The 57,671-nt window shown below is 37.9% G+C and carries 57 protein-coding genes, 1 other RNA gene and 2 pseudogenes (1 of these 60 running past the window's edge); 25 read left to right on the forward strand and 35 right to left on the reverse strand.

Annotation, left to right across the window (positions count from 1 at the left end; translation table 11 throughout):
• Positions 1–72 precede the first annotated feature (72 nt).
• Positions 73–303 carry a hypothetical protein gene (locus VB694_RS18535; RefSeq protein WP_323361811.1) on the reverse strand — a complete coding sequence of 77 codons (231 nt, stop codon included), beginning with the start codon at positions 301–303 and terminating at the stop codon, positions 73–75.
• 531 nt (positions 304–834) lie between these two features.
• Between VB694_RS18535 and VB694_RS18540 the strand changes: the two genes are divergently transcribed.
• Entirely contained in the window at positions 835–1,542 is a 708-nt protein-coding gene (locus VB694_RS18540) for a M15 family metallopeptidase (protein ID WP_323361877.1), read from the forward strand.
• Positions 1,543–1,618: 76 nt separating this feature from the next.
• Positions 1,619–2,494, forward strand: coding sequence for a M48 family metallopeptidase (locus VB694_RS18545; protein WP_323361812.1), 876 nt, complete (start codon positions 1,619–1,621; stop codon positions 2,492–2,494).
• A gap of 231 nt (positions 2,495–2,725) precedes the next feature.
• Here VB694_RS18545 and ssrA read toward each other — a convergent pair.
• The 6 genes and pseudogenes from ssrA to VB694_RS18575 form a co-directional block, all read right to left on the reverse strand.
• Positions 2,726–3,114: a transfer-messenger RNA gene (ssrA, locus tag VB694_RS18550) on the reverse strand.
• Between the two features lie 131 nt (positions 3,115–3,245).
• Positions 3,246–4,916: an NYN domain-containing protein gene (locus VB694_RS18555; protein ID WP_323361813.1), complete on the reverse strand. Its 1,671-nt coding sequence runs from the start codon at positions 4,914–4,916 to the stop codon at positions 3,246–3,248.
• Positions 4,917–5,169: 253 nt separating this feature from the next.
• Positions 5,170–6,339, reverse strand: coding sequence for an IscS subfamily cysteine desulfurase (locus VB694_RS18560; protein WP_323361814.1), 1,170 nt, complete (start codon positions 6,337–6,339; stop codon positions 5,170–5,172).
• Positions 6,340–6,366: 27 nt separating this feature from the next.
• Positions 6,367–6,890, reverse strand: a pseudogene (locus VB694_RS18565) (restriction endonuclease subunit R).
• 187 nt (positions 6,891–7,077) lie between these two features.
• A complete protein-coding gene (gene bcp, locus VB694_RS18570; protein WP_323361815.1) occupies positions 7,078–7,554 on the reverse strand; it encodes a thioredoxin-dependent thiol peroxidase in 477 nt (158 codons plus the stop codon).
• 100 nt (positions 7,555–7,654) lie between these two features.
• Positions 7,655–9,553, reverse strand: a complete 1,899-nt coding sequence (locus tag VB694_RS18575; RefSeq protein ID WP_323361816.1) for a lipoxygenase family protein — start codon at positions 9,551–9,553, stop codon at positions 7,655–7,657.
• 127 nt (positions 9,554–9,680) lie between these two features.
• On the opposite strand from VB694_RS18575, the gene VB694_RS18580 reads away from it, so the two are divergent.
• On the forward strand, positions 9,681–10,520 hold the full coding sequence (locus VB694_RS18580) for an FAD-binding domain-containing protein (RefSeq protein ID WP_323361817.1): 840 nt from the start codon (positions 9,681–9,683) through the stop codon (positions 10,518–10,520).
• Between the two features lie 219 nt (positions 10,521–10,739).
• On the opposite strand, the gene VB694_RS18585 is transcribed toward VB694_RS18580, so the two are convergent.
• On the reverse strand, positions 10,740–11,696 hold the full coding sequence (locus tag VB694_RS18585) for a hypothetical protein (RefSeq protein ID WP_323361818.1): 957 nt from the start codon (positions 11,694–11,696) through the stop codon (positions 10,740–10,742).
• 341 nt (positions 11,697–12,037) lie between these two features.
• Between VB694_RS18585 and atpD the strand changes: the two genes are divergently transcribed.
• From atpD to VB694_RS18610, 5 genes are all read left to right on the forward strand, one after another.
• A complete protein-coding gene (atpD, locus tag VB694_RS18590) occupies positions 12,038–13,486 on the forward strand; it encodes a F0F1 ATP synthase subunit beta (RefSeq protein WP_323361819.1) in 1,449 nt (482 codons plus the stop codon).
• Positions 13,487–13,672: 186 nt separating this feature from the next.
• Positions 13,673–14,086: an ATP synthase F1 subunit epsilon gene (gene atpC, locus VB694_RS18595; RefSeq protein ID WP_323361820.1), complete on the forward strand. Its 414-nt coding sequence runs from the start codon at positions 13,673–13,675 to the stop codon at positions 14,084–14,086.
• Positions 14,087–14,343: 257 nt separating this feature from the next.
• Positions 14,344–14,601, forward strand: a complete 258-nt coding sequence (locus tag VB694_RS18600; protein WP_323361821.1) for a hypothetical protein — start codon at positions 14,344–14,346, stop codon at positions 14,599–14,601.
• Positions 14,602–14,732: 131 nt separating this feature from the next.
• Positions 14,733–16,829 carry a flotillin family protein gene (locus tag VB694_RS18605; RefSeq protein WP_323361822.1) on the forward strand — a complete coding sequence of 699 codons (2,097 nt, stop codon included), beginning with the start codon at positions 14,733–14,735 and terminating at the stop codon, positions 16,827–16,829.
• Positions 16,830–16,857: 28 nt separating this feature from the next.
• Positions 16,858–18,612: a serine/threonine-protein kinase gene (locus VB694_RS18610; protein WP_323361823.1), complete on the forward strand. Its 1,755-nt coding sequence runs from the start codon at positions 16,858–16,860 to the stop codon at positions 18,610–18,612.
• 49 nt (positions 18,613–18,661) lie between these two features.
• Here the strand turns inward: VB694_RS18610 and VB694_RS18615 are convergent, their stop codons facing one another.
• Entirely contained in the window at positions 18,662–18,988 is a 327-nt protein-coding gene (locus VB694_RS18615; RefSeq protein WP_323361878.1) for a 30S ribosomal protein PSRP-3, read from the reverse strand.
• A 108-nt stretch (positions 18,989–19,096) separates the two neighbouring features.
• Positions 19,097–20,170, reverse strand: coding sequence for an undecaprenyldiphospho-muramoylpentapeptide beta-N-acetylglucosaminyltransferase (murG, locus tag VB694_RS18620; protein ID WP_323361824.1), 1,074 nt, complete (start codon positions 20,168–20,170; stop codon positions 19,097–19,099).
• Between the two features lie 228 nt (positions 20,171–20,398).
• Between murG and VB694_RS18625 the strand changes: the two genes are divergently transcribed.
• Positions 20,399–21,211, forward strand: a complete 813-nt coding sequence (locus VB694_RS18625; protein ID WP_323361825.1) for a nuclear transport factor 2 family protein — start codon at positions 20,399–20,401, stop codon at positions 21,209–21,211.
• A 260-nt stretch (positions 21,212–21,471) separates the two neighbouring features.
• Here VB694_RS18625 and VB694_RS18630 read toward each other — a convergent pair whose 3' ends face one another.
• Positions 21,472–22,053: a hypothetical protein gene (locus VB694_RS18630; RefSeq protein ID WP_323361826.1), complete on the reverse strand. Its 582-nt coding sequence runs from the start codon at positions 22,051–22,053 to the stop codon at positions 21,472–21,474.
• Positions 22,054–22,574: 521 nt separating this feature from the next.
• Between VB694_RS18630 and VB694_RS18635 the strand changes: the two genes are divergently transcribed.
• The 3 genes from VB694_RS18635 (at position 22,575) to VB694_RS18645 (ending at position 25,983) form a co-directional block, all read left to right on the forward strand.
• Positions 22,575–23,363 (forward strand): TIGR01548 family HAD-type hydrolase, encoded by a 789-nt coding sequence (locus tag VB694_RS18635; RefSeq protein ID WP_323361827.1) that lies wholly within the window; start codon positions 22,575–22,577, stop codon positions 23,361–23,363.
• Between the two features lie 72 nt (positions 23,364–23,435).
• A complete protein-coding gene (locus tag VB694_RS18640) occupies positions 23,436–24,827 on the forward strand; it encodes a cytochrome P450 (protein WP_323361828.1) in 1,392 nt (463 codons plus the stop codon).
• Between the two features lie 22 nt (positions 24,828–24,849).
• Positions 24,850–25,983 (forward strand): sulfotransferase, encoded by a 1,134-nt coding sequence (locus VB694_RS18645; RefSeq protein WP_323361829.1) that lies wholly within the window; start codon positions 24,850–24,852, stop codon positions 25,981–25,983.
• A 15-nt stretch (positions 25,984–25,998) separates the two neighbouring features.
• On the opposite strand, the gene VB694_RS18650 is transcribed toward VB694_RS18645, so the two are convergent.
• A complete protein-coding gene (locus tag VB694_RS18650) occupies positions 25,999–27,276 on the reverse strand; it encodes a glycosyltransferase (protein WP_323361830.1) in 1,278 nt (425 codons plus the stop codon).
• Positions 27,277–27,443: 167 nt separating this feature from the next.
• Here VB694_RS18650 and VB694_RS18655 point away from each other — a divergent pair, with 167 nt between their 5' ends.
• Positions 27,444–27,977 carry a dihydrofolate reductase gene (locus VB694_RS18655; RefSeq protein WP_323361831.1) on the forward strand — a complete coding sequence of 178 codons (534 nt, stop codon included), beginning with the start codon at positions 27,444–27,446 and terminating at the stop codon, positions 27,975–27,977.
• 19 nt (positions 27,978–27,996) lie between these two features.
• Here VB694_RS18655 and VB694_RS18660 read toward each other — a convergent pair whose 3' ends face one another.
• Positions 27,997–28,797 (reverse strand): tetratricopeptide repeat protein, encoded by an 801-nt coding sequence (locus VB694_RS18660; protein ID WP_323361832.1) that lies wholly within the window; start codon positions 28,795–28,797, stop codon positions 27,997–27,999.
• A 113-nt stretch (positions 28,798–28,910) separates the two neighbouring features.
• On the opposite strand from VB694_RS18660, the gene VB694_RS18665 reads away from it, so the two are divergent.
• The gene (locus VB694_RS18665) at positions 28,911–29,474 is read left to right on the forward strand and encodes a Uma2 family endonuclease (protein ID WP_323361833.1); all 564 of its coding nucleotides are present in this window, start codon (positions 28,911–28,913) and stop codon (positions 29,472–29,474) included.
• Between the two features lie 93 nt (positions 29,475–29,567).
• Here the strand turns inward: VB694_RS18665 and ruvB are convergent, their stop codons facing one another.
• A complete protein-coding gene (gene ruvB / locus VB694_RS18670; protein WP_323361834.1) occupies positions 29,568–30,683 on the reverse strand; it encodes a Holliday junction branch migration DNA helicase RuvB in 1,116 nt (371 codons plus the stop codon).
• A 232-nt stretch (positions 30,684–30,915) separates the two neighbouring features.
• Between ruvB and hisF the strand changes: the two genes are divergently transcribed.
• Together hisF and VB694_RS18680 are read left to right on the forward strand one after the other, a co-directional pair.
• Positions 30,916–31,689, forward strand: a complete 774-nt coding sequence (gene hisF / locus VB694_RS18675; protein ID WP_323361835.1) for an imidazole glycerol phosphate synthase subunit HisF — start codon at positions 30,916–30,918, stop codon at positions 31,687–31,689.
• Between the two features lie 99 nt (positions 31,690–31,788).
• Positions 31,789–31,980 (forward strand): hypothetical protein, encoded by a 192-nt coding sequence (locus tag VB694_RS18680; RefSeq protein WP_190562787.1) that lies wholly within the window; start codon positions 31,789–31,791, stop codon positions 31,978–31,980.
• 216 nt (positions 31,981–32,196) lie between these two features.
• Here the strand turns inward: VB694_RS18680 and VB694_RS18685 are convergent, their stop codons facing one another.
• The 6 genes from VB694_RS18685 to VB694_RS18710 all read right to left on the reverse strand — a co-directional run bounded on the left by VB694_RS18685 (position 32,197) and on the right by VB694_RS18710 (position 35,909).
• Entirely contained in the window at positions 32,197–32,430 is a 234-nt protein-coding gene (locus tag VB694_RS18685; protein WP_323361836.1) for a hypothetical protein, read from the reverse strand.
• 59 nt (positions 32,431–32,489) lie between these two features.
• Complete coding sequence (locus VB694_RS18690) at positions 32,490–32,735, reverse strand: hypothetical protein (protein ID WP_323361837.1); 246 nt, start codon at positions 32,733–32,735, stop codon at positions 32,490–32,492.
• A 26-nt stretch (positions 32,736–32,761) separates the two neighbouring features.
• Positions 32,762–33,118: a hypothetical protein gene (locus VB694_RS18695; protein ID WP_323361838.1), complete on the reverse strand. Its 357-nt coding sequence runs from the start codon at positions 33,116–33,118 to the stop codon at positions 32,762–32,764.
• Positions 33,119–33,253: 135 nt separating this feature from the next.
• Positions 33,254–33,640, reverse strand: coding sequence for a hypothetical protein (locus VB694_RS18700; protein ID WP_323361839.1), 387 nt, complete (start codon positions 33,638–33,640; stop codon positions 33,254–33,256).
• A 159-nt stretch (positions 33,641–33,799) separates the two neighbouring features.
• Entirely contained in the window at positions 33,800–35,326 is a 1,527-nt protein-coding gene (bchB, locus tag VB694_RS18705; protein WP_323361840.1) for a ferredoxin:protochlorophyllide reductase (ATP-dependent) subunit B, read from the reverse strand.
• A 322-nt stretch (positions 35,327–35,648) separates the two neighbouring features.
• Positions 35,649–35,909: a hypothetical protein gene (locus VB694_RS18710; RefSeq protein ID WP_323361841.1), complete on the reverse strand. Its 261-nt coding sequence runs from the start codon at positions 35,907–35,909 to the stop codon at positions 35,649–35,651.
• A gap of 76 nt (positions 35,910–35,985) precedes the next feature.
• Here VB694_RS18710 and VB694_RS18715 point away from each other — a divergent pair, with 76 nt between their 5' ends.
• Entirely contained in the window at positions 35,986–36,570 is a 585-nt protein-coding gene (locus VB694_RS18715) for a Uma2 family endonuclease (RefSeq protein WP_323361842.1), read from the forward strand.
• 125 nt (positions 36,571–36,695) lie between these two features.
• Here the strand turns inward: VB694_RS18715 and VB694_RS18720 are convergent, their stop codons facing one another.
• From VB694_RS18720 to VB694_RS18735, 4 genes are all read right to left on the reverse strand, one after another.
• The gene (locus VB694_RS18720; protein ID WP_323361879.1) at positions 36,696–36,977 is read right to left on the reverse strand and encodes a type II toxin-antitoxin system YafQ family toxin; all 282 of its coding nucleotides are present in this window, start codon (positions 36,975–36,977) and stop codon (positions 36,696–36,698) included.
• Positions 36,958–37,188: a hypothetical protein gene (locus VB694_RS18725; protein ID WP_323361843.1), complete on the reverse strand. Its 231-nt coding sequence runs from the start codon at positions 37,186–37,188 to the stop codon at positions 36,958–36,960. Before VB694_RS18725 ends, VB694_RS18720 begins: the two co-directional genes overlap by 20 nt.
• A 52-nt stretch (positions 37,189–37,240) precedes the next feature.
• Positions 37,241–37,570 carry a PIN domain-containing protein gene (locus VB694_RS18730; protein ID WP_323361880.1) on the reverse strand — a complete coding sequence of 110 codons (330 nt, stop codon included), beginning with the start codon at positions 37,568–37,570 and terminating at the stop codon, positions 37,241–37,243.
• Positions 37,571–37,656: 86 nt separating this feature from the next.
• On the reverse strand, positions 37,657–37,941 hold the full coding sequence (locus tag VB694_RS18735; protein ID WP_323361844.1) for a hypothetical protein: 285 nt from the start codon (positions 37,939–37,941) through the stop codon (positions 37,657–37,659).
• 187 nt (positions 37,942–38,128) lie between these two features.
• On the opposite strand from VB694_RS18735, the gene VB694_RS18740 reads away from it, so the two are divergent.
• The 3 genes from VB694_RS18740 to VB694_RS18750 are packed head-to-tail and all read left to right on the forward strand — an operon-like array spanning position 38,129 to position 39,849.
• A complete protein-coding gene (locus VB694_RS18740) occupies positions 38,129–39,139 on the forward strand; it encodes a hypothetical protein (RefSeq protein ID WP_323361845.1) in 1,011 nt (336 codons plus the stop codon).
• Positions 39,140–39,158: 19 nt separating this feature from the next.
• A complete protein-coding gene (locus VB694_RS18745; protein WP_323361846.1) occupies positions 39,159–39,428 on the forward strand; it encodes a hypothetical protein in 270 nt (89 codons plus the stop codon).
• Positions 39,429–39,477: 49 nt separating this feature from the next.
• Positions 39,478–39,849, forward strand: coding sequence for a type II toxin-antitoxin system VapC family toxin (locus VB694_RS18750; RefSeq protein WP_416233490.1), 372 nt, complete (start codon positions 39,478–39,480; stop codon positions 39,847–39,849).
• Between the two features lie 237 nt (positions 39,850–40,086).
• Here VB694_RS18750 and VB694_RS18755 read toward each other — a convergent pair whose 3' ends face one another.
• The 7 genes from VB694_RS18755 to VB694_RS18785 all read right to left on the reverse strand — a co-directional run bounded on the left by VB694_RS18755 (position 40,087) and on the right by VB694_RS18785 (position 48,383).
• Positions 40,087–42,129: a primary-amine oxidase gene (locus tag VB694_RS18755; protein WP_323361847.1), complete on the reverse strand. Its 2,043-nt coding sequence runs from the start codon at positions 42,127–42,129 to the stop codon at positions 40,087–40,089.
• A gap of 142 nt (positions 42,130–42,271) precedes the next feature.
• Positions 42,272–42,796, reverse strand: a complete 525-nt coding sequence (locus VB694_RS18760) for a tetratricopeptide repeat protein (RefSeq protein ID WP_323361848.1) — start codon at positions 42,794–42,796, stop codon at positions 42,272–42,274.
• Between the two features lie 133 nt (positions 42,797–42,929).
• The gene (locus VB694_RS18765) at positions 42,930–43,727 is read right to left on the reverse strand and encodes a transporter substrate-binding domain-containing protein (protein WP_323361849.1); all 798 of its coding nucleotides are present in this window, start codon (positions 43,725–43,727) and stop codon (positions 42,930–42,932) included.
• A 138-nt stretch (positions 43,728–43,865) separates the two neighbouring features.
• On the reverse strand, positions 43,866–44,222 hold the full coding sequence (rplT, locus tag VB694_RS18770) for a 50S ribosomal protein L20 (protein ID WP_323361850.1): 357 nt from the start codon (positions 44,220–44,222) through the stop codon (positions 43,866–43,868).
• A gap of 21 nt (positions 44,223–44,243) precedes the next feature.
• On the reverse strand, positions 44,244–44,441 hold the full coding sequence (gene rpmI / locus VB694_RS18775; protein ID WP_193938029.1) for a 50S ribosomal protein L35: 198 nt from the start codon (positions 44,439–44,441) through the stop codon (positions 44,244–44,246).
• A gap of 219 nt (positions 44,442–44,660) precedes the next feature.
• A complete protein-coding gene (locus tag VB694_RS18780; RefSeq protein ID WP_323361851.1) occupies positions 44,661–45,635 on the reverse strand; it encodes a hypothetical protein in 975 nt (324 codons plus the stop codon).
• Positions 45,636–46,004: 369 nt separating this feature from the next.
• Complete coding sequence (locus VB694_RS18785; RefSeq protein ID WP_323361852.1) at positions 46,005–48,383, reverse strand: ATP-dependent helicase; 2,379 nt, start codon at positions 48,381–48,383, stop codon at positions 46,005–46,007.
• Between the two features lie 130 nt (positions 48,384–48,513).
• On the opposite strand from VB694_RS18785, the pseudogene VB694_RS18790 reads away from it, so the two are divergent.
• A pseudogene (locus tag VB694_RS18790) lies at positions 48,514–49,128 on the forward strand (glycosyltransferase family 39 protein); the annotation flags it as partial.
• Positions 49,129–49,560: 432 nt separating this feature from the next.
• On the opposite strand, the gene VB694_RS18795 reads toward VB694_RS18790, so the two are convergent.
• A complete protein-coding gene (locus VB694_RS18795) occupies positions 49,561–50,646 on the reverse strand; it encodes a RuBisCO accumulation factor 1 (RefSeq protein WP_323361853.1) in 1,086 nt (361 codons plus the stop codon).
• 178 nt (positions 50,647–50,824) lie between these two features.
• On the opposite strand from VB694_RS18795, the gene VB694_RS18800 reads away from it, so the two are divergent.
• From VB694_RS18800 to VB694_RS18810, 3 genes are all read left to right on the forward strand, one after another.
• Positions 50,825–51,769 (forward strand): response regulator, encoded by a 945-nt coding sequence (locus VB694_RS18800; protein ID WP_323361854.1) that lies wholly within the window; start codon positions 50,825–50,827, stop codon positions 51,767–51,769.
• Between the two features lie 139 nt (positions 51,770–51,908).
• Entirely contained in the window at positions 51,909–52,598 is a 690-nt protein-coding gene (gene ubiE, locus VB694_RS18805; RefSeq protein ID WP_323361882.1) for a bifunctional demethylmenaquinone methyltransferase/2-methoxy-6-polyprenyl-1,4-benzoquinol methylase UbiE, read from the forward strand.
• Positions 52,599–52,741: 143 nt separating this feature from the next.
• Positions 52,742–53,977 (forward strand): DUF445 domain-containing protein, encoded by a 1,236-nt coding sequence (locus VB694_RS18810; RefSeq protein WP_323361855.1) that lies wholly within the window; start codon positions 52,742–52,744, stop codon positions 53,975–53,977.
• Between the two features lie 738 nt (positions 53,978–54,715).
• On the opposite strand, the gene VB694_RS18815 is transcribed toward VB694_RS18810, so the two are convergent.
• On the reverse strand, positions 54,716–54,928 hold the full coding sequence (locus VB694_RS18815) for a hypothetical protein (RefSeq protein WP_323361856.1): 213 nt from the start codon (positions 54,926–54,928) through the stop codon (positions 54,716–54,718).
• Positions 54,929–55,148: 220 nt separating this feature from the next.
• On the opposite strand from VB694_RS18815, the gene VB694_RS18820 reads away from it, so the two are divergent.
• Positions 55,149–56,285 (forward strand): SGNH/GDSL hydrolase family protein, encoded by a 1,137-nt coding sequence (locus VB694_RS18820; protein WP_323361857.1) that lies wholly within the window; start codon positions 55,149–55,151, stop codon positions 56,283–56,285.
• Between the two features lie 67 nt (positions 56,286–56,352).
• Here the strand turns inward: VB694_RS18820 and larE are convergent, their stop codons facing one another.
• Together larE and VB694_RS18830 are read right to left on the reverse strand one after the other, a co-directional pair.
• Positions 56,353–57,174, reverse strand: a complete 822-nt coding sequence (gene larE / locus VB694_RS18825; protein ID WP_323361858.1) for an ATP-dependent sacrificial sulfur transferase LarE — start codon at positions 57,172–57,174, stop codon at positions 56,353–56,355.
• A 104-nt stretch (positions 57,175–57,278) separates the two neighbouring features.
• Positions 57,279–57,671: the 3' portion of a putative toxin-antitoxin system toxin component, PIN family gene (locus VB694_RS18830; protein WP_323361859.1), read on the reverse strand. The gene runs 21 nt beyond the window's last position; 393 of the gene's 414 nt are visible here — the last part of the coding sequence; its start codon lies off the right edge, out of view — the gene reads right to left on this strand; it ends in the stop codon at positions 57,279–57,281.

The following is a 57,671-nucleotide window of genomic DNA, read 5'->3' on the forward strand; positions in this document are numbered from 1 at the left end:
AAGACATCAATGATTTTATTTTTTAATAGCGGATTTTTCTTGATAATCTTTTTAAAAGACCGCTTAAATCCACTACTCCAGACAACTTCCATCATCATCTCCTAGTAAGTCAGCAATCAAATCATCTACACTTCCCCTTTTAGCAGTAGCATTTTTAAATGCTTCTGTTACTTCTTTTGCATTAGCTAAGATTTCTAAACGACGGTTTTCAATTCTTTGTTGACGGAGAAACTCAAATAAATACTCTCTGTCTTCTGTAGGTAAGTTTTCAATAGAGTTAATAATTTCTTGTAGAGTCAACATATTAAAATACCTCCTTATTATAAATTATATATCAATCAGATAATATTTTTACAGATAAAATTCCTGTCTTCATCCTGTAAATCCTTTAATCCTGGACATCCTGTTAGCGTAGCCATTTCTGACAGTTTTCCTAAATACCAACTGACGTTATTAATACTCACCCTAATTTTTAGGAACAAACAAATAGACCTCTTGCAGAATTCATTTTATGTTACAATCCCTGTTTGCCTTAATTTTAGCCAAAAGTTAGAAGAATTAAACGCCTATCTTTAAATTTGCGATGCCTTCGGCGAGCGTAGCTATCGCAACAACACCCAAACATACATAAAATCTAAAATATTTAATTATACCACAAAAACAATTGTGCAAGAGGTCTAATATAAATTTATTAGGAATTTGAGGATGTGGTTATACTTGCACTAACACGGCTTTCCCAACCCTATCACCCGTTCTATCCCCATACTGTAAAAACTTAATTGGCATAAAAGATTTATGATAAGTATAAATCAAGAATTTGATGAAAGTAAAATTATGCGTCCATATCATAAAATTCCAATTATTGAATGTGGTGAACCTTTAGTTAAGATTCCCCTAGAATTGTTTGCAGTAGAAACTCCCCATCCTTATGAAAAATTAGGTGCTAACTATGGCGAACACTCACCTTATTATCTGCGTGAAAGTGTTGTTAAAAACTTAATTAAGGCACAAAATTATTTACAATTACTGCATCCTGGTTGGTATATTCAAATCTTTGATGCTTATCGTCCGGTGGCTGTGCAGCAATTTATGGTCGATTATAGCTTTGCACAAGCTTTGCAAGAAAGAGGATTAATTGCAGCTAATTTATCACCCCAGGAAAAAGAAAATATTTGGAAACAAGTTTATGAAATTTGGGCTTTACCAAGTTTAAATATAAATACTCCTCCTCCCCATAGTACCGGGTCTGCTGTGGATATTACTTTGGTAGATGATGGTGGGAAAGTTGTGAATATGGGTTCACCAATTGATGAAATGTCCGAGCGATCGCACCCCGATTATTATGTTAATAGTCATGAAAAATACCATCAATTTCGACAATTGTTATTAGATATCATGTTAAAGGCAGGGTTTCAACGTAATCCTAAAGAATGGTGGCATTTTTCTTTTGGTGATCAAATGTGGGCGTGGTTATGTAATCAATCAAATCCTGATCATCCCGTCACTGCACGTTATGGGCGTTGGGAATCTCAGCTTGTTTGATATTCTTCCCTGTAACACCCGATTGAAATCGTTATACTAGCTGTGGGAATTATATTTTTTATTGATTGCCATCATTATGTCTTTAGTTAAAACCTCACTAGTTGGTTTAAAAGCTGACTCATTCCGTCATCCTCTGGACTTGGAAGCTACTCAAACTCTCAAGCAAATTCCAGGTTTAGATATGATGGTCAGAAATTTGCTCGGTCCAATGGCTGAACAGGTTTTTTATGTAGAAAATATTGCTGCTAGTATTTTGGTTGGTGACAAACAATTACCTGATTTACACAAGTTATTATTAGATGCTTGCAATGTTTTAGATATTGAACCACCCCAGTTATATGTCCGTCAACATCCTGCGCCTAATGCTTATACTTTTGCTATGCGGGGTAAACAGCCTTTTGTGGTGCTGCACACTTCTTTAATTGATATGCTCACACCAGAGGAAATTCAAGCAGTAATTGCCCATGAGTTGGGACATCTCAAATGTGATCATAGTGTTTATTTAACACCTGTGAATTTATTAATCTTAGCCGCAGCGATTTTACCTAATGTGGGTGCTGTGGTGGCTCAAGCGTTGCAGTCACAGTTATTAGAATGGGTCCGTTGTGCTGAGTTTACCTGCGATCGTGCCGCTTTGTTAGCTACCCAAAATCCCAAAGTCGTGATGTCAGTATTGATGAAGTTAGCCGGCGGTTCTCCAACTTTAGCACCCAAGTTAAATCTTGATGCCTTTGTTGCCCAAGCTCGTGCTTATGATGACATCAGTAAAACTGAACTTGGGGAAATGGTCAAAGAAGCCCGCACCGCTCAATTAAGTCATCCAGTACCAGTATTAAGAGCGAGAGAAATTGACCGTTGGAGTAGTAGTCTAGATTACCAGAAGTTACTGCAAAATCACGGTTTTAAAGATAAAAGTGAAATCGCACCCAAGGGAGGTTGGCGAAATTGGTAGCTATCAGCGAATGCCATCATCTAGAGCGTCGATTCAGTAATGCTAGGTAATCTGTTTTTCTCTTGTAGGGGCGAAGCATTCGGATGATAAGCTATCGCTGAAACCATTGATATTCTGTCCGAATGCTTCGCCCTTACGATTAATGAATCGGTGTTCTAGGCTTTGATTGATTTAGTTAAAAACAAAATCCACCTACACATCAAAGTGCCAGGTGGATTTGTTAATCATTTAAAATGGAGCTTATGGGAGTTGAACCCATGTCCAAATTGGGTATTGACTCCCCGCTCGTTCACAGGTTTAGCCTTTCTGACCCTCAAGGCGGGAATCGTTCATTATCCCGAACGTAGGATACTCTGATTAATCTTAGCCAGCAAGCAAACCAGAGAAAGCTTACTAGAGCATCCGTTGGGGTTAGGTCTCTAGTCCTTAACGGAGTCAAACTGGAGACGCTCGAACCTATAAGAGGTTTTTAGGCAGCAACTAGTGCATCCTTACGAGCAAAGTTTACGATATTGTTCGCATTTACTTTTTTTTTGAGTCTTTGATTTCCGAGAGGAGACTCGCTCTCGACCTGAATCACAGAGCAGCTTTCGCCAACCTGTCGAAACCGTTAAAGCCCCATGTCTTTACACACTTTCATTATAGTCCATAGTTTTGAAAATGTGTTGCTTGACAAAAAATATTTCTGGGTACTGGGGATTGGGGATTGGGTACTGGGGAGGAATAACCAACAATTACCAACAACAATTACCTAAGATAGCGATACCTGGAATTTATTACCTTTCTGCTGGATTTGGAAGGAACTACAAGATTGTAGAAATTTGAGAAAACTACCACTAATCTGTAATTCTTTCATCTGCTTAGTGATGGGTTTACCAGATTTTTGATTAAATTTAATACCTAAAAGACCAATATCAATATAAATATTTTTAGAACCTTGCGTTAACTCTACCAGAATCATTTTGAGAGTTTGTTCTAAATCAGCCACAGAATTAATCCCAGATAATAAAACAGATGATGGAATGCAAGGTGCAAATTTATTTACTTCCCATTTATTATTTTGGAGTTGAACTTGAAAATAACTACAAGACTGCAAAAACTTGATAAATGTACCACTTATCTGTAATTGTTTCAGTTGATTTGTGATAGTTTTACCATATTTTTGCTTAAATTTACTTGCTAAAATACTAATATCAAAACTGTTTTGATTAGATTCATTGATTAATTCTTCTAGAATCATCTTGAGTGCTGCTTCTAAATGTAACGGTGTCGTAATCTTAGATAATAATTCCGATTTGCTATTATTGTTTTCTAATTTTGATATGCCAATATTTTTAGGTTGAATTTGATAGTTTTGATTATGTTCAAAAACAGTTACATATAATTCACCCATATCATCAATCTGATGAATTACAAAATCTGCTGGATGGTTAATAAATATATCTCTGTCTCTTTTGCCAGGCAAATATTTAGAGACAATATGACTAATATTTAAATGATATTTGATTTTATATAATTTAGAAATTTGAGAAAGTTTAATCCAATAACTAGCAGTCAAGTTTTGCTCATCTTTAATGATTTTTTTTAATTGGAGAATAAATTGTTCAAAGGATGGTATTTCTGGTAAAGGTTTAACACTATGAATCGTAGTTTCACCTGTGGAGTTATTGAAAATATTAATATTTTCTCCATGCTGACTGACTTGATATACTATTAACCCATGCTGCTGTAAGTTGTTGCATAAATTAGTCATTACTTTATCAGATGAGCAAACAAAAACTTCTTTAGCATTAGGATATAGTTCATGAATTGATGCACCAAAAGCAATCATTTTACCATCTGCATTATCTCTCCCAGCAGGAACATGAATCAAATCATAGCCACGTTCATGTAATTCTACATCTAGTTTGCCTCGATTACTCCAATTAGCAAAGGCAATTTTTACTTGCAATGGAAAATTACAAATAGTTGTTAAAAACTTTTCTGTATTGGTGCTAAGTTGTAAATTTTCCGCATCTAAAAGTAAAACGGTGATTCCTAATGTTACCAAAGAAGGCATAAATGGAGGAATCAATGAGCTATTTAACTCAGCTTGGAGGGGATTTTGTTGACGAATTTTGAAAATTAATTCTGATATTATTGGTAAATTTAAAGCTTCAGTCGCTAAAATTGCTTTCAGGTATAGTTGCAGCTTTTTTATGAGTTCTTCCCAAGTTCGAGTTTGACTCAGTAATTCTACAAATTTAGCATTTAAAGCTGATTGATTAGCCTGATTTTGCCACTGGACTTTTCTGTACTTTTCTAATAAAAATTCTGGTTGTTGTTGTTGGATAATAATGATAGCTTGGCAGATTTGAGAGGCTATTTTGTTTAACAAGACAGAATCATAGGTAGTAGTCAGCGGCCGCTCATGATTTAACATACAGAGTATTTCAGGTTTATGAGTTACAGTAAGAACGGGTTATCAAGCAATTTCTTCAATGTTCAGAATTAATCAGATTAAATGTAGTTTTAATAAAAATATCAATCATTAAAATTTTTAAGTGTTACCACAAATGTTTAAGGGGATGAAAGTTAAGAAAACAGGGTGAATATTAAGAATATTTTCACTGACAGATTTTATTTTATTATAAAAAAATCCCCAACTTTTTGAAAAAATTGAGGATTTGGATTTACTAACAAGTAACTACTGAGAATTTTCTTAAACTTTTAACAGTAGTAATTAAATGTTCTGCAACTGTATCTATTTCTGCAACAGTATTAAATCTACCAATGCCAAACCGCACGGTAGCATAAGCTAATTTTTCGGAATGTCCTAAAGCTATCAGCACATAGGAAGGTGCAACATTATTTGAAGAACAAGCAGAACCAGAAGATACTGCTGCTATTGGTTGTAAACCTAAAGAAAGTGCAGCACCATCTACACCTTCAATACTAATATTTAAGTTTCCGGCTAATCGTTTTTGCGGATGTCCATTCAGATAAATTCCTTCTACATGAGATATTTTTTGCCACAGTCTTTCTCGCAGTTCTATTAACCGCTGATTTTCTGTTTCTTGTTCTGTTAAAGCAATTTCCACAGCTTTACCAAAACCAACTATTTGCGGTGTATATAAAGTCCCAGAACGCATACCTCTTTCATGTCCACCTCCATGCTGTTGTGATGCCAGTTGCACTCTGGGGTTACGTCTGCGAACATATAAAGCGCCAATCCCTTTTGGACCATAAACTTTATGAGCAGTTAAAGACATTAAATCAATGTTTAATGCTTCCACATCTAAGGGGATTTTACCAATAGCTTGAGCCGCATCGGTGTGAAAAATAATTTGCCGTTGACGGCACATTTCCCCAATTTCTGCTAATGGTTGTAAAACGCCGATTTCATTATTTGCAGCCATAACTGATACTAAAATTGTATCATGACGCAAGGATTTTTCTAATTTTTCTAAATCAATTAATCCATCTTTTTGAACTGGGAGAATTGTAATTTCAAACCCCAAGGATTTTAAATATTCACAAGGGTCTAAAACTGCTTTGTGTTCAGTGGCGACAGTAACAATATGTTGACCTTTAGAAAAATACGCTTCTGCTATACCTTTGATAGCCAAATTATTAGCTTCTGTTGCACCACTAGTAAAGACAATTTCTTCAGGTTTAGCATTAATAGCAGTTGCTAAAATTTCCCTGGTTTGTTTAACTGCTGCTTCTGATTCCCAACCGTAAACATGACTTATACTAGCTGCATTACCAAACTTTTCTGTAAAGTAAGGAATCATTGCATTTAGTACCCTTTCATCTACTGGTGTGGTAGCGTGATAATCGAGGTAAATGGGACGATTAGACATAATTTTACTGAACCATTAATTCAAGAATTAAGTTAATATTTGACCTAGTTTTTTCAGGATTTTCAAAACTTGATAAAGTTCGTTTTCCCGTTTAGATAAAGTGAATTTATCAGACAAATCATAAGTTGGTGTATCTTGCTGAATGAGTTTGATAAATTGAAAATCTTCTCCACTTGTAACACATCCAAATATGGGCTTTTCTGGATGAGGACTAGCAAGCATATAAGTAAGTGCTTGAGGTATGGCTTCTAACAAAGAAAAACTAGCCCTTTTAGATTCAATTATCAGTAACCGTAAGGGCGAAGCATTCGGGTGATAAACTATCGCTGAAAACATTGATATTCTGTCCGAATGCTTCACCCCTACAAGGGAAAAACAGATTACTTAGCATTACTGAATCGACGCTCTAGATATTGCTTTTCTAAATCTGTAATTTCTGGTAAGTTTCCCCACCATTCAGCAAAGAATTTTTCATCATTTGATCGTTGTATACCAAATCTTTCTTCTAAATAGCCAATACCTCCATTTTGCGCTTGAATGAACTGAACCATATTTATACTATAAAAAATAGAAGTGCTATTTCTATTATATAAGGTCTGAATGATGATGTTATTTTATAAACACGACCAAATCACACCAGGTTAAAATTAATTAACACTTTGAAAACAAACGATAAAATCACTATAAAGAAGTTAATAAAAGCTGAGGGAGAGCGATAAATCGCTCACTAATAACCGTCTATTTAGCAGTTAGTTCCTGCATTTTTTTTAATACTGCTTGACCATGACCTTTTGTTTTTACATTTGGCCAAGAGTAGGCGATGATTTTATCAGGGGAAATTAAGAAAGTTGAACGAGCAACCCCCATATATTCTTTGCCCATAAATTTCTTTAAACGCCACGCACCATAGGCTTCTATTAATTGATGTTCTGGGTCACTTAATAGGGTAATTGATAAATTATGTTTGTCGATAAATTTGCAATGAGATTTACCAGAATCTGGACTGACACCGATAATTTTAGCACCTAAATCGGTAAATTGTGAGGATAAATCTGTAAAATCTTTGGCTTCTGTAGTGCATCCGGGGGTGTCATCTTTGGGGTAAAAATAAAGAACTATCCACTGGTTGCAGTCAGCAAGATTAATCAGTTTGTCGTTTTGGTCTGGGGTGGAAAATTCAGGTGCTGGTTGTCCGATTTGAGGAATATTAGTCATGATGGAATGTATGAAGATAGGAGACTTTAAAACTGTAACGGTATTTGTTAAATTTAGAGACATTTCAGGAAACGTCTCTAGAATCGTTTTGGCGTGATGCCTAGATATTAATACTATTGGGAATACGAGAAGGTAAAAGATAGGGATATTCAACACCGCTATCTGTTAAACGCTGCTGATTTCGGGTTTTAATTCTGCCTTCAATCTCCAGCAAATCATTTTGAAATTGGGCGAGAATTTGCCGATCAATTTTATCTGCAAACTGAATAAAATCAGAACTTCCTAATTTACTCCAGTTAATTCCACTTAACGCAAAGGTTAATTGCATCTGCTCTAAATCTCTGTTTGTTGGTGGTAGAATTTCTTCTAAACTAGCTGGTGTATCGGGGCGGCTATACATTGCTAAGGGTGCGTTAGGGACATAACTAAAGTAATCGTATTGACTAAAATTAATGGCTGCGTGTTGGGGTCCACAGGTAAAGATAACGATAGTCGCAATGTCTATTAATTGTTGCAAACTACCTATTTTTGTAAACCCTGGTACACGGGGATAGGAAGGTAGTGATTGGGGTTCTATTCCTGATGCTGTTACTAATTCTTTAGGAAACCATGCAGGTGCTTGGGGAAAATCTGATTTGGGACGGGTGTTTAAAGGTGCGCCGAGTTCTTCAGCCCAAGCTTGTAAATAGGGGTCTTGTATGACTGCTTTATCGTCTGGGTAGTAACGTTGTAAATAGCGATTTGTGTATTTAGCGATCGCTTCCCATAATAGCAAAGCATCGTCACGATAGGGAAAATCTGGTAATAATTTCGGTTCTATTCCCCGGACTTCAATATCATTTAACAGAGAATAATACCAAAAAGACTTATCTCGATAAGCTTTATTCATCAACTTAGCAGAAGTTTCGATAGTGGGAGCTATCAAATTATCAATTGCTGCTCCTTCTGATAATAAAATACTATTTCCCCGGTTATTAATGGCAATTAAAAATTTAAAATGGGGTGATAATAATTGGTAAACTGGGTGATTAGTTGGTAATTGTCTAGGAGTAGCAACAGCTAATGCTTCCATTGCTAAATGAGTATAAGTCACATGAGCAATTAATTGATGATGGGTAGCATCCGCAGTTTGCAAATATAATTTTGCTTTCATCCAATCATCTGCTGACTCTCCAGTAATTCCCGGAGTCACAACTCTACCTTTTTCAACTTCAATTAATACAGGTTCTAACCCTTTATCTGTATTATAAAATAAAGCCACCGGACTACCCACATATTTACCAGGTTGTAAATCGGTAACTTTCAAATCTTTCAAAATGGGATAGTCAGCAATAAACAATCTATTTTCACTTGCGGATTTGATTAAATCAATTGTACCGTTATTCGCTAATTTGTAAGGTTGAGTAGCCAAAGCTTGCAGAAAAGTTTGGTCATTTGCCTGAATTCTGCGGATAACTGTGGGGTTAGCGCCAGCTAAACGTTGACGAACAAATTCTTTATCGCTCAAACCTCCATCTCGTTCATGAATTACACTCATTACAGGACATTTAATATCTGCACTTTTAGCTAATGCTTGAAAAAATAACTTTCGATGTAGATTTTTATCTACATTGGCAATGTTTTTTGTAGCTGCCATAATCGTTTGCAGTAACTTCTTTCTTTCCCTGATATAACTACTATTAAATTGTTCATTGGGAGGTAAATATAAATTGAACCATCCCGACTGAAAAACCTCACATCCTACCAGTAAAGTTGATATATTCAGCCAATTTTCTTCTAAATCTGCAATTTTTTGATCTAACTGCTTGAGCAATAAAGTCCAAGGTTCTGAAAGTTTCCCCTGTTCTACGAGATTTTGACCTAATTTTGTGAAAATGTAACGGATAACGCCATCTTCCCCAGTGTGGGGAAATAATCGTGCATATCCCTTTTGATCTAAGTTATTGGGATCATAACGATAGTAACCTTGTTGTTCTTGCAAAGATGGATATTTTCTCATAATTTACTCCTATTTAGATTTTAGATTTTAGGTTTTAGATTTGGGATTGTGAAAAGTAGCTAGTTTCAATTTACTGCCATTGTGTTTAAAATGGGTATTACCATTTAAACGGTTGTCACTAAGATTTATGTTACGTGATTTTACCAGTCGAGATGAATTAATAATTTACCTGCGCGAACAATTTCCCCAAGCAGCAGAAAGAGATGATCATATTAGCGTTACTTTGGGAGGAAGAAAAGCCGCAGAGGAAATACTAAAAAAAGTAGACCCCATAGCCTACGCGAAAACACGTAATTCTCTAACTGGTGCAGTTACTAGATTATCACCTTATATTCGTCACGGTGTTTTGAGTTTAGGAGAAATTAGAGACTATATTCTTGAAGGTGTGGAAAATACAGAGGATGCAACTAAGTTAATCACTGAATTAGGCTGGCGTGACTACTGGCAAAGGTTATATGTCAAACTAGGAAAAGGCATTTGGGAAAACCAAGAAGAATACAAAACCGGTTATCAACCAGCAGACTACGCAGCACATTTATCGGTAGATATTACAGCAGGTAAAACAGGACTGGTTTGTATTGATAGTTTTAGTCAGGAATTACGAGAAACTGGCTACTTGCACAATCATGTGAGAATGTGGTTAGCTGCTTATATTATTCATTGGCGACGCATTCAATGGCAAGCCGGCGCAAAATGGTTTTTACAACACTTGCTTGATGGCGATCCAGCCAGTAATAATATGTCATGGCAATGGGTAGCCAGCGCCTTTAGTCACAAACCCTATTTTTTCAATCGGGAAAATTTAGAACATTATACTCAAGGAGTCTATTGTCGTCAATGTCCGCTTTATGGAAGTTGTGATTTTGAAGGCAGTTATGAAGAATTAGAACAGCGGCTTTTTCCCAAGGGGGAGTTTAGTAACAAGCCTAATAGTCAAAGTTGGCAGAAGGGTAAAAAAGGAAAATAAGTAGGTAGGCGTTGAAATTTATCGTTGAGGCAAGGCAAGAGGCAAGAGGCAAAAGGCAGTAGGAAATACAAATTTGCTACATAGGGCTTGCCGAATGTCAAAATGACAATCATTGCAAAAATGCTCCCTTTCCCTGAGCGAAGTCGAAGGGAGAAGTATATGGGGGTTTAGCACCACTAAACCCTTACCTGATCATTATTCATTTTTATTTTGCTAAATTCACGCAAATCTAGCCAATAACTCCTCACGAGATAACTGTAAAAGCAAAGGAGTAAATTCTTCTCTATTCATAGCAATGAGATGGTCGATAATTGTTGCTAACTGTGAATCAACTGCACCAAAGCGCACTTGTAAAATACTTTCAATCATAGCCCGTCGTTCTCTTTCTACACCTTCTTGTCGTCCTTCTTGTCGTCCTTCTTGTCGTCCTTCTTGTCGTCCTTCTTGAAGTCCTTGTTTTTTAAGTTCTTCTAATTGTTGTTGATACATTTCCGATAATTTCATAATTAACTCCTGATCATCTTGATCAATATCTTGTTCTTGACGCTGACGAGCCGATAACACAGCAATTAGGTTATTTACTAATTGTATAATATCCGCAAGAAAGGGACTATCATTTGCTAGTGCTTCTAATTCTTCTAATGCTTGTCTTTGTACTTTTCCTTTTCCTAATATCCGCAAAAACAGCGTTTCGGGTGTACTGGGTAGTTGATGAATCGCTACAACTACGGTTTTTAATGCTTTTGGTAAAAAATAGATGCCTTTTCCCCAGTTTATTTCATTCACAGTACCATTGAAGCTCTCTAGAATTTCTACTGATGCTGTAGGCGTAAGAATCCATAACTGGGGTAATTCAGCTTCATTAATTCTCGTCTCATTGCGTTTTGCTTGCCGTTCTAAGTCTGCATGAACGTCAAATAATTTACCCATACAACTGCGAATTTCACTCTTACTGACGGGATTACGAAATGGCTCAAATATGGCATAATTTGCCGCCATTTGTCCTAGTATTCCTAGTGTTTCTAAGCTTTGTGTGGGTTGGGGTGAAGGAATAAATAATACATCAATTTGTCTGACTTCTGCGGTGATATCTTTGCTGGTTTCTACTTCTCCGTAAGGTGTTAATAATTCTGTGAGATATTGTTTTGCGAATTGATCATGTATAAAACGAGTCATCAGATTTTAATTCCTGCTTTCATCCTGTTCATGCTTTAATTAATCCTGGGTGTATCCTGTCTCTCTAACGGGATAAGTATGACTCCAACGTCATCACGCAAGCTATAGCCATTTCTGACAAGTTTGGATCATGGCGTTATGATGACACAAGGGCTTGTGATACCAAACATTCCTAAGATTCCTAAGTAGTTCAAGAATTTTCAAGTAATTGGGGATCTTCTCTTAATAATGAATTTAAGGCAAAGGTGGGGGCGTTAAGTGCTAACCTAAAAGATGATATCGCTTGATCTCAGGTCTTTGACGACCGATTGTGAAAACTAGCTTCATTCATTAGGCGCAGCATGGTCACCACCGCAGAAAAAACAAACATAGGTTACATTACCCAAGTAATTGGTCCGGTTGTAGACGTTAAGTTCCCCGGCGGTAAATTACCCCAAATCTACAACGCTTTGACTATCACTGGCACCAACGAAGCTGGACAACATCTCAGTTTAACTGTTGAAGTACAGCAACTTCTAGGCGACAACCAAGTCCGGGCTGTATCCATGAGTACCACAGATGGTTTAGTCCGTGGTTTAGAAGTAGTTGATACAGGCGCTCCCATCAGCGTCCCCGTTGGTAAAGCTACTCTGGGTCGGATTTTCAACGTTTTAGGCGAACCTGTAGATAATCAAGGTCCGGTAAACGCGGAAACAACCCTACCCATTCACCGTGATCCTCCTAAATTCACAGATTTGGAAACCAATCCTTCTGTGTTTGAAACGGGGATTAAGGTTGTTGACTTGCTGACTCCCTACAGACGCGGTGGTAAAATCGGTCTGTTTGGTGGTGCTGGTGTTGGTAAAACCGTGATCATGATGGAATTGATCAACAACATCGCTACCCAACATGGTGGTGTGTCTGTATTTGCGGGTGTGGGTGAACGCACTCGTGAAGGAAATGACCTCTACAACGAAATGATGGAATCTGGGGTTATCAATAAAGATAATCTCAATGAATCCAAGATTGCTCTAGTGTATGGTCAAATGAACGAACCACCCGGAGCAAGAATGCGGGTTGGTTTGTCTGGTTTGACAATGGCTGAATATTTCCGTGATGTCAACAAGCAAGACGTATTGCTGTTTGTTGATAACATTTTCCGCTTTGTACAAGCTGGTTCTGAAGTATCCGCGCTCTTGGGTCGGATGCCTTCTGCGGTAGGATATCAGCCTACTCTGGGTACAGATGTGGGTGCATTGCAAGAACGGATTACCTCCACCACCGAAGGTTCTATTACTTCTATTCAAGCTGTATATGTACCTGCCGATGACTTGACTGATCCCGCACCTGCCACCACCTTTGCTCACTTGGACGGGACAACAGTATTGTCTCGTGGTTTGGCATCTAAGGGTATCTATCCAGCGGTTGATCCTCTGGGTTCTACTTCTACAATGTTACAACCCAATATCGTTGGTAGTGATCACTACGATACTGCACGGGCTGTACAATCAACCCTCCAACGTTACAAAGAATTACAAGACATCATCGCCATTCTTGGTTTAGATGAATTGTCTGAAGAAGACCGTCTCATTGTGGCACGGGCGCGGAAAGTTGAACGGTTCTTGTCTCAGCCTTTCTTCGTAGCTGAAGTATTTACCGGTTCTCCTGGTAAGTATGTGAAGTTGGAAGACACCATTAAAGGATTTAAACAAATTCTTTCTGGTGAATTGGATGCTTTACCTGAGCAAGCTTTCTACTTGGTAGGCGATATCAACGAAGCGATCGCTAAAGCTGAAAAGCTCAAGGGCTAATAGAGAGAGAGGGAACAGGGAACAGGGAACAGGGAACAGGGAACAGAAGGCAAAAGGCAAAAGGCAAGAGGCAAAAGGCAAAAGTTAATATTTTACCCATGCACTCTACCCCTTGCACCTCTACTTTCTTTACTGTCACCTGTCACCTGTCAACTGTCACCTAATTACTAAGTAGAAACTAAAAATATGACTCTAACCGTTCGTGTAATTTCCCCAGATAAAACTGTATGGGATGCTCAAGCTGAGGAAGTAATTCTGCCCAGCACAACTGGTCAGTTAGGCATCCTGACTGGACACGCACCAATGTTATCTGCTTTAGATACAGGTGTAATGCGTGTTCGTGCAACTAAGAATGCCAATTGGCAAGCGATCGCTCTTTTAGGTGGTTTTGCTGAAGTGGAAGAAGATGAAGTTACCATTCTTGTTAATGGTGCTGAACGTGGGGATGCTATTAATTTAGATGATGCCCGCAAGTCTTACAGCGAAGCACAAACCAAATTCAACCAATCTGCAACAGGGGATAAACAAGCCCAAATCCAAGCCAACCAAGCACTTAAACGCGCTCGCGCTCGTTTTCAAGCCGCTGGTGGTATGGTGTAAAACCTGAATTGGTAATTGAATTATTTGATATTGCATGGTGGTTGTATCCATCATGCAAATTTTTATACTTGTATCCTTTTTCAAGGATTTTTTATTAATTACTTATTAGTATTTGATACTTGACTAATTTTTGTTCATGTTGATAATAAAGTCAAGCAATGGAGCAAATGATTACTATCTGGACACAAGAAAAGCAGTCTGTTCTCAGCAAAATTACTAACTTAGAAAAGACATAGTGATAAGACTATACGGAAAATATGACAAACGACACCCGATTTGATGATATTTATACAAGATTGAATGATTTAACCCAGGATGTAACTAACCTGAAAATACAAGCTGGAACTATAGGGACTTCCCAAGTAGCTATAGTTACAACGCTGACTTTAGCCACTGGTTTGGCTTCTGATATGAAAGAGGTTAAAAGCGATATCCGGCAAATAAAATCAGATATCATGAATTTAGAAGCGAGTATAGATGAAATTTTGCGATTATTGCGTAGTCAACAAAATTAGCCATGAACTAAATCATTTTTATGCTGACACTGGGTTAATCTTATTAAAAACTTACATCAAGTTTAAGAAATCTACCTCTATCTAAATGAAGTGATAACTTAAATGATTAGTTGCCCAAAAGGGCAAAAATTATGAAAAGCTTTGCATCTTCCTTTGGTAAGAGTAAACACAATAAATTTGTACATTTAGCCGCATCTGCGGTAGCAGCCTTAGCTTTAGCAAGTGGTATAAATACTGCTAACGCTGCCACAATCAAAACACCCAAAGCAAAAGAAGTCATTTCCGTTTCATTTCAACCTAGTCAAACACAACCGAATATTAACCCGTTAGCAATCGGCGGAACTGAATATCAAGCAATGGGAATAGAACCTTTTGCACTCATCCCCTTGATTTTATTTGGCGGTGTAGTCATTTTCGTTCCCTTAGTATTTGGTGGACTGGTAGTTATTGGTGAACGGGAAGTGGGGATAGTAGTGAAAAAATTCGCCCTCACCGGTAAAGGACTACCTCCAGGGAGATTCATCGCCCTAAACGGAGAAGCGGGTTTACAAGCAGATACTCTCGCACCTGGTTGGCACTGGGGTCATTGGCCTTGGCAATATTCTGTGAAAAAAGAAGCAGTAGTTGTAGTTCCCCAAGGTCAAATTGCTTTAATTGTCGCCGCAGATGGGGCTTCTAACCCTCCAGAACGGATTTTAGGTAAAATTGTCGAATGTGATAATTTTCAAGATGCACGCAAATTCTTGACCAAAGGTGGAGAAAAAGGCCGACAAATGAGTTTTCTCACCGCCGGTACTTATCGTATTAACACCGCCTTGTTTAAAGTGATTACATCTGCTAACGCTAGTAGTCACGGCATGAATCCCGAACAGTTACGGGTGTATAGTGTTTTATCTGATAAAGTCGGTATTGTTACTACTTTAGACGGTTTACCTATTCCCCCAGGTGAAATCGCTGGGCCTGTGATTGAAGGACATGATAACTTTCAGAATGGGCAAAAATTTCTCAATGGTGGTGGGAGAAGAGGTTTACAAGAACAGATTTTACTTTCTGGTTCTTGGAACTTAAACCCTTGGTTAGTGCAAGTCGAACAAGTACCGATGACGGAAATTCCCATTGGTTATGTTGGTGTGGTAATTTCTTTCGTAGGACAAGATCAAGAAGATGTCAGCGGTGCAGCTTTTACCCACGGTAACTTAGTTAACCCAGGACACAAGGGTGTGTGGGTAGAACCACTTTATCCTGGTAAACAACCGCTGAACTCGCGGATTATGAAAATTGAGTTAGTACCGACGACAAATATTGTTTTAAACTGGTCAAGACGAACCGAACGTCATAGTTATGATGCCCAACTGGCTTCTTTAACTGTAAGATCACGTGATGGTTTCGCTTTTGATTTAGAAGTAGCGCAAATTATCCATGTTGGTGCTTTGGATGCACCCAAGGTAATTTCTCGCGTTGGTTCGATGCAAAATTTAGTGGATCATGTATTAGAACCAACCATTGGTAACTATTTCCGTAACTCTGCTCAAAACTGCACTGTACTCGATTTTCTCACAGCCCGCAGTGAACGACAAACGGAAGCAGCAGACTATATCAAAACCGCTTTACGTGCCTATTATGTTCAAGCTATAGATACATTAATTGGTGATATTCAGCCTCCTGCTACTTTAATGCAGACCCAAACAGACCGCAAAATTGCGGAAGAAGAACGGAAAACCTACGAAGTTCAGCAAATGGCACAAACCCAGCGTCAACAACTGGTGCGGGAAACGGCTTTGGCTAATATTCAACAGGAAATGGTTTCATCGGAACAAAGTGTGCAAATTGCCGAATTGAAATCTCAAGCTGCGATTAAAGAAGCTAATGGACAAGCGGAAGCAACCAAGCTAAAAGCCTTAGCAGAAGCGGAAGGTATCCGTGCTACAGGTAACGCCAAAGCCGAAACCTACCGCACAGGTGTGCAAGCTTTGGGAATGCAAGGATACACAGCTATGCAGTTAATGCAAATTATCGGCGATCGCAATGTCCGCTTAATTCCCGATATCATGGTAGGAGGTAACAATGGCACTAGCAACGGTTTGGTAGATGGTTTATTATCGATGATTCTCTGGAATCAAACTGGTCATAACCCAAATAAAACAGGTGCATTTCCACCACCTCCACCACCTAAGAAAAGTGAACCAAGTAACGGTAGTCAAATCATAGGTGAGTTGCCAAAAGAGTAAGTTCTAGAAAGTTAGTTTTGAGGAAGTTTTGCTAATACAAGAACGCTATCGGTTAGTTAAGTTAATTGGTGATGGGGGGGAATATCAGACTTTTCTGGCTGTTGATGAAAATCTATTTCCCCCAGTTTCTTGTATTGTGCATAAGTTTATTCAAAGTCAGCAAAAATCCACAGCATTTATTGACAAAGTTGAAAGATTACAAAAATTAAATCATCATCCACAAATTCCCAATTTATTAGCATTTTTTCAGGAAGATAAAGCTGATTATTTAGTCTATGAATTTATTCCCGGTGACAGTCTAAATACGATTTTAGCTAAAAACGGTGTTTTTCAAGAACCGCAAATTTGGCAAATATTGAAAAGTGTATTACCTGTTCTTGATTTTATTCACAGACAGCAAATTATTCACTGTCATTTAAAACCTGAAAATCTGATTATTAGAGAATCTATTTTTTCGGAAACATCAGATAATTTAGTGAAGTTAGCTTTGGTAAATTTTGCCTCTACTCAAATATTAAAAACAGCTAATAATTCCAGAGAACAAAAAATAATTGGTAGTCCTGAATATAGTGCCCCAGAACAATTACAAGGAAAACCCACCTTTAGTAGTGATCTTTATAGTTTAGGAGTAACTTGCATTTATCTACTCACACAAATTCCCCCCTTTAATTTATTTGATGTTGCTAATAATAACTGGGTTTGGCAAGATTATTTAACTCAACCAGTCAGTGAACATCTAGCGTATACTCTCAATAAATTAATCAATCATGATTTACAAACACGCTGGAAATCAACATCAGAAATCATCACTACATTAGGAATCAAAAATCCTCATCCGCGTTTATCTGCGTCCATCAGCGTTTCCAAAAATCTTACTATTAAACATAATCTTGATAGCCAAATCAACACCTTAGCATTTACACCAAACAGCCAAATTTTAGCCAGTGGCGATGATAGTAAAAATATTAAAATCTGGGATGTACACACTCAAAGATTAATAACTAATATATCAGCCCATAAACAAGCTGTAAAATCAGTAGCTTTTAGCCCTAATGGACAAATTTTAGCAAGTGCTAGTGATGATAAAACTATCAAATTATGGAATGTGCATACATGGCAAGAAATCATAACTTTAAAAGGACATTTACACGCTGTAAAATCAGTTGCTTTTAACTATGAAGGTAATATTCTTGCTAGTGGAAGTTGGGATAAAACTATTAAAATTTGGGATGTAAATACAGGTGCAGAAATTTGTACTTTAACAGGACATCAATTACAAATAAATGCAGTTGCTTTTAGTGCTAAAAATGATATATTAGCCAGTGCCAGTTGCGATCGCACTGTGCGCCTATGGAAATTACAATTAGATCAAAAATCACCAAACTGCCAATATCACTTGTTAGCGACTCTTTTAGATCATACTAGGGCAGTTTTAGCAGTCGCTTGTAGTGCCAACGGACAAATTTTAGCAACGGGTAGCGATGATAACACCATCAAATTATGGGACATTGACACTGGTGAATTAATCAGCACACTTTTAGGGCATTCCTGGTCAGTGGTAGGATTAGCTTTTACAGCCGATAGTCAAACTCTAATTAGTTGCAGTTGGGATAAAACAGTCAAACTTTGGAATGTCAGTAAAAAATCAGAAATAGCAACTCTCTCAGGTCATTTTGACTCAGTATCTACAGTTGTCATTAGTCCTAATTCACAAATAATTGCCACTGGTAGCAGAGACAAAACCATCAAACTGTGGAATAATTGGGAATTGGGTAGTAATTAATAATTACCAATTACCAATCACCAATTACCCAATCATCAAACTAAAACAATCAGGCGCTACCTGTGAAGGCCACTTCAGGAAACTTCAACTGCGCTTCTGCCATCGGGCGATTTCTGCCTTCTTCTTGCCAATAGTTAATAACTTCTGTTGCCTTATTCAGCAACTCGACGCGATCAACATCAGTAATCCAATGTTTGGATTCTAACTCTTTTTTGAGTTCTTCCCAAGCATCATTACGAGGCCAGAAAAAGTATTTAGTTAATGGGCTTGTGCCTTTACCGACAACTTGATCGACTGCTAAGGCCACGTTTTCATCTAACCAGAGAATTTTTAAGATAAATTTCGTCAATCGTACCTCCGGGACAAATCCGGTTATTACTTACTGGGGTTTGCGACCCCTTATTATAACTTAATATCTGCTAAATTGACCAATGAATATTCTTGATAGATGATGGATGATAAATGATTTTTGGCAACTAATTTACTAACTTACCAATATTTCCCGTACTAAAGCAGCTAACTGATCAGCACTATCAGGAACAGCGATCGCCTTAGCCTTCTCTCCCATTTTGGCTAAATCTGCGGGAGATTGCAACAATGCTAAAACTTGATTTTGCAATATTTCCGGTGTCAACTCTGATTGTTTAAAATTCAATGCTGCACCAACATCACTAAACACTGCTGCATTATAAGACTGATGATCTTCTGCTGCAAAGGGATAAGGAATCAAAATTGCTGGTGTACCACACACAGCCAACTCTGTTAAACTGCCAGCACCAGAGCGACTAATAGCTAAATTAGCTCGTCGTAACAAAGCAGCCATATTATCGTAAAATGGTAATGATATGTACTGAGGATGTTGGAGACTATCCGCGTCTGGATCTCGATCACCTGTTAAATGTACTATATAAGCACCAGCATCAAACCAAGCTGGAGCAGAACGACGCACCAACTGATTAACTGCCACAGCACCTTGACTACCGCCAAAAACCACAATTAAAGGCGCACCATCAGGAATAGGTATATCTAGACCATGATCAATTTCTGGCTCTAAAAATTGCGATCGCACAGGAGTACCCACACAGACAGTTTTAGCACGGGGTAAATACTTAGCAGCCACATCAAATCCCACAGCTACCGCACTGCACCAGGGTCCAAAAAAACGTGTTACCTTACCAGGTAAAGCATTAGATTCATGGAAAACAATCGGTAAACCCAGAGAACGAGCCGCAATCACCGCAGGACCGGCAATATAACCACCCGTAGTCAATAATCCTTGGAAATTGCCTTGTTTGAGAATGCGTCTCACCTGGAAAATTGCACCAATGAGCTTAAATAAGATTCTGACAGAGGAAAGACTAAAACCTTGTTGAAAACCTTCCACATCAATGATATTCAAAGGATATTGGCTGGGGACAAGCTGAGTTTCTAGTCTATTAGGGACACCAAGCCATTGAATTTCATATTCTGGTAATTTATCTGCCAATGCGATCGCTGGAAACAAATGTCCACCAGTCCCACTAGCAGCTATTAGTAATTTTAACCGTGCATTTGGCATTGAAAGCTCTAGTTCCTAAAACCATCGACATATTATAGTCATGCAATTAGTTTACTCGGAGTCATCCGAATTAGATCAAGTGCAACAATTTTGATCGCCTGGATAAAGCTATCGGTACTAATTCCAACCGATCCATTAAAATCAAGGTATCGCCTAATTTTGGACTTAATGCCTTTATTTATCCACAAATTCCTGACCTTTCGTGAGCAAATCAGTAAACTATTAGCAATGACCAATATTATTGCTTTATTAATGAAAAACACCAAAACATTAACTCTCAGTATTTCCCTGATGTCATTCCTAATGACACTAAATTTAACCAGCACGGGACAATTTGTTCAAGCTGCTAAACCAGAAAATGCCCCTCCCGCACTGAAAAACCTGATCACACAAATTGACACAGCCTCCAATCGAGGAGACGTTAAAGGCGTAATGCAGTTTTACAGCCCCAATTTTACCCATGGTGATGGATTAAACCGCCAAACGATGGAACAAGCTTTGAAGTCTTTTTGGCAAAGGTATCCTCAACTAAGATACAACACAAGGTTGCAAAGTTGGAAATCAGAAGGCAACAACATTATCGCTGAAACAGTCACCACCATCACTGGTTTACCTTCTTCTAACAGCAATAATCTAGCTCTCAATGCTACGATTATCTCCCGCCAGCGCATAGCAGGTACAAAAATCATGCGTCAAGATATTTTATCAGAACGCACCCAACTTACTTCTGGCAACAAACCACCTCAAGTGGAAATTAAATTACCACAACAGGTAAAAGTTGGTCAGAAATATAACTTTGATGCCATTGTCCAAGAACCATTGGGTAATAATTTCTTGTTGGGAAGTGCTATGGAAGAAACTATCCAACCAAGCAAATATCTCAACCCTACACCAGTAAATTTAGAATTACTAAATGCTGGTGGACTGTTTAAAATCGGACTTGCACCATCTAGTCCCGGACAACAATGGATTTCGGCGGTGATTCTTCATAATGATGGGATGACAATGATTACTCAGCGTCTACAAGTCGTGAAAAAGTAGGACTGATATGGGGGATTGGGGAAAAGGCAATTTTCCATCAGTCGCAATTATTTCTCAAATTGTTGTTAAACAGCAAAGGAAAATTCTCGCACTTTTGACCTTCACCCGGCCCCATTTACTGATTTTAGCAACCAGTATCAAGCCTATTCAAATATTTTTTTCTCAAAATTTGTTTTTTATTACAGTGGTCTACAAATGAAAAAATGCAAGGAGTAGAGAGTATGAAAACAGCTATTTAATACACTGCAAAAATTGAACTATCACCGTCCATCAGGATTCCATTTTTCAAGAGCTATGTATTTGTTCTGGACTAAATCTAAAGGCTCAATGATACCACTAGAACTGGAAACTCTCAACCAATAAACTGGACTAGTAGTTTTATCTGGGTGATTCTCAAACACTCTGACTATATAAAAAGGTGCTTTAGCAGTAGGCAAACTCTCTACAACTGCTGCAACACGTATATCTCCTTGAGAAAGGTTTTCTATTTCTTTGGCTTTGCGTTGTACTTGTGGCAAATTCCAGACAGAATTGAAAGCTTTTTGCTTGTCTATTTTGATGGTAGGAGCAGCAAGCTTCACAGCAGTAGCCGTCTTTGCTTGAGCTAGAGATGGTGAGTCAACTAAACTTTGGTAATGATGATTTTGATAAAAGTTATTGATCGCGTATCCTCCTACCAGTCCTATGACAAATGAAGCAATTAAATGGTAATAGCTGAATTGTTTCTGAGGGTAATAGCTAAATTGTTTCTGAGGGTAATAGGTTAATGGTTTCTGAGGGTAATAGGTTAATGGTTTCTGAGGGTAATAGGTTAATGGTTTCTTAGTGTTACTCCTAAGCATAGTGATGCACCTCTGTAATTGTGTAATTTTTATTCCTGTATAAGTATGATACCAGGGGTAAGACCCCCTATGTCTAGTCTTAACAAGAATACTGATGTTGTTGTACTTAGACAGATGAGACTTAGAACATAAATTTTTTACCCTCTCCTCTCACTATAGGAAGATCAAAAATAGCGATCCCCATATCATACCATCCTAATTGCCCGGCTAAAATTTGTAGCTAGGTGTCTTTTTACTGTCCAGCAAAGATCACCTTCTAGTCGGTAAAAGAATAACCATAAGGACTAAAGCGAAACCCCAGGGTAAACGTAAGTATTTAGCTTTAGCACTTGTTGATACATCGATCCCCGACTTATTTTATTTATTATCTCCATAAATGATAAATTGATCTGGTGAATCGGGGATCTTATCGCCTCACCTGAATTCTTACGGGGAAACAGAAATTTTTTTCTCTATCAGGTCTGATCAATTAAAATTGATAGTTAATCACAACTAAACCCTAGAAAACATTAATTACTTCCATGACCAAACAAACAAATACAATTATCGTTTTTGATATTGATGGTGTAATTCGTGATGTTGGTGGTTCTTATCGTCGCGCCTTAGCAGATACTGTAGAGCATTTTACTAATCAGGCTTATCGTCCTACAGATATAGATATTGATAATCTCAAATCTGAGGGAATTTGGAATAATGATTGGGAAGGTTCACAGGAATTAATTTACCGCCACTTTGTTAGCCAAGGAAATACCAGGGAACAACTGCAATTAAATTATGAACATATAGTCAATTATTTTCAGTCTCGTTACCGAGGTACAGACCCAGAAAACTGGAATGGATATATTTGCAATGAACCTTTATTATTACAACCGAGTTATTTAGAAGAACTCACACAAGCAGATATTAGTTGGGGATTTTTTAGCGGTGCTACTCGTGGTTCTGCTACATACATCTTAGAAAAACGCTTGGGTTTAAAATCTCCGGTTTTAATTGCTATGGAAGATGCACCCGGTAAACCTGATCCTACGGGGCTTTTTGCTACTATTAAGTTATTAGAAAATGGCAGTGATAAAAAACAAACGGTGATATATGTTGGTGATACAGTAGCAGATATGCACACTGTCGAAAAAGCCAAGATTTTAGATAATTCTCGCACTTGGGTAGGGGTGGGAGTTTTACCACCTCACGTACAGGAAACAGCAGTAAGAAGGGATGCTTATGCTGCAACACTGATGAAAGCAGGTGCAAAGATAGTATTTAATAATGTACAGGAATTAACACCAGGAAAAATTCAGGAGTGGGAAAGGTGATAAACTCAATTAGTATTCTCAGATTCTCAATGTAAATCAATTAACTCCAATTATGGGGAGATAAATTTAAAGATGTCTGTTTTTAAAGTGCCTGAAAAACCCCATCTATCCTTATTCCAGAAGATTAAATGGATTACTCACCCTGTGGAACTTCTGGAAACTTATGCTCAAGAATATGGTGACATTTTTTCTCTCCCAATTGGTGTAGGAAGTAAAACTCAAGTATTAATTAGCAATCCCCACGGGATTCAGCAGATTTTTACTGCTGATGCCAAATATTTGGATTCTGGTGAGGTAGCTGGAGTAAAACCGCCTTTTTTGGGACAACAATCACTGATTGCCCTTTCTGGAGAGCGTCATAAGCGACAACGCAAACTTTTAACACCACCCTTTCATGGAGAAAGGATGCTGGCTTATGGCCAGCTAATTGAAAAAATAGCTGAAGAAGTTACGAGCAAATGGACAATTAATAAACCATTTTTAGTCCGTTCTTCCATGCAGGGAATTACCTTTCAGGTGATTTTGAAAGCCGTATTTGGTCTTGAGAATGGACCTCGTTACGAACAACTAAGTAGACTTCTCTCTACAAGGTTGGAAGGGACAAAATCTATTTTTAGGGCAATTTTACTTCTATTTCCCGTACTGCAAAAAGATTTAGGTCCATTGAGTCCTTGGGGACGCTTGGTGGAAAATGAACGGCAGATTGACAAACTAATCTACGCTGAAATTGAGGAACGCCGTCAAAAACCTGACCCATCACGCACAGATATCCTCTCTTTAATGATGGCATCTCGTGATGAGGCTGGTGAGTCAATGACAAATGTAGAATTGCGAGATGAGTTAATTACTCTTTTAATAGCAGGTCACGAAACTACAGCAACTTCTTTGTCATGGGCATTATATTGGATTCACCATGAGCCAAAAGTATATAAGCAACTGCTAGAAGAACTTGATTCTCTTGATGATAAAGCTGATGTCAATACTATCCTCCGATTACCATATTTAGATGCTGTCTACAAAGAAACGCTGCGGATTTGCCCAGTAACTATGTTTGCGTTTCCCAGAATGGTTAAATCACCGTTACAGGTATTAGATTATCAGTTTGAGCCTGGTACAATACTTTCTCCCTGTATTTATCTCACTCATCATCGAGAAGATTTATATCCTGAGTCTAAAAAGTTCAAGCCAGAGCGTTTTTTAGAACGTCAATTTTCACCCTATGAATATTTGCCCTTTGGAGGTGGCAACCGTCGTTGTATTGGCATGGCATTTGCTCAATTTGAGATGAAACTGATTTTGGCAAAGGTGCTGTCTCGATGGCAGTTAGCATTAATTGACAATCAACCAGTACAGCCAGTACGTCGGGGTTTGTTGTTATCACCACCGGATAGTTTACGGATGGTAGCGACGGGGAGAAGACAGGAAAAACAGCCGACTCTCAATACTCGCTCTAGTTTAGGTTAAAAACTTGTATAAAGTCATTAAAATGAGTGCAAAAATTCTTCACATTCAAAGCAAAAATAGAACCCCTGCTAGTCTATTTGCAAACCTCCAGGATTTTAGTTATGAGCTAGGGGAGACTATTGACTCAAAAACTATTCTTGAGAATCCAAATATTAGCTTATATTGTCTAGACCACAAAAATAAACAAGCAATTTTTGTAGAAACACCTTTGGATATTGATATTTATGAGCCTCCTTTTCTTTACCTAGCTCAATATGAATATGCTCAAAGGCTAATTGCAGTTCCTTACGAAGAATTTCACCAACTAGCACAAGATATCCAAGATTCAATTGGGCAGATTATCATGATTTACTCTGTAGGGCGATGTGGCTCTACTTTGCTAAGTAAAGTATTTAATCAAGTAGATACTGTTCTAAGTTTATCAGAACCAGATGTATTTTCTCAAATTGTAGGTTTTAGAAGTCCTGATGGTAGTAATGAGAGTGGAATTGAAGAACTACTCAGAAGTTGTATTTGTCTTTTAGCCAAATCAACTGTAAACGTAAAAGAGTCATTCTGTGCAATCAAGTTGCGGAGTTTTGGCATTGAGGTAGCAGATTTGATACATCGCATCTGTCCTGAAGCAAAACTAATTTTTATGTATCGTAATGCTGAAGATGTAGTGAAATCATCTATGCGTGCTTTTGTCTATTTCAGTAAAATACTACCGATAATTGAACAAAATGTAGAACTGTATAGTCAATTTGTCCCATTACTTAAGGAGTATGCCAACTATATAGATTTTAAGGATTCTAAGGCAATTGATTTCTACACAATTATGTGGCTATCTGTGATACATCGCTACCTCTTACTTTATCAAGCAGGTATACCTATATCTGCTCTACGCTATGAGGACTTAACAGAAGATTCAAAACAGGTTGTCACATCTATTTTTAATTATTGTGGTCTACCAGAATCTGAAGCTTCTAATGCCTGTTTAGCATTACAAAAAGATTCTCAAAGTGGTTCTAACTTCTCTAGAGAAAACACTCGTGAAAATGAGAGTAACATCCCAGATATTTTAGAAATACAGGAAAAAATTAATGCTCTATTAGATAAACATCCAACAATTAAAACAGCAGATTTCATAGTTCCTAATACTTTGAAATTCTGCTGATCAAAGTTATGAGGACTATTTCAGAGCTAAAACAGGCTTACCAGTAGAAACAGCCTGTTCCACAATATCAATTGCTCGCTTTACTCCCCCTGCTTTCTGAATTGCTGCTTGTAACCTGAGAGCATTCTTTCTGTAACTATCTTCTGTTAACACCTTGTTAATAGCAACCTGCAAATTATCAACATTAACTTTCTTCACAGGAATAGCTTCACCACACCCAGACCAAACTATCCGAGAAGCTACTCCTGGTTGATCATTAGCAACGGGAATTGCCACCATTGGTACACCATTGGTTAAACATTCCAATGTGGTATTAAGTCCTGCATGGGTAATAGTTAAAGCAGCTTTTTCTAATAGTTGTAATTGTGGTGCATAACGAACTACTAAAGGATTTCCTGGTAGTCCTTGCAGAACTTCAGGATCAGCCGAACCACCCAAAGAAATTACAAGTTGTGCATCCAAATCTTGACAAGCTGCGGCAATTTTTTGAAAAACTGGTAATAACCGATTTTGTAAAGTTCCCATTGAAGCATAAATTAAAGGTTGTCCTGTTAATTTATCAAAAGGAAAATCAGCAACTTCTCTACCAATTGGACTGTGATATGGTCCTGTGAAATGAAAACACTCAGGTAATTTTGTCCGAGGAAATTCAAATTCAGCAGGTTGTTGACTGATTTGAGCTAGTTGAGAATAGCGTTGATTTGGACTAGAGAATACAGGTAAATTTTTCTCTAACCGGTAATCATCTACAACTTTTGTGATAGGTTGAGTTAGACGATTTAATAATTGATAACCTAATTTGTTCCGCAGTTTTACCCACCAAGCTGGGTTATAAAACCAATTTGTCATGAAGGGAGGAACACTAGTTTCTCGATTTAATACAACAGCACTGCAAATAGTAATAAAAGGCAGTCCAGAAACATCTGCAATTGTTCCTCCTTCTGACGTAACTTGATCTATTAATAATGCTTGTATACCTGCTTCTTTGATAGCTGTTGGTGCATATTTAAGGTTAACAATAGTACCTTGTGTTAATAGGTTAATGGTATATTTTAGTGCTTCCTGTCCGCTCAACTCTCCTAATTTATCAAAAGATGCTTTTGCTGACCCCTGGGGAAATTCAGATTCACCAATGATTTGAAATTCTAAACCTGCTGCTTGTGCTTTGGGTTGAGCATCCAGAACACCAATTAAGGTCACACGATGGCCACGCTGTTGTAATTCTTTTCCTAGAGGTAGCATTGTGTTCCAGTGACCAGTAGATGCTGGACACATTAAGCCATAATGAGTCATATTATTATTTTCTGGTTAATTACAATAGATGTATACCAGAAAACTGCCCCATAGATTTAAAGCATAGGTATTTTCGTTTAAAAGTGCTTACTCTAATTTTAAAAACTTATGTTTAACTCTCAAAAACCTTAAACTTCTCTTCTTCAAGAATCAGGATAGTATCAATTATGCCTTTAATTAGCCTGGTAGCCGCCATTTCCGAAAATCGGATTTTAGCCGATTCCACAAAAGAACATATTCATGTAGGTATTCCTTGGAATATTCCCAGTGATGTACGTCATTTTCAAGAAATTACTTGGCGACATCCTGTAATTATGGGTCGTAAAACTTATTCTACTTTTAATACACCCTTACCAAATCGTACAAATATAATCGTTACTAGAAATCTTGATTATCAAGCCCCCGGTTGTCTTGTTTTTCATTCACTATCCCAGGCAATTAAATGGACAGAAATGAGTGAAACTGAGGAAATATTTATTGCTGGTGGCGGAGAAATTTATACTGAGTCTATCAAATTTGCCAATAAGCTTTATTTAACTATTGTTGAAGGTGATTTTGTCGGCGATATATACTTTCCTGAGTTTGCCAATTTTGGCAGAGTAATTAAAGAAAAGCAGTTGCAAGAAAATGGCTTTAAGTTTAAGTTTGTGGAAATTGAAAGGTGCGTTAATCAGGTAACGCCACCTACAATCATTGAATAATGTATTTTGGGAAATTTCTTTATTTTAATTTCAAAAATTTATCCAATGCTGCAACCATACTAGGAGGCCAACGCCGAATATTTGTTACCCAATTCATATCTTTATAACGAGTATCAAGTCCGTAAGCTGCTACCCAGTTGCTTTCAGCTTCTCCTTTGTTACCTCCTACCCAATAAGCAGCGGTTAAAGCAGCACGCATATCAGCAAATTGGGGATATTTACGGACTATATTCCGCATTTCCCGAATGGCTTTATCTGTTTGATTAGTTTCATACAAAGCTAGGGCATAATTAGCACGAGCGAAAGCGAAATTGGGAGCAATTTCTGTAGCTTTTTGATAATCTAAAATCGCTTCTTCCCATTTTCCTAAACCTGTTTTAGCATTACCCAGGTTGTTGTAGGCCATCGCATCATTAGGATCTAATTCTAATACATGATTATAATCAGCGATCGCATCTTCCCATCTTCCCAATCCTTCTAACGCTGTCCCCCGATTTAAATAAGGGTCTGTGACATTAGGTGCTAATTCGACAGCTTTGTTATAATCTGTTAATGCTGCTGGCAATTTATTCTGACTCACACGAGAATTACCCCGATTACTCCACGCACCTGCATTAGTGGGAAACTTTTCAATAATCTGGGTCCAATAAGCTTCTGCTGTGACAAAATCACCTTTATTAGTAGCTGCAAAAGCTTTAGTTGCTAACTCATCCCCTAATTGTAACTCTTCTGGGGTAATGGTTTGGGTTTGTGCGATCGCTGGTGTACAAAAGCCAAACACTAGTAGTAGACTTAAGAAAATACAGATTAATTTAATCATTTAACTCTCTGTGATATGCAACAAAATTAATGATATAGCAGAGAACAGCTAACAGGGAAGATTTTCCAAGTTCTTATAAAATAATCAATAATAGGCAATTAGGGGAAATTGTGATGGTGAAAGCAACCACAGATAAAAAACTTACTTTAACAGAATTTCTCCAACTCTCAACGCAAGATGTAAACTATGAGTTTGTCGATGGTTATGCAGTACCCAAGGTGTCACCCAAATATTTTCACTCAGCTTTACAAAAAACTCTCTTAATTCTCTTGAGTATATGGTGTAAAGGGAAAGGTAGAGTTGTTCCTGAATGGGCAATTATTTTAAGACGTAAAGGTAAAGATTGGTGTCCAGTTCCCGATTTAACTTATATTTCCTATCAACTTTTACCCAAAACTTGGCAATATAATGAAGCTTGTCCTGTTCCTCCAGAATTGGTAATTGAAATTATTTCTCCTGGTCAAACTATGGAGGAATTTATTGATAAAGCCAAGGATTATTTTGCAGCAGGAGTTGCACGAGTTTGGGTAATTGAACCAGAAGCAAGGTCTATTAGGGTATTTTTCTCTGCTGTTCAAAGTCGAGTTTATACTGATGATATATTAATGATTGATAGTTTGTTACCTGGTTTTGAGTTAACAGTGAGACAGTTGTTTGTGGAAGCAGAATTAATTTAATTTTAGATCCCCTAATTTTAGATCCCCGACTTCTTTTATTGATTGTGTCCATAAATTATCAATTGATGTTAGAAATCGGGGATCTTAGTCCGCCTATAACAACGATAACTGCTCATTAGGTGGTTTAAAACCCATGTGTTGATAAGCTGATTTTGTCGCTACTCTACCCCGTGGTGTCCGGCTTAAATAACCAATTTGCATTAAATACGGTTCATATACTTCTTCAATGGTTTGGGTATCTTCTCCCGTCGCTGCGGCCAGAGTTTCTAAACCCACTGGACCACCATTAAAGTTTTCAATGATTACACTCAACATTTTTCTATCCGTCCAATCCAAACCGCAAGGATCGACTTGGAATAGTTGTAATGCTTCCGCTGCTACCGTTTGATTAATTTCAGCATGGGATTTCACCTCAGCATAATCACGTACTCGTTTTAGTAATCTATTTGCGATTCTGGGTGTTCCCCGTGAACGTTTGGCGATTTCTGTCGCTCCATCTGGGTTAACAGGAGTTTGTAATAATTCAGCAGTACGGAGGACAATTTTAGTAAGTTCGTCAACTTCATAAAATCGCAGTTTTTGAATTAACCCAAAGCGATCGCGCAAAGGTGAAGTTAACGCACCGACACGGGTTGTCGCTCCCACCAAGGTAAACTTCACCAAAGGTATACTTCTGATTCTGGCACTAGAACCCTTACCGACAGTTATATCTAAGCGATAATCTTCCATCGCCGGATAGAGAATTTCCTCAGTCATCCGTGAAAGCCGATGAATTTCATCAATAAACAGCACATCACCGGGTTTAAGATTTACCAATATCCCCACAATATCTCTTGGTCTTTCCAAAGCTGGGGCGCTAGTAATTTTATAATTTACCCCCATTTCCGAAGCTAAAATCATCGCCATTGTGGTTTTTCCCAACCCAGGCGGACCATACAGCAGCAAGTGATCCATCACTTCAGCCCTAGACTTAGCAGCTTTAATGGCAATATCTAGCACATCCTTTAAATCTTTCTGCCCGATGTAATCTGCAAATCGCTGGGGTCTAATACTCTCTTCTTGCTTACCTTCTTCATCAATAGCTGCTTCCGGTTGCAGTATATTTTCCTCTGTAGGTACTGACTCAGAAGGTGCTTTAGATGACTCTCTGTGCTGTTTTGCTTGTCCGTTGGGTTCTGGAGACTGTTTTTTTGAGGAGTATATCGCCATAATTCAGCTATCTTAACTTAGGGACTGGGGACTGGGGATTGGGGATTGGGGACTAGGGATTGGGGACTGGGGACTGGGGACTGAGGACTGGGTGGGGTGATGGGGAGAATAATCTATTATCTATTCACTGTCACCTGTCACCTGTCACCTGTCACCTGTTCCCTATCACCTAATTTCCCAATTGCCTTTACAATTTAAATTCCTAGCAATTACCAAAAATAGAGAAATCACTATGTTATCTAAAAGAATTTTACCTTGCTTGGATGTCAAGGCGGGCAGAGTTGTTAAAGGAATTAACTTTGTAGACCTCAAGGATGCTGGTGATCCAGTAGAACTAGCCAAGGTTTATAACGAAGCCGGTGCGGATGAGTTAGTGTTTCTGGATATTACGGCGACTCATGAAGACCGGGACACGATTATTGATGTGGTTTACCGGACTGCTGAACAGGTCTTTATTCCGCTGACTGTGGGGGGAGGAATTCAAACCTTAGAAAATGTTAAAGGTTTGTTACGAGCCGGGGCTGATAAGGTTAGTATTAATTCTGCGGCCGTCCGTAACCCAGATTTAATCAATCAAGCGAGCGATCGCTTTGGTAATCAGTGCATCGTTGTGGCTATTGATGCCAGACGTAGAATTGACCCCAATAATCCTGGTTGGGATGTTTACGTCCGTGGTGGTAGGGAAAATACTGGTAAAGATGCTTTACTGTGGGCGCAAGAAGTTGAAAAAAGAGGGGCTGGTGAATTGTTGGTAACAAGTATGGATGCAGATGGCACTCAAGCTGGTTATGACATAGAGTTAACGCGAGCGATCGCCCAAGCTGTCGAAGTTCCTGTAATCGCATCTGGTGGTGCAGGAAATTGTGAACACATTCACGAAGCTTTAACCGATGGCCAAGCCGAAGCTGCATTATTAGCTTCTTTACTACATTTTGGACAGTTAAGCGTAGCGCAAATTAAAAATTATTTGCAGGAAAGAGCAGTCCCAGTCCGTCTCTCTTATTGATCCCAACTCCAGTCACCAAGCACATCTATCTCAGGTTGAACAAAGTTACCCAAAACAATGTTAATATTATTTTACTAGTATGAAGAAATATTAAGAAATATGTTGATTCCTATTTTACTTTTTGATGTGGCCTTAGTGGCCTGGTCGCTGCACCTGATGGAGAAAGCCTACGAAAATAAAGAATTTTCGCTGATGTTAGCCGGTACATTGGTTGCTCTAGCTGCGGCCGCTATGTTAGTGGTCTACTTTTTGATGGGACACTGTATGAGCTATTTATTACAGGTATCCTAGAAAAAAGTTTAACAATTAGGCCGAATAATCTACATATATTGAACAATTAAGATCCCCTGATTCTTAGAGCAGTCGGGGATTTGATATATTTAATTTATGCTAAAGCGCAATACTGTTTCTACTATGTCTGATTGAACAATGATTATACTTTTTTAAACTGGGAATAGAGGAGCGGTAGAACCTGTTAACTCTTGGTATCGAATGATAAAATCTGCATCATGGCAGAATTTTACAGTCTTTAGCTGAATCTTTACCTCTTTGAGCAGGAGCGTCACATTTATTAATTCTCTTCATTGCTTCTACATAATGAGAATCATCTATTGCTATTTTCTCACATTTATCTAGGAGACTTTTGGAAAGATTTCCCAGGTGTTCAGGGAGATTTAGAGTTTTTATTATTTGTCCAAAATCATGGTTAAAATCAAAGATAATATTTGCAGCATTAACCATTTTCTCTCTTTTTAGTTCTGCCTTTTTTATTTCTTCTGTAAGTTCAATTTTGACAGTTTCTATGTTTTCTTTCCATATACAAACCAAGCATTTGGATCTTTTTGGAAAAGGATTAAACCCGCAGCTTCTAAACCATCTCCTGTAGTATGTTCAAAACAGTAAGCTTTTTCTTCTAAGAGAACTGCATTTTTTTCGCGTTCGTAAGCTCTTGACCAATTGTTTGGACAATTATCAGTTAAATGTTTGATTAATTGGTCAATATCATAGCTATTGAGGTATATATATAAGTCTCGAAACTTTTTCATCGCTTACTTTTTTCGTTGACTATCAGTTAAGCATAGATAACACGCAAAGAGTCTAATTCATTCGTATCAGTTAGAACTTTACCTAATAACTCACTGAAATATACAACTTCATAATTAGGTGTAAGTTCTTTTTGTAGTTGTTTCCATAAACTAATACCTTCTTCCTCAAAAGCTGCTTCTTCTTCTGGACTCAAATCTGGTGAATTACCAGGATCTTGCCAATTTAATGTGGCATTATAATCAGTAGCCCATTTTCTCAAATGGTTAATAGTTTCTTGGCTGAGGGGCAATCTTGCTGGGTCAATGTTACCAACTTTATCAGCATCTGCCCACCATAAAGGGTCGCATCCATAATCAGCCATTAGTTTGATTTTTATTGCCATAGCTATAGTAAATAGGGTTGGGACATAGATTTTTGCAAGATTACGAAAAAGCTAGATGTGTAGGGGTTTAGCTTATGCTTTACCCCTACCTATAGAATCAAATGATTAAGCCATTTTGAGCATACTCTGGTGGAATCATGGTAAGGAGGCGGGATTAGCTCCAACTATATAACCATTATCACCTACCGTCACTGCTATAAGCTGCTTTTTTCCATTAAAAATTACTTCATATATTTCTCTGGGAGGTTCTGCTGTTCCTTGATAACCAAGAAACGTTCCACTGGTTACAGCAGCAATAACAGCATTAGGGATTTCCTCCTCAGAAATTCCACGTCTAGCAAAATCCTCTTTATGCTCCTTTAAAATGTGCGCTAGTCCACTTGCTCTTTTAGTAACTTTACCTTCTTCTAAAAATACGATTTTACCATTTGCTTGTTTGGCAATCTTCACTATTTTGTCAGGGTTATGCTTAATGCCAGCCTCGCGTAGTGAAGCAAGTAATGCCTCTCTATATTCGTGCATAATTTTTTCATAATTTTTTAGTTTTAATCAATTATCAATATATAGGTTCTAATACTATCTTAATATCTAAGTTTTTGTCAAGTCTCACGGCAAATAAAACTAAAGGGTAAAGAGCATAGATGACTCCTTAACCCTTAATCTTATCAATTCACCTAAAACCTAAGCTCCTACAGATTCCTTAGCGGCATACAATACCTCAGCCGAGATATCTTTAAACCCACGTTCACGGGCAAACTTTTCGGTATTTCGCTTCACCTTCCCGCGCACAAAACCAGGAATTTTATTCAATTCTGCTTGTCCATCTTTTGTCCAATTCAAACCAGATTCCGCAGAAATTCCTTTGGTAATTACTTCCTTGGTATCGTGTCCACCAAAGATTTCTAAAAGGTGATCTTCCATTCCCAAAGTGAAGGAATTGTAGATTAAATCAGTGATTTGATTTGTGCCTTCATAACCCATAAATGGTTTGTAACCAATGGGGAAATTCTGCACGTGAATAGGTGCTGCAATGACACCGCAAGGAATATCCAAACGTTTCCCAACGTGGCGTTCCATCTGTGTACCAAATATAGCAGAAGGTTCAACGCGAGCGATCGCATCCCCAATTTCACCATGATCATCTGTAATTAATACTTCATCGCAATATTCGCTCACCTGTTCTCTAAACCAGTCAGCATCATACTTGCAATAAGTACCAGCCCACACCACATGAATCCCCATTTCCCGTGATAAAATCTTTGTTAAAGCCGCCGCATGAGTATTATCACCAAAAACCACCGCTTTCTTACCAGTCAAGTTCTGACAGTCAATAGAACGGGAAAACCAAGCAGCTTGGGATACGTGCAAAGTTTGTTCATTGATGAAATCTTCGTAATTAACCTCAGCACCTTGGGCGTTAATTACCTGCTGAATTTTACGGATACATCTGGCAGTTTCCACCACACCCATTGGCGTAATATCTACGTAAGGAGTCCCGAATTCTTCTTCTAAATATTTAGCTGTAGTTAACCCCAGTTCCCGATAAGGAATTAGATTAAACCAAGCTTGAGGCATAGTTTTTAACTCGTGAACAGACGCACCTTCAGGAATGACAGTATTTACCTCAATTCCCAAATCAGTCATTAACCGCTTCAATTCCGTGACATCGTGGTTATTGTGGAAACCAAGAGTAGAAACCCCAATGATGTTAACTGAGGGTTTAGCAGTTTTCTCTGTTGTTAATTCCCCTCGCTTCCGGGCTTTATCAATGTAATATTGGACGATTTGTTGTAAAGTCCGGTCTGCGGCTTGTAATTCGTTGTAGCGGTAATGGTTCACGTCCGCCAGCATTACGTCCCCTTTTGCTTCCAACTGCGCTCTTTCCACAAAGTTGTGTAAGTCTTCTTGCAAAATGCTAGAGGTGCAGGTGGGGGTTAAAACAATTAAATCTGGATGTTCTTCCGCATCTTTGCGGGTAATGTTATCTACCACCTTTTCTTGAGAACCCCGCGCTAAAACGTTTCTATCAACGACGCTGGTTGTAACTGGGGTGAAGTTTCTCTCCCGCGATAGCATGGAACGCATAACGTTGAAGTAATCATCACCGAGGGGTGCGTGCATGATGGCATGAACGTTTTTAAAAGAACTAGCAATCCGCAAAGTTCCAATGTGGGCTGGTCCTGAATACATCCAGTAAGCCAATTTCATCCTGTGTTCTCCCTTGACAAGTCAAATAACTATAAGTGCTTGATTATTAAATCGTTTCTGATTTTCTCAAACCTAACCGCGATGAACAAATAAGGTTTGTTGCGAGGTTATTTGGTGTGGGAGACGGTGAAACCTAGTTCCTGACTGGGTTATGGCTGATTATTTAAACAATATTTATGTTGTTTAAGTAAATAAATCTTAATAATTTGCAAAATATATTGGATCAAAATTAACCATAATCATGACGAGATTCTTGAACCATAAGATTATATCAAATCGGAACTCTTAACGAGTTTAGATGTGGCTTTATTGATGCGTTGTATTAATATAGAAAATCATGATCTGGATCAAAATCTGCTGGAACGGGTGGGGCATTTTCAAATAAACCCTGAAATGCTTTAATCCTAGATTTTCTTTTTGGTGTTTCTGGCATTAGTCCACTGGTTGGGGCTGTGGTATGATCAAGGGTATCTGTAGCTGGCCAGACTACGATTTCCATATTTCCAGAGGGTAAATTCACGGGTTCGATAATCAGCAAGTTACCAGATTGATCAATTTTTCCTTTGAGTTTGTATGCTTGCATGATATTTTTCATGAGACTCTGTTTATATATTATCTCGCGTTGAGCAAAATTCAATCTCTAAACTTGGGTTTAAATTATGATAACTACACTCATTGAACGAGAAGCAGAACCAATTTTAATTAGCGACTTAACCTGGAGAGAATTTAAAGCTGTTGAACAGCTAATTGAGCGCCCAGGGTTAAGGTTATCTTTTTTAGATGGAGTTTTGGAGATTCGGAAAATGCCGGGAAAAAAACACGAAACTATCAAAAAACGTATTGCTTCTTTAGTAGAAATTTATTTAGAATTTTTGGAATTAGATTTTACTCCTACTGGTTCTGTTACTTTAGAAAATGAATTTGAAAAAGTCAAAAAAGAAGGTGATGAATCTTATGAATTGGGAGCAAATAGAAAACATCCTGATTTAGTAATTGAGGTGGTTGTTAGTAGTGGTGGAATTAATAAACTGGAAGCATACAAACGGTTACAAATTCCTGAAGTTTGGTTTTGGATGAATGATGAGTTATTGTTTTATAGTTTAGGAAATAAGGGATATGAATCTGTTACTAAATCGCAACTTTTATCGAGTTTAGATGTAGATTTATTGATGCGCTGTGTTAATATAGAAAATCATGCTCAAGCACTGCGGGAATTTCGAGCAGGGATAAAAATTACAGGATAGGATAAAAATGAGATATTCTAAAATCCAATAAAATATAAATATAACTATCAAGTGAGTTTGTATGCTTGCATAATCTTCTTCATAAGACTCTGTTCCTATATTATCTTGCGTTGAGCAAATTCATTTTAATATACAGCATCATGGCTGCCAATATCTATCAATAAAATAACCATTTCTAATAACTCCTCATCTTCAGAAAAATTAAAGATAATTCTACAATCATAAGCAACGGAACAAGACCATAAATCTGCTAAATCTCCTCCTAATTTATGAGATTTCAAAGACGGTGTAAATGGATCATCTGCCAAAAGTCTTAATACGTTAATAATTTGATTTTTTAATTGCGGGTTTTTCTTTGTAATCTTCTTGAAAGACCTCTTAAATCCACTACTCCAAACAACTTCCATCATCATCTCCTAGTAAATCAGCAATCAAATCATCAACAGTTCCTCTCTTTGCTGTACCATCCTTAAAAGCTTGTTTAAGTTCCTCCGCATTAGTTAAAATTTCAGTCCTTCTTTTCTCACTTCGTTGCTTTTGAAGAAACTCAAATAAATACTCTCGATCTTCTGTGGGTAAACTTTCAATAGAATTAATAATTTCTTGTAAAGTCATCATAGAACCTCCTAACACAGTAAACCATAGTTTTGCTAGTTCTATTTTAAATCAGTCAAGGAGAGTTTGTTAGTTCCTCAATTAATTGTTCAGGGGTGAGAATTCGTGGTGTGATGACGGGAAAATCTTGAGGATTACGGGTAATAATCCCATCTAATTGATTAACTACCGCAGTGGAGTATTGAATAGCATCTTCAAAATCCTTAAAATTAGTTGTGAAAGCCATTGTAATTACAGCCTGATTTACAGTAGCAATTTGACAGAAGGTAACTAGCTGATTTAAATAAGTAAGCGTCCAATCTCGACCTCTGGCTTTACGGATAATGTAATACAAATCACTAACAGTTGAGGCTGAAATATAACCTGCAATTGTGCCTTGTTCAATTAGTGATAAAACTTATTCACTTGCATCCCAAAAAGGTTCTCTTTCCAAGGCATTATCAATAATGATGTTAGTATCTAGCAAAATTTTCACAAGTTATGTTTCTCCTTTAAATATTCCCATTTAGCTTGGTCTGGATCAAAATCGGCTGGAAAGGGTGGGGCATTTTCAAATAAACCCTGAAATGCTTTGATTCTAGATTTTCTCTTTGGTGTTTCTGGTGCTGGTTCACTTGTTGGGGTTGTGGTATTATCAAGCATCTCAGTAGCTTGCCAAACTACAATTTCTACATCTCCTGGGAGTAAATTCACTGGTTCGGTAATCAGCAAGTTACCAGATGGATCAATTTTTCCTTTGAGTTTGTATGCTTGCATGATGTTTTTTATAAGAGGATGTTTATATATTATCTCGCATTGACTAAATTGCATCGTGTATTTCCATAGCACAATCTTTTTATTTACACCAACTATATATTTATTTGTAGCAGTAGTCACTTGTTACTGTATTGAGTATAATTTATTTAATTAACCGCTTCTATCAAATATAAAAAGGTAATCATCCATGTCTGACGATTCCCAGCGTAATTCTGCTGTAAATGCGGCTGCGACAACCAATATTCACCACGTCAATTTACAGGATTTACCTTTAAGTACAGCACGTAGATTATATAAAGGTGGTGTTCGTCCTGGTGAACCTATTAGAACCAGGATTCAAGCCCAAGAGATGTTAGATAAGATTCCCCCTTCTCAACGTGCGGGTATAGATAGTCAAACTGCGGCGAATAATGCCAAAGATTACCTATCTGATAAGCACGCTAGTCACATTAAACCCCACAGTAAAGGGGGTTCTAATGATCCGAGTAATATCAGATGGGAGAATGGCAAAGACAATATGGCTCGTGGTGATAAAACCATGACTAGTCGGGAGCAAATGAGATTAAATGCTAAATACCACTTTGATAACTTAACTGGTGCTATTAAAGCAGGATTGCAAGCTGCACCAATAGGGGCGGCTGTGGGTGCAGTTACAACTGTACCTTTTTCACTTCTAACTCATGGGTTGCGTGTAGTTCGGGGGGAAATTTCTGCACAGGAAGCCGCTACAGCAACATTAAAAGATACTGTTATGGGTGGTGCAGTTGGGGGTGTAACAGCATTTACAACAGCAACATTAGCAGCGGCTTGTCCACCAATAGCGATCGCACTAACCACAGTAGCACCTTTATTAGCTGTTGTTGGTGTTGGAGGTATGGCTGTTGAGTTTTTCAGAATCTTAGATGATCACAAACAGGCTGTAAAAACCTATTATGAATCTTTAACTCGGACAGAATTAAGAAGATTACAAGAAATTGAAAATGAACTGATTTATGAACATCAGAAAAATCTAGAATTTTTGGCAGAAGCAAAAGCAATTAATCAAGAAATTACAAATCGTCCAATTGCACCGGGAATAGAAGGGGCTATGCAAAGGTTACATGAATCAGTAGCTATTGCTCAATCTTTAGGTCTTACATCAGCAGATAGTAAGTTATTGCCTAATTCTCAACCTGTTTACCTTCCTCCTAGTCATTAAATAATAAATCAAGAATTATATGATTTTGATATTACCTTTTGTAATCAGTGCTGTTGGTTTTGCTGTTGGTGCTGTTGCAGGTGCTTTTACTTCTCATGCTGTTGGAGAAAATGATAGACAAGCTGCTAAACATCACAGAAAAATTGCAAATGAATTAGTTGAGAAGCTTTATTATCTAAGCTCATTCAAGAAGGAAAAGCAACTGATAGCCATATTAAGGATTTTGAAAAGTTTTATATCATTAAATATGCAGAAAGAGATGAAAAAGGTAGGAGAATTATTCCCTTAGCAGAAGAAATTGCATCTCAAGCTTTAAAAGATAATATGATACTAACATTATCGTTAGATTTATTACCAAAGATGATGAGCCACAGTATCAACAAAGTTTAGCATTATTCAAAAATAAAAATATTTTTATTGCTGATACTGTCATTTTAGAAACTGAATGGGTTTTAAGGTTTGCTTACAAGTTTAAATCTTTAGAAATTTGTCAGGCTTTTAGAAAGATTTTTGGTTTACCTAATGTTTATTTAACTAATGAAAAGTTGATTTTACAAGTTATTGAATGGCATGAAAATGGTATTGATTTTGCAGATGCTTTTCATTTAGCTTCTAGTAATCATTGTTTAGAGTTTTATACTTTTGATGAAAAATTTATTAAAAAATCTCAAAGTTTATCTAATTCAACAGTAAAAAAACCTGATTTGTAAATTCATTAAATTAGTTATTATTACAGCAATAAAACCACTTGATAGGTTTCAGATAACTAAAATTTTACTCCTCCAAACAATTTTTTAAAATGAAAACAGACAGCATATTTTACCGATTATTTCAAGAAATACCCAGCATATTTTTTTGTCTAAGTTTGTAGCAAAGTGTAATATTTTTAAATTGAGGCAGAGCCTCATATATTTCATTACCTGTCAGAGACAGGTAACGAGAAGTAACTACTCACCTAAATTAATCGCTGGATTTCTTTTAAAAAACCCTCTTGGCATGAGTTTAAAACTTACTTGATGTCGTGGCATTACAGGCCAATCTTCTGGACGAGGAACGTGAGTTATACCCATTGTGTACCAGACAACAATATCTTCATTTTCCAAAGATTCATTATCAGCAATATATTTAGGTAAACCCTCTCCTGGTAATGTTTGATTAGGATAATCACCACCTGCATACATTTCAGAAGATTTATATTTTGTCGTCCAAAAATGATGAGTTGCAAAACCAGCTTTTTCTCTGATGTTTGCACCTTCCACTGCATACAAAATTGTATTGCTTCCTGGCATTAACATATATGCAGGTGCAACCCCTAAATGATTGTTTTTATCTGCACTCGCAATCATCCATTCTCGACTGTGTTTGATATCAGCATCACGCACGGCTTCGGTTTCTGTTTTCAATAATGTATCTTCAACAGTGATGGTATTTCCTAAAGGATTTTTTTCACTGATGGGTACAGAATTAACATTCATTTCCATGACATTATTATTTTGTCCATCAACGTCTAAATCTAGGCGATAATTGAAGAAGTGCTGATGATTGACACCAAAGATATTTTTAGCTAATAATCTTCCTAAAGCATTGCTAGATTGTTTCTCGTCAGATGTTCCTTGTGCTAAAACAATACCAGATAACTCATTTTCAATTTCTAAAGTTCCATCTTGATGAAATATCCAATTCAAACTATAATCATAATTGTCAACCGTTGTAATCATGTTCATGACTAATTCACGATTACGACGGAGATAATTTTTTTGGCTGTTGTAATTAAAATGCTTCCAGAGTACGCCGTTATCTCTTTCATAAATACCAATTACTCCGGGCATGGTATAAGGTTCTCCTTCACCATTAGCAAATGTGGCATTTAATAAAACGCCATTTTCAGGAATTTCTTGACCTAATTCTAGTTTGTTTGCTAATAAACCTATATTGTATTCTCCCACATCAAAGGCGTTACGAAATGACCAATTTGGATGAGGATCACCATAAGGAACTGCCATTTCTGAAAGACTGGCACGATATAAAACTGGTCTAATTTTTTCGCCATCATTATATTTAACTAGATACAAAACTAACCCTTCACGGGGGTGCATTAAATAACGAAATTGCCAACCTTGCCAAGTAATTTCGTTACCTTGAATTTTGAAGGTTTTACCTTCTGGTTGAATAATTTTTAATGGTTTAGGTGGTGGTGTTAATTTACTGAAAGCTTGAATGTCATAGTCCCAGTTTTCTTGAGAAATAGGAATTACACCATTATCAACGAAATTAGAAACTTCCTCTTTATTTAAATCAACTGTAACTAAAACACCTTCGATGGGACGTGAGTAATAATTCCAGTTTTTACCTTGATAATAGGATAAGGCGCGACAAATACGATGATTGACTTTTTCTTCGGCTTTGGTGAGTATTCCTGCTGACCAACAAGTAACTTCTACTTCGTTAAAATCTTTGATTCCTCTTTTTCGCATCGCTGTTTGCCAACGGGGATCAGATTTCACTACTTCCCTTACTAATTGATAATCTGGGGGTAAAATAGCGGGTTGAACATGAGGTATTTCTTGCCAGGAAGTTAGGGTTTTGCTGTTTAAGTTAACTGTTCCAGTGAAGGTTTTATTGAGTTCGCGTTCATAAACTTGCAAAAAAACCTGACGTGAAAATTTTTGGTCAGGTGTAAAATTCAAGACTTGTTTTTTATCGGGTTCTTGTAAAGTTATCATGGGAAAAAATGCTGTATCACTTAATGTTTTTTCCCGTTTTAATACTTCTACTGCGGTGGTAATTTCGGTTTCTGTTAAGGGGTTGAGGGGATGGTTTACTGATGCTTGAGCAGATGCAATATTAATAAATCCCAAGTTTAGAGAAATACAAATAACTAAGGAAATAGTCAGCCTAAATAGGGTTTTTGGTTGGGCAATATTCCCACACCACAAGAATATATCATTTGTTTTTGGGAAATGCAAAAAAAAATTGAGCTTTTGTATCATATTGTTTGAGAATTAAGCACAGTTAATCAATATCTATTGATTTCAAAACTCTCATTCAAAAACAGTATAATTAACAAAAAAAATGAATAAAAAGATCCCCGACTTCTTCAAGAAGTCGGGGATATGGGCATTAAATATTAAGTTAAGCAGTAACCAATCTCCGCAAAGATTCAGCCCGACGTTTAGCTGTGGCGTTATTAGGTGCAAATTTTAGTGCTTCTTCATACATTTGCAGCGCCTGAGCAGTTAATTTTTTCTTCTCGTAAGCATGACCAAGATTATTCAAGGCGCTGATATAATCAGGTTTTAATCTCACTGCTTCTTTGTACTGCTTAATTGCTAAATCATATTGTTCCTGAGCAAAGTAAACATATCCTAAACCATTGTAGACTGGAGCAACAGTTTCTTCTCCCTCTTCTTCAGCGGCTTTGAGTGCTTTTTGAAATAGGGGTATGGCCTGGGTAAAAACTTTTTTTTCTGAATAAATACTGGCTAATTCGTAATATTCTTGAGCAGTACCTTTTTCTTTTGTTAGTTTGGTTTTTAGCCGGGAAAGGGAATTTTCAAGTTTGCGCGTTTTGAAAATTTGACGAAAAACACTCACACCTGCAAATAGGAGTAAAACGACGAAAATTGAGAGATAAATGATTACTAGGTTGTTATCCATTGGCTGCAAATACAAATATTAAACGTCTTTTCTCTATCTATTATTCAGCTTTCTGGGAAAATGCGGAAATAAATAAATTAAGATTTAACAATAAAAGTTCATAAATTCTGAATTATTAATTATACATTCTAAATTATTTTAGTTTCCAATAGTCTGTACGTTCTTTGAGCCAACCTGTGACTGTATAACGAGCGATCGCTTCATTTACCCATCTTCTTAATCCATCATACTGCAATCCTTTGGGCATGACTACAGACAAAGGTTCTGTTGATAGTTTGCTTGACAATATTTGATACTGTGGATATTCTTGCACCCAACCGCTTAAAACGCTGATATCAGCCGCAAAGGCATCCGCTTTACCGCTTTCTATTTGTTCTCTTCCTTGGGTGTAGGAATTAACACCGACTAATTCAGCATTAGGTATAAAGTATTGTATATATCTTATGGTACTGGAGTTGTTGAGTACGGCGATTTTACGTTTAGATAAATCTTGTAGCTGTTTAATATCTGTATTTTTTGTAACTATAGCCGCGCCATCATAATAGTAAGGAACACTGAAGCTAACTATGCGTGAGCGTGATTCAGTGGCTGTGACTCTGGCGATCGCCAGATCAACTTGATGATCAAAAACAGCAGGTAAGCGATCGCTATTAGCTACAGGTTGCAATTTCACAGCATCTGCTTTACCTAACAAATCAGCTGCCAAACGCTTGCTTAAATCAATCTCTAACCCTTTTAAATTGCCGTTATCATCCCTAAATCCCAAAGGACGGAGATTATCCTTAACAGCCACAGTTAGATAACCACGCTGCTGAATTTCTGGCATAGTTGCCGCAGACGCAACCAGATTTATTTCCCCAAAGCACAGGCAAGAAATCAAGCTGAAAATCAAAATCAAGGTAGCGGATAATACCAGATGTAACTGATTCATAATTGACCTTCGTTTATTGATGAGACGCTGCGATTTAGCGATACGCTCCTATTAAAAATTCAAAACTTTTAACTTTGTTTAATTTTGAATTCCCCGAAGGGATTATCTGTTACATCCGTTATTCATCCGTTGCCACCTTTATCCTTTCACCGAACTGGCCAGTTCTGCAACTTTAGCGAAGCTTGCAGGATCAAGAACTGCCAACTGTGCCAACATTTTGCGGTTTAGTTCAATGTTAGCTTTTTTGAGATTACCAATTAACTGGCTATAGCTCAAACCATGTTGTCTAGAAGCTGCGTTAATACGGGTGATCCACAGACGACGAAAATCGCGCTTTTTCTTTTTGCGATCGCGATAAGCACTGCGGAGTGCCTTCATCACCTGTTGGTTAGCGGTTCTAAACAAAGTTGAGTGAGAACCACGAAAACCTTTAGCTAATTTGAGAATTTTATTGCGGCGTTTACGGGCTACATTACCGCGTTTTACACGAGTCATTTCTTACAGTACCTGAAGGATTTACAAATATGGAAGCATTAAGCGCACGTTTTCTTCGTCCCGTTCATGGACAACTGCCATTTTTGACATATTGTTCTTTTTACTAGAGGATTTATGTTCTAGCAAGTGGTTTTTGAAAGGTTTACGACGTACAATTTTACCGCTACCGGTGGCGCGGAATCTTTTCGCTGCTGCCTTGCGAGTCTTGAGTTTAGGCATGGGATTGCTTTGAATCGACACAATCCACGATTATATACCAAGAGAACTCAATTAACCAACAATTCCTAAGATTTGGGAGATGGGGAGATGGGGAGATGGGGAGAAAGATTTACCTTCTGCCTTCTGCCTCCTGTACGGGCGAAGCATTCGGTTGATCAATTCTCAATTTTTGCCCAATACTGAAGTCCGAATGCTTCGCCCCTACGACTCCTGCTTCCTTTATTTTTTCAAAGTCGCTGCAACCTGGGGATCTAAAACGATGCGTGAACCTGTACGATCTACATGATAAGTCCAAAATTGATTGTTAACACTGAGAACCACTTCCCAACCATCAATAGGATCATATTGCTGAGTACAGATTTCACCAAAATTAAATGCACAGGAATTACTAAAAGTTTTCTGAACAGTACGAGTAATTTTGATAGCGGTAGTTTGCAAACGAGAACGTTGATAAGCATCAGTCAAAACTTTTTCAGCGATCTTTTCTGGTAATTTAGAACCCTCAGTAGCCTTAATTTTCGGATCAAGAACAATTTGCGAACCAGACTTATTGACATGATAAGTCCAAGATTCTTCTTTCACCTTCACAACCACTTCCCAACCTTCAACAGGATCATACTGTTGAGTACAGACTTCACCAAAATTGAACACACAAGCATTACTAAATATTTTTGATGTAGAACGAGAAATTTTTAGAGAATTCCTGAGTACACCAGCACGCTTAGTAGCATCATTCAAAACTTTATTAGCAATATTTTTTGGCAGTTTAGAAGCATTAAAAAAATTCAGGTTCGGTTCAATGACAATTTGCGAAGCTTGACTGACATGATAAGTCCAAGATTGATCTTTAACCTTCACAACCACTTCCCAACCCTGAATAGGTCTAAATTCTTTAGTGCAAACTTCCTTAAACTCAAAAATACAGCGGTTGCTAAAAGTTGTAGGAGTGACTTTAGAAATTTTCAAATCAGGTATTTTCACACCAGAACGAACAGAAACATCTCTTAGCAAAGCCGCAGAAATATCTCTAGGTAAAGTATTTTGGGCTATTTGTGTTTGTGCTTGGCTAGGAATAGCCACAGATGTATTATTATTACTGACATCAACTGCACAAGCCAGCAGACTACTCAAAGCCAAAGTTAAAACAATTGATTTCGATAATTGACCGTTATTCTTGAGATGAGAAAGTAACATAATGTGTTTTCTACCTAATTATTGAAAAGATATATAGCGATCCTATTTGAGTTGAGAACTTATTGGTGAGGGAAGGGAACAGGGAACTGAAAGTGTTCATGAATCATTTAGGATTGCTATACAAAGTTATTTACTATTTTTAGTTTAATTTTGTTCCCCATATTCCAACCCAGTGCTGTTAACATTTTTTCTTCTCTCTGTGTACTCTGTGCCTCTGTGGTTCGTTAAAACAGGACTTACGCAACTGGCACATTGGTAGGGTGCGTCAGACTGCATAAATCCTGCAAATAAACAGATTATTGATATCTGACGCACCCTACAACAAATTTTTGGTGTGACACTTGCGTAAATTCTAAAAAATTTTTATCTTCATCCAGTTAATACAGATGAATTCATCACATTTTCAAAAAACTGTCGTTTTAAAGCCGCAAACACCGGACAAGGGGCTGAAGCTTGCAAATTATGCGGTTTACTCCATGTAAAGGGTGCTTGTTGTGCCGCAGACATCCATAATAACTTTTTAGCCCTGGTCATGGCAACATAAAGTAAACGGTATTCTTCCGCCATTTTCAGATATTTTGCATCTTCCCAAGCTTGGCTAATATTGGGTATATTTTCTTCTTTGTGATGAAGTGCAGCACGAATTTGGGCACGTGCTACTTCTGATAAAGTAAAATCTCCTAAAAATTGACATTGGGGAGGAATCCAAAATTTACCAGGAATTAAATTTTCATGTAAAAAAGGCAGAAAAACATAATCCCAATCTAACCCTTTGGCTTTGTGCATGGTGATAATTGTTAGTTGACCTTTTTTGGTATATTGTTCTTCTAAGTTGTCAATATCGACTGGTTCAAACCGTTCAGAATTAACAATTTCACTTAAAGCCGATAACATTGTACTCCTTGAGTTGTTACCAAAAATTTGCAGGTTGACCCGTTCTGCAAGTTTGTCTGCTGTGGCTAATTCTGCTTGGTCATAATTTAAGGTTAAGGCTAAAAAAGAAATAATTTGATATAGGGGTAATTCTAACCGAGCGTGAAGCAAACTTCGACATAAATGAGCAGCTTTTTGTACTGTCTCTGTTTGGGGAGTTGCTAATGGTCCAGGATATAAAAATTCTTCTGGTAAACTAGCGAGTGTGTTAATATCTTGGGTGGGAATTAATTGACGTTGTACGAGAACATCGAGAGTAGCTTTTAATTTTTCGGGAGAATGGGGGCGATCGCAAAATTGCAATAATGATAAAATTTCTTGGGGAACATGAGAACGTCTTTCTCTTTCTCCCACATCATAAAGTTTAATATTATGTTCTTTACATATCGGTTCTAAGGCTTCTGCTAACCATCTACCTTGACGATTTTCTCGCACCAATACAGCAGCACAGGATTGGGAATTGTGCTTAAATAACTCTACAACTCTCTGGGAAAGTAACTCAACTGTCTGATGAATATCACGAGGACTATATAATTCTAACCCTTTTCCCACTGGTGCAGGATTTGCATCTGGTTGAGGATCATCAAAATTAACATCTGCAATTTTTTGCTCTAAAAATGGTGTTTGTTTCTTGCTATTTGTTGTTGACCATTGACTATTTACCCATTGCAAAGCAAAGTTAGCAGCATCAATAATAATCCGGCTACTGCGTCCAGCTTGATTCATTGTTGCTAGTCGTTCATCAACATCGCACTTTTGACAAAAGTCACGAAAATAAATCGGATCAGCAGGAGTAAAAGTTGAGTTAATCGCTTGGTTAGGATCACCAACTCTGACTAAGTTAAGTATTGATTGATCTGAATTATTTCCGTCTCCCTCACTAGCTAATATTTCTAAAAGTTGCGTTTGTAGTTGGCTAGAATCTTGGGCTTCATCTTCAAAAACGGCGAAAATTTTGTTTTTTTCAATCCGTAGGGCGCTATCGTTTTCTAATACCCGCAATGCGGCTAAAATCATATCATCGTAGTCAATAAAATCCTGCAATTGCATTAATTTTTGATATTCTTCATACAATCCTGCCGCGACACGTAAAATTTGATATGGGTCTTTGCTTTTTTCACTCCATTGATAAAGTTTTTCTGGTAATATTCCCGAACTTTTAGCTTCATGAATCACGGTATAAGCCAAATCTGGTAATACTTCAGTTCGCAGCACTGACTGACGACGCAACTTTTCTGTTTCTTCTCCGTCAAATTGTTGACCTTCTAACAAACGGCGATAAATTCCGGGATGGTTATTTATCCATTTTTCTACCGCTATCCGAATGAAACGATGACTTTGGTTAGGAGTAATTAATGTGACATTTTCTAACTGCAAACCCGATAAATCAGGATGACGACTGGCTATATTTAAGGCTAAACCGTGCAGGGTGTAAACAACAAAACCAGTTTGTGGTAAGGATAATTCTTTTAACTTGGTGCGGATTTTGAATTTCAGGTTTGCAGCAGCGGAACGGGTAAATGTGACAACTACCAACTGACGGCGATAACTCTTACCTGTGGAAATAGAACGCTGATATTGACGCGCTATAGCTATGGCCGCCGCCGCCGCCATTCCCGTAGATTTACCCGCACCAGGAACAGCAGATACAGCCAATGGTCCGGTTTTCCAGTCAGCCATTTGCTTTTGTCCAGGTCGCAATTGATCCCGAATTTCGTCAATCTTTTCCCCTAACCTAGTCACAGATGATGGTTGAATCTCTCCTGATCCCAGGATTTCTTGAGGATATATATCTGTAAACTTATCTTCTGACATATTAAAATTTAGACTTTTTTGTTGTTTATAAGGGAGAAATTAAAAAGATTGATTTACTATTTATGTGCCTTTATTTATATTTCCGCAGATGCCATTCCCAAAATTAATATAAATTGCCAATAACTACAGAATGATTAACCGTAAACTTTATCTACATTATCTGGGTTTAATTTGTGCTATGGCACTGGGAGCTATTTTGCGGTTTTGCTATTTGGACTTAAAACTCCTGTGGTTAGATGAAATCATTACCGCTATTTTTAGTTTGGGTAAGAATTATCTTGATTTACCTTTAGATGTCGTCTTTCCTCTCCATCAGCTACAGAAAATTTTTACTTTGAAATCTGGGGTTAGTTGCTCAGAAATTGCAGAAAATTTGGCTAATTATTCCACTCACCCACCGCTATTTTTTTGCGGAATGTACCATTGGTTGGGTTGGTTACATTCGCTGGATATACGATGGGTGACAAAATTGCGATCGCTCCCGGCTTTATTTGGTGTAGCTACAATTATAGCTATTTATGGTGTTAATAGTATTGCCTTTTCTCCCACATCGGGAATTATGGCAGCATTGTTTATGGCTTTATCCCCCTTTGCTGTTTACCTCTCTCAAGAAGCAAGGCACTATACTTTACCTATGCTATTAATTAGCTTATCATTATTTTTACTTATCCAAATTCAACAAGATATCTTGGCAGGGAAAAGTTCTAGATTTTGGATCTGGCTATCTTATACGATTATTAATAGTTTTGTCTACAAATCTTCTGATTTATCTACTCTTAGTAACAAGATTCCTCAAGTTTCTACATCTCATATATCTCAGTTGAATTTATGGTTTGTCGGCTCAAGTATGAGAAAACAAGATTTTGCACCACAGTTAGCACTCACTCATCAAATCATTTGTAATCTAGATCCTAACCATCACCATCGGATCGGATCATATCCCTATCAATTTTATCGCTGTGATAATAGGAAATAGGGTAAGTATTCAGCTATAGCAATCGGTCATATCCAGATCCCCGACTTCACCCGATCAATTTATCATTTATGGACATAATAAATAAAAGAAGTCGGGGATCTTATCGCCTTACCTGAATTTTTACGAAATAGGAGTCAGGAGTTTTTTAATAATTTCTTCCCAGTCCCCAATCCCCAATCCCCAATTACCAATTACCAAAAATTATTCATCAATCTGCCAAGAATCCTTGTTAAATTCTTCATCGAGAACTTTCTTAGGACGTAAAATGATGATAATTTTTCCTAACAAAGTATTTTCTGGTGCGATGTCAAACCACTGAAAATCAACTTCTCCAGAATTATCAAAGGCAAAGTAACTAGACGTATCCCAATCTCTTTGAGCGCGATCTATCACGATTAAAATTGGTTCTATGTACGTTTGCGTGGGGCTAGGGAAAATATCGCTACTAGCAACAATTACGACCGGATCTTCCGCAGCCCGTAATATTTGCCAACCTGGTAAGGCTACCCAAACTTGTTCACCAGTATATTTAACCATGCGAAATGGTCCAACTTCTGTAATTATGGGTACAGCTTTGACATCTTGTGGTGTTAATGGTAATTCACCCACTACAGGTACAATTCGCGGTAATTCTTCATCTGACTCTAGACGGAAAAAAGGCAGAATTGGGGCAGGACGTTGGGGAACTACGGTAAAATCAGTTAATAGTTGTTCGATTTGTTTCCTAGCTGTGGGGGAGTGAACAAAGCGTAACCCCTTGGCAATTAAGCGCGATCGCTCTTGTAAATCTGAATTTTGTCTAGCTAGTTTCCAAGCTTGATAAGCGACTGCATCCCCTGGATGTTGCACAAAACCTTGTGGTGGAATAGAAAAGCGAGAAAAATCTTTAATTGCTTTAGCGATCTCTCGCGCTTCGTCTACATCGAGTTTATGGATAAAAATCAGATCAGCGGCGGCGGCGCGGTCTTCTTGAGTCAGTAACCGCAGTTCATAGAGAATATCACTAGCTCTTGTACCGTAGTATGCCCGTGTTGCTTCGGATGCGCCAAACTTTTCTAAAGCACTGTAAACTTGAGAGCCAACAATCACTTGATTTTGTTGAATTGGCTCAAATCCAGTGGCTTCAAAGATTTCTTGGGGATTATAACCGTTTTTTTGTAGATAGGCGATCGCCACTCCCCATTCCACCCAGTTACCTTGTTTTTGTCTTAGTTTGACTAATAATTCTTGTGCTGTATCATTAGCAGCATTGTCAGTATCTTGAGTATTGGATGTTAGTTCAGTCATAATTCTGAAGTACAAGCTTCAATTTAAAATATGTTACAGCTTCATCTGAGCAGTAAATCTCATTCTAATCTCGAAGTGCCTGTACAAAAATATTTGTGTTAAGTCACTGACGACCAGGATGCTCAAATCAGCCTTGAATGGAATATAACAAAATTCTCAAAAACATATAAAGAAACTTATGGATAACCCCAATCTCGAAATTGATCAAGTGCGATCTCAATTGAGTAGCCGAGAACGTCCAAACAAACTCAAAATTCTGGTAGTTGATGATGAACCAGATAATTTGGATCTACTTTATCGCACCTTTCGCCGTGATTTTAACGTCCTCAAAGCTGAAAGTGGTGTCAATGCTCTGGAATTGTTGGCACAAGAAGGGGAAGTAGCAGTAATTATCTCCGATCAACGGATGCCAGAAATGAAGGGAACTGAATTTCTGAGCAGGACTTTACCACAATTTCCCGATACAGTCAGAATTATCCTCACCGGATTTACTGATATTGAAGACTTGGTAGAAGCCATTAATTCCGGTCAAGTTTTTAAGTACATCACCAAACCTTGGGACTCTGGAGAACTCAAGGAGGTGGTGCAAAGAGCCGCTGCAACCTATGATTTGCTCAAACAGCGAACAGAAGAACTACGTCGCGCTAATGCCCAAATGCAGCTTTTGACTGTTTTGGTAGAAGTAACTCAAGCTGCTTCTAGCTTAGAGGAAATTCTAGCTCCCATTGCTAAAGCCTTTAGTGAAACTTTTGCTGCTGATGGCTGTATTGTCCAAATGATGACAGAAAATGCGCTGCTTGGTACTCAGGGGGTTTACAGTAAAACTGGTGTGGTTGAAAATTGGCTCTCCCAAGATCCACTCTTCAAAACAGCGATCGCCACTGGTGAAATCCAATCTTCTTTAAATATACCTAAAGACCCTAATCTTAATAATCTTACTCATTACCAAGCTGCTGGAGTCCAAGCACATTTAATTATCCCGATTATTTATCGACAGCAAATGTTAGGGGTATTATCGCTCCAGTGGCAACAACCTTGTACTTTAAGAGCAGATGAACTTAACCTTATTCATCTGTCAGTGCAGTTAGTAGCGATCGCTCTTTTCAGTAATTGCAGCAGGTGAAGGGGAACTGGGAACTGGGGACTGGGGACTGGGGACTGCTTACTGGTTACTGGTGACAGCATCAAAAGTCTTTTATCAATCTAAAATCTAAAATCTAAAATCTAAAATCTAAAATCGGATGACCAACTACCAAGCACCCATCAACAACGAAATTCGTAGTATTTTTGACCGGATAGCCCCAGTGTATGACCAATTAAACGATTGGTTAAGTTTGGGACAACACCGGATCTGGAAAGAAATGACAGTCAAATGGAGTGCAGCTAAACCAGGAGATACCTGTTTAGATTTATGCTGCGGTAGTGGTGATTTAACTTTTCAATTAGCGCGACGTGTGGGAGTGACGGGAAAGGTTTATGGTGTAGACTTTTCCTGCAACTTACTCGCAACCGCCAAAGAACGCTGCCAAAAATATTACCCCCAACCTCCCATCACTTGGATAGAAGCTGATGTCCTCAATTTACCCTTTGAAGACGATCAATTTGATGCCATCACCATGGGCTATGGTTTAAGAAATGTTAAAGATATTCCTCGCAGTCTCCAAGAAATTTATCGTGTCCTCAAGCCAGGAGCAAAAGCGGCAATTTTAGACTTTCATCGCCCTAGTAATGCCATACTCCGCACTTTTCAGCAGTGGTATTTGGATAATCTTGTTGTTCCCCTAGCCACTAATTTAGGTGTGAAAGAAGAATACGCTTATATCAGTCCCAGTTTAGACCGCTTCCCCATCGGTCAAAAACAAGTAGAATTATCACAAAAAGCTGGTTTTGTCAATGCCACCCATTACCCCATTTCTAACGATATGATGGGAGTGCTAGTAGTAATTAGGTGATTGGTATTTGGAGGCAAGAGGCAAAAGGCAAAAGGCAAGAAGTGGAAGGTTAATTCCTCCAGTCCCCAGTCCCCAATCCCCAATCCCCAGTCCCCAGTCCCCAGTCCCTAGTCCTTTGTCCTCATTCCCTAATCCAAAATCCTGTGGATTGGTCTCATCTTTGGCTTTATGTATCACCACCAATCCTGGGTGGAATTATCGGCTATTTCACCAATGATATAGCCATAAAAATGTTATTTCGCCCTTACCGAGCTATCTATATTTGGGGGCGAAGAATGCCTTTTACTCCTGGCTTGATTCCCCGCAATCAGGAACGATTGGCAAAAAATATCTCTAACACTATTATGGGTTCGCTGTTAACGCCAGAAGAATTACAAAAGCTGGCCAAGCGACTCTTAGAAACTGAACGGGTACAAGGTGCAATCCTCTGGTTATTGAAGATGGCGCTTGAACAAATCCAAGGCGATAAAAACCAGAAAAGTGCCAACATTGTGGCAGGAATTTTACGGGATTTGTTGGGAGAGTCTTTACCGCGTCTTCTGAAAGTTTTAGCACGACAGGAAAATTTTTTAGAAGCGCAAATCAACCAAATTTTTGACCAAATATTACTGGAATTTCAACTAACTGATGAACAATCTACAAGGTTAGCTGATTGGTTGTTACAAGCGGTTTTACCACCTGATGTTTTAAGACAGGCCTTAGTCGATTTTTTGACAGATCGTACTATTCAAACTATTGATGACAGCTTTCGTGAAAAAACCAGTGGTACTTATTGGGTAGTCGCTAATTTATTTGGTTTACGTAATACTCTGACTCGGTTAAGGACTTTTTGTTTGGATGAAAAAGAGGCTACTAATAAACGCTTGCAAGAATTAACACAGGATTTGCAAATGCGCGATCGCCTCAAAAAATTATTACAAGATTTATCTTTACAAAATTTACCTGTTGGTACAGTTCGCCAACTCAGAAAAACCACTAGGGAGAGTGTACGTCATTACCTGCAAAAGAGTGGCAGCAATTTGTTACAGGAATTAACGGAATCAGCAGACTGGGAAAATATTTCTGTCTTGTTGCTGAACCGTTTACGAAATTCACCAGTTGTCAATAGTTCTTTAGAAGTAGTTTCTCAAGAGTTAGCTTTAATTTTAGAAAGGTATTTAGAAAGAGATTTAGAAGTAATTGTTGCCCAGATAATTCCTATTTTATCCATAGATCAAGTTATTGTTGAACGAGTAAAATCAACTTCACCAGCTGATTTAGAGGCAGCAATTGAAGGAATTGTTAAAAACGAATTACAGGCAATTGTGACTTTAGGCGGTATTTTAGGTTTTGTGGTCGGGTTATTTCAGATAGGATTTTTAGTTTTGAGCCGATATTAAGAAATAGGTATTAAGTAGGTTGGCGTTAAAAATTGTCGTTGGGGCAAGGGAACAGGGAACAGGGAACAGGGAACAGGAAGAGAGTTTTGGGTGATTTTACTGGCTCTTCACATACCTTTAAATTTTTATGTTCACATACTTATTTATAAATCACCTATGTGAATAATTGATTTTATTTATAACTATATCGATTGTGAAAAAATTTTGAGTCGGGGATGTAGACACCCCGTACTCAGAGGATCGAATAGGTAGAATTTACAGCTTTATAGCCAGAGTAAACAAAAGTCACTCAAAATAGCTATAAAGCCGATATCTATCCTGATGGAGACAAGATTTCGGAGAAGTTCTCAAAGGATAAGTTAAGCGTAATTTAGCCAAATTTGCGATAAATTACCAATCTGAATTTAGTAGTGCTGATTTACGTTGCGGTAAACCAGCATTAATTAAACTAATTCAATCCTTATCCTCAGAGTTTCGCTGAGTTCTTTATTAAGTTGTTAACCGATGAAGGGGATCTAGTTTTAGCCCCCTTCGCTTTTTCTGAAAGAACGGGTTTTGTTGATGTAACTCAACAAACCACTACGGATCTTGGGAACTGAATGGGGTTGATTGAAAGAGATGTTGCTATCGATTTAGCTAAGAATCAATACTTGATTAGTCCTGGTTTTGCTCTTGTCTTGAGTACAGTCAATGATGCTGCACTTGAGACTTTAGAGTTGAGACTTTTCAAGACAGACTCTATATCTCGCCATCCACTTGCATTTTATGCACTTGATCAGCTAATTCTTGACGACCTTGATCGTCTAGCTTATCAATTGCCAACATCCCCATGAGAATAACCTCTTTCAAGGTCAAGCGTGTAGAATGTGCCTGTTTTTGCACAGTCTCTTTAATGATTGGACTTACACCAATTGCGGTACTAGCTCTTGCCACGGAAATAAGAGGAAACATTAACGACTTCGCATAAATCTTAGCACTTTAAACGACGTTATTGTATATAGAATAAAATTTAACAATATTTTTCTTTAGTTTATTTTTATACAAATATCCGCCAAATAACATTCTGATGGGGGATATTGATACAGCGTAAGGAAAGTAAAATTTTCCTGAATTCAGCTAGATATGGCTGTCATAAGGAAAAGCAGTGAGTACTTACAAGGAAAGAAAAACGATGAAGGAACCTTATCTGTTGGCAGCAAGCTTGTTAACAGGATTGACAGTACCAACATCGGCTCTCCCAAAGATGTCGAGTCTCCCACCAGTAAATACTGGATTTCTGGAGGATTTAAATCTACGTTCACAGTTATCGGTCAGTGAAAAAGCTACCCCTAAAGTTGACATTTCTTTGCCAGAATTCAGTAGTCAAGCTATATCACAACCAGGAAGTTCACAGTTACCTATAGTCCAGAAAAGTAACTCTTTGGCGGAATTCAGCAGTCAATCTGTATCCGCCTTGGAAAATTCCTCAGTACAAGTTAAAAAAAGTCCTGCCAATGTTGACATCTTGTTAGCAGAATTCACAAACTACGTTTTGCCAACATCTAGAAAAACAGCAGTAAACTTCAATTCCCAAAAAACTAAGAAAACTCCAGTCTCTGGCAGCCAACTGTACTATCTCAGATTAGCATCTCTGAGAATTGGTCAAATTTACACCCGTGTAGATGATGAAGATATACAATCATCATGGAAGTCAGTTAAAAACCAGAAACTCAGTTATGAACAATGGAAAAGCTTATTAGCTATGGAAGCTAGAGCGATTTCCCAAGGCCAAGGTGCAAATCGGTTGAGTATTTTGGTGGGTGATTCTTTGAGTATGTGGTTTCCTAAAGAAAACCTACCTTCTGGTAAATTGTGGCTGAATCAAGGAATATCAGGAGATAGTTCTACAGGTGTTTTGAGAAGATTATCAGCATTTTCGACGACAAGGCCAGAAGTAATTTATCTGATGATTGGGATTAATGACTTACTCAAGGGTGCTAGTGACCAGACAATTTTACTGAATCATCGCCGAATTATTCGCAACTTACGCCAAACTCACCCAAAAAGTCAGATTATGGTGCAATCTATTTTGCCTATTCGCCACACGAAAATTGCTAACAGTCGTATTCGCCATATCAATGCCCAAATTGCCTTGATTGCTAGACAAGAAGGTGCTAATTATCTGAATATCTACAATTGGTTTACTGATTTTGACGGTAGTTTACGTTCGGATTTAACAACAGATGGCATCCATTTATCACCAGCAGGATATTCTGTATGGCAAGCCGCTCTACAACAAACAGAATATATAGTAGCTCAACGGCTGTGAGGCAGGTGGTAGGTGACAGGTGACAGGTGACAGCAAGAAGAGAATCGTAGTCAACAAATTGTGAATTTTATCTGGCTGCAATTTGCTGTAAAACTTGATTTAATTTACCACTGCGATAACCTTCTAAATCTAAGGTGACGTAGATAAATCCTAAGTTTTGAAATGCACTTACAATATTTGGTAAGTCTGTCTTGAAGACAAAATCTGCAATTTTTTCTGGTGGTAATTCAATTCTGGCTGTGTCTCCTTCGGAACGAACTCGCAAGTTATCCCAACCCAAATTTCTTAAATAAATTTCGGCTCTACCAACTCGCTGTAATTTGGCGATGGTGATTTCTTCACCGTAGGGAAAACGAGAGCTTAAACAGGGTTGGGCGGGTTTATCCCACCAAGGTAAACCGAGTTGTTGGGAAAGTTGACGGACTTCGGCTTTGGTGACACCAATTTCTGCTAAGGGCGATCGCGCACCTCTTTCTTTTGCTGCTTGTATTCCGGGGCGATAATCATGCAAATCATCGGCGTTTACCCCATCTACTACATAAGGATATCCTAACTCTAATGCCAGGGGTTTGAGTGTGTCGTGCAATTCACTTTTGCAAAAATAGCAACGGTTCACAGGGTTAGATGTGTAGTTGGGATTTTCCATTTCGTGAGTTTGGACGATTTTATGGGCTATCCCCATAGTTGCTGCTTGTGCTGTCGCGTCTGCTAATTCTTCTGGTAGTAGGGAAGGAGAAACGGCTGTTATAGCTAAAGCGCGATCGCCTAATACATCTAATGCAATCTTAGCAACTAATGTACTGTCAACGCCCCCAGAATAGGCTATCAAAGCCTGTCCCATTTCGGCAAATAAGGCTTGTAATTGCTCTAGTTTTTCTGTTAATGTCATTTTCCCTCAAAACCCCATAAAACTTGACTAATCCTATTGTAGTCATGGAGATCCTGATCATCACAAATGGTCTAGCTTGGGAACATTGAGTTTAATACCAAAAACTACTTTGATCTCGTTATTTCATCCCAAAAAGTACGAGGATTGATAACAGGAATATTTTCAATTGGATGTAAGATTAGCAAATCAGCATCTTCAGTAATGAGATGTGAAGCATCACCATTTAAAGCCAATTCGATAAATTTATCATCTTTGGGATCTCGACATAATGTTACCTGGTTTACAATTTCCACGGGAAACCATGTATTTTTAATACGGAAAGATAACCCATCAATGTCATCAGCATCAATATATTTAGCAAATTTTGAGCGCCCCAGAACAGACAAAAGTTCTGTTAAAGTGGCGGCCGAATATAAAATAATTCCATTGTCTTCTCCCCAGTTTAAAACCTGTGCCGAAACAGAATTAGGAGACAGAACAGCACTCACTAAAACGTT

The organism is Anabaena sp. UHCC 0451 (assembly GCF_034931405.1).
GTDB lineage: Bacteria > Cyanobacteriota > Cyanobacteriia > Cyanobacteriales > Nostocaceae > RDYJ01.

Coding starts and splice junctions, on each gene's coding strand:
- VB694_RS18535 (WP_323361811.1), bottom strand. CDS start 303: ATGTTGACTCTACAAGAAATTATTAACTCTATTGAAAACTTACCTACA.
- VB694_RS18540 (WP_323361877.1), top strand. CDS start 835: ATGCGTCCATATCATAAAATTCCAATTATTGAATGTGGTGAACCTTTA.
- VB694_RS18545 (WP_323361812.1), top strand. CDS start 1,619: ATGTCTTTAGTTAAAACCTCACTAGTTGGTTTAAAAGCTGACTCATTC.
- VB694_RS18555 (WP_323361813.1), bottom strand. CDS start 4,916: ATGTTAAATCATGAGCGGCCGCTGACTACTACCTATGATTCTGTCTTG.
- VB694_RS18560 (WP_323361814.1), bottom strand. CDS start 6,339: ATGTCTAATCGTCCCATTTACCTCGATTATCACGCTACCACACCAGTA.
- bcp (WP_323361815.1), bottom strand. CDS start 7,554: ATGACTAATATTCCTCAAATCGGACAACCAGCACCTGAATTTTCCACC.
- VB694_RS18575 (WP_323361816.1), bottom strand. CDS start 9,553: ATGAGAAAATATCCATCTTTGCAAGAACAACAAGGTTACTATCGTTAT.
- VB694_RS18580 (WP_323361817.1), top strand. CDS start 9,681: ATGTTACGTGATTTTACCAGTCGAGATGAATTAATAATTTACCTGCGC.
- VB694_RS18585 (WP_323361818.1), bottom strand. CDS start 11,696: ATGACTCGTTTTATACATGATCAATTCGCAAAACAATATCTCACAGAA.
- atpD (WP_323361819.1), top strand. CDS start 12,038: ATGGTCACCACCGCAGAAAAAACAAACATAGGTTACATTACCCAAGTA.
- atpC (WP_323361820.1), top strand. CDS start 13,673: ATGACTCTAACCGTTCGTGTAATTTCCCCAGATAAAACTGTATGGGAT.
- VB694_RS18600 (WP_323361821.1), top strand. CDS start 14,344: ATGACAAACGACACCCGATTTGATGATATTTATACAAGATTGAATGAT.
- VB694_RS18605 (WP_323361822.1), top strand. CDS start 14,733: ATGAAAAGCTTTGCATCTTCCTTTGGTAAGAGTAAACACAATAAATTT.
- murG (WP_323361824.1), bottom strand. CDS start 20,170: ATGCCAAATGCACGGTTAAAATTACTAATAGCTGCTAGTGGGACTGGT.
- VB694_RS18625 (WP_323361825.1), top strand. CDS start 20,399: ATGACCAATATTATTGCTTTATTAATGAAAAACACCAAAACATTAACT.
- VB694_RS18630 (WP_323361826.1), bottom strand. CDS start 22,053: ATGCTTAGGAGTAACACTAAGAAACCATTAACCTATTACCCTCAGAAA.
- VB694_RS18635 (WP_323361827.1), top strand. CDS start 22,575: ATGACCAAACAAACAAATACAATTATCGTTTTTGATATTGATGGTGTA.
- VB694_RS18640 (WP_323361828.1), top strand. CDS start 23,436: ATGTCTGTTTTTAAAGTGCCTGAAAAACCCCATCTATCCTTATTCCAG.
- VB694_RS18645 (WP_323361829.1), top strand. CDS start 24,850: ATGAGTGCAAAAATTCTTCACATTCAAAGCAAAAATAGAACCCCTGCT.
- VB694_RS18650 (WP_323361830.1), bottom strand. CDS start 27,276: ATGACTCATTATGGCTTAATGTGTCCAGCATCTACTGGTCACTGGAAC.
- VB694_RS18655 (WP_323361831.1), top strand. CDS start 27,444: ATGCCTTTAATTAGCCTGGTAGCCGCCATTTCCGAAAATCGGATTTTA.
- VB694_RS18660 (WP_323361832.1), bottom strand. CDS start 28,797: ATGATTAAATTAATCTGTATTTTCTTAAGTCTACTACTAGTGTTTGGC.
- VB694_RS18665 (WP_323361833.1), top strand. CDS start 28,911: ATGGTGAAAGCAACCACAGATAAAAAACTTACTTTAACAGAATTTCTC.
- ruvB (WP_323361834.1), bottom strand. CDS start 30,683: ATGGCGATATACTCCTCAAAAAAACAGTCTCCAGAACCCAACGGACAA.
- hisF (WP_323361835.1), top strand. CDS start 30,916: ATGTTATCTAAAAGAATTTTACCTTGCTTGGATGTCAAGGCGGGCAGA.
- VB694_RS18680 (WP_190562787.1), top strand. CDS start 31,789: ATGTTGATTCCTATTTTACTTTTTGATGTGGCCTTAGTGGCCTGGTCG.
- VB694_RS18685 (WP_323361836.1), bottom strand. CDS start 32,430: ATGGTTAATGCTGCAAATATTATCTTTGATTTTAACCATGATTTTGGA.
- VB694_RS18690 (WP_323361837.1), bottom strand. CDS start 32,735: ATGAAAAAGTTTCGAGACTTATATATATACCTCAATAGCTATGATATT.
- VB694_RS18695 (WP_323361838.1), bottom strand. CDS start 33,118: ATGGCAATAAAAATCAAACTAATGGCTGATTATGGATGCGACCCTTTA.
- VB694_RS18700 (WP_323361839.1), bottom strand. CDS start 33,640: ATGCACGAATATAGAGAGGCATTACTTGCTTCACTACGCGAGGCTGGC.
- bchB (WP_323361840.1), bottom strand. CDS start 35,326: ATGAAATTGGCTTACTGGATGTATTCAGGACCAGCCCACATTGGAACT.
- VB694_RS18710 (WP_323361841.1), bottom strand. CDS start 35,909: ATGCAAGCATACAAACTCAAAGGAAAAATTGATCAATCTGGTAACTTG.
- VB694_RS18715 (WP_323361842.1), top strand. CDS start 35,986: ATGATAACTACACTCATTGAACGAGAAGCAGAACCAATTTTAATTAGC.
- VB694_RS18720 (WP_323361879.1), bottom strand. CDS start 36,977: ATGGAAGTTGTTTGGAGTAGTGGATTTAAGAGGTCTTTCAAGAAGATT.
- VB694_RS18725 (WP_323361843.1), bottom strand. CDS start 37,188: ATGATGACTTTACAAGAAATTATTAATTCTATTGAAAGTTTACCCACA.
- VB694_RS18735 (WP_323361844.1), bottom strand. CDS start 37,941: ATGCAAGCATACAAACTCAAAGGAAAAATTGATCCATCTGGTAACTTG.
- VB694_RS18740 (WP_323361845.1), top strand. CDS start 38,129: ATGTCTGACGATTCCCAGCGTAATTCTGCTGTAAATGCGGCTGCGACA.
- VB694_RS18745 (WP_323361846.1), top strand. CDS start 39,159: ATGATTTTGATATTACCTTTTGTAATCAGTGCTGTTGGTTTTGCTGTT.
- VB694_RS18755 (WP_323361847.1), bottom strand. CDS start 42,129: ATGATACAAAAGCTCAATTTTTTTTTGCATTTCCCAAAAACAAATGAT.
- VB694_RS18760 (WP_323361848.1), bottom strand. CDS start 42,796: ATGGATAACAACCTAGTAATCATTTATCTCTCAATTTTCGTCGTTTTA.
- VB694_RS18765 (WP_323361849.1), bottom strand. CDS start 43,727: ATGAATCAGTTACATCTGGTATTATCCGCTACCTTGATTTTGATTTTC.
- rplT (WP_323361850.1), bottom strand. CDS start 44,222: ATGACTCGTGTAAAACGCGGTAATGTAGCCCGTAAACGCCGCAATAAA.
- rpmI (WP_193938029.1), bottom strand. CDS start 44,441: ATGCCTAAACTCAAGACTCGCAAGGCAGCAGCGAAAAGATTCCGCGCC.
- VB694_RS18780 (WP_323361851.1), bottom strand. CDS start 45,635: ATGTTACTTTCTCATCTCAAGAATAACGGTCAATTATCGAAATCAATT.
- VB694_RS18785 (WP_323361852.1), bottom strand. CDS start 48,383: ATGTCAGAAGATAAGTTTACAGATATATATCCTCAAGAAATCCTGGGA.
- VB694_RS18795 (WP_323361853.1), bottom strand. CDS start 50,646: ATGACTGAACTAACATCCAATACTCAAGATACTGACAATGCTGCTAAT.
- VB694_RS18800 (WP_323361854.1), top strand. CDS start 50,825: ATGGATAACCCCAATCTCGAAATTGATCAAGTGCGATCTCAATTGAGT.
- VB694_RS18815 (WP_323361856.1), bottom strand. CDS start 54,928: ATGTTTCCTCTTATTTCCGTGGCAAGAGCTAGTACCGCAATTGGTGTA.
- VB694_RS18820 (WP_323361857.1), top strand. CDS start 55,149: ATGAAGGAACCTTATCTGTTGGCAGCAAGCTTGTTAACAGGATTGACA.
- larE (WP_323361858.1), bottom strand. CDS start 57,174: ATGACATTAACAGAAAAACTAGAGCAATTACAAGCCTTATTTGCCGAA.